This is a genomic window from Flavobacterium sp. P3_A6, from assembly GCF_056403035.1.
Window position 1 is genome coordinate 173,015 of record NZ_JBFUGG010000005.1, and the last position, 57,671, is coordinate 230,685.

Genomic DNA, 57,671 nt, shown 5'->3' on the forward strand with positions numbered 1-57,671 from the left:
ACTTTTTCATATTTCTCCATTTGGTATTGAGCAAACTGATACAATCCGTTTTTTTTCTTTTTCTCCCAAATTTTTCGCAGAATATCAAGTGCAGGATTGTTTTTCTTGGAAGTTTTTCCAGTATAAACCACTACTTCTTTCAAAGCCTCCTGTTCGCTTAATTCAATTGTAAAATTATAATTAACCGTTTTGCTAAGCGTAATTTCTTTATCTGCAAAACCAATCGAAGTAATCACCAGTGCTGTATAGGTATTTGGAGATTCCATATAAAATCTTCCGTCCTCATTGGTCACAGTACCTATACTCGAATTTTTGAAAACAACATTTGCATAAGGAACAGGCTGCTTGAGTTTATCCACAACAATACCGCTCACTTTTGTCTGACCAAAAATGAAATTAGTTGTAATAAAAATTAATATGATAACTGCTAATATTTTCTTCATGATGTATAAAAAAAAGCTTCATCAAAATCACAATTGATGAAGCTTTTCAAATAGTTATATTCAAATTATTTGTACAATACTTTCTTAACTGCTTTCACAACATCAGTAGCATTTGGCAACCATTCTTTCAATAATACTGGAGAATATGGCGCAGGAGTATCAGCTGTAGTGATACGTTGAATTGGCGCATCAAGAAAATCGAAAGCCTGCTCTTGAACAAGGTAAGCAATCTCTGAAGATACACTTGCAAAAGGCCAAGCCTCTTCAAGAATTACCAATCTGTTTGTTTTTCTAACAGAAGTTAAAATCGCTTCATTATCCATTGGACGAACAGTTCTCAAGTCGATAATTTCACAAGAGATACCTTCTTTTGCCAATTCATCGGCTGCAATATAAGCTTCTTTGATGATTTTTCCAAAAGAAACGATAGTTACATCAGTCCCTTCTCTTTTAATATCGGCAACTCCAATTGGAATGGTATATTCACCATCTGGCACTTCTCCTTTGTCACCATACATTTGCTCTGATTCCATGAAAATAACTGGATCATTATCACGAATAGCTGATTTTAATAAACCTTTGGCATCATAAACATTTGACGGAACCACAACTTTAAGTCCTGGAGTATTGGCAAACCAGTTCTCGATAGCTTGAGAGTGAGTTGCTCCCAATTGTCCAGCCGAAGCAGTTGGTCCACGGAAAACGATAGGCACATTAAACTGACCACCTGTCATCTGACGCATTTTGGCAGCGTTATTTATAATTTGATCAATTCCAACCAAACAAAAGTTGAAAGTCATATACTCAACAATCGGGCGGCAGCCATTCATTGCCGATCCTACTGCAATTCCAGTAAAACCAAGTTCAGCAATTGGTGTATCGATTACTCTTTTTTCGCCAAATTCAGCTAGCATTCCTTTAGATGCTTTGTAGGCACCATTATATTCTGCCACCTCTTCACCCATTAAGTATATGGACTCATCGCGACGCATTTCTTCACTCATTGCTTCACAAATGGCCTCTCTAAATTGTATCGTTCTCATATTTATATAGTCTGTGTGTAATTTTTAGAAATGCAAAAATAATTATTTTAAATTACTTAAAAGCATAAAACACTTTAAAATAACAAGGTTTTATACTATTGTTTTTTTTAGGTGCTATTTACTTCATTAGTTCGTTTCACTCGTGTCCTCTGTTAACCAATTATTATTTATTTTGATCTAGAAAACATCCGCAAAAAAACCAAGAACTTAATCCTTGTCTTTTTATTTGCTTAAATTATAATAGCTGCTTGACAAATTGTGACAACTGATGTAAATTGTTGAAATTCACAAAATATTATTCATTTTTTATAAAAACTATCATTATAAACATTCTTATCGCATTAGAATTAACGAAATCGTAATAGTTATAAAAAATGTTATGCGTGCATAATAAATTATTCAATTTATTATTTTAAATTTGTCAGAGAAAAAAAAGAATTTAAATATATAATTATGAAAATATTAGTTTGCATCAGCCATGTTCCTGATACTACATCAAAAATCAACTTCACAAACGGAGACGCTGAATTTGACACCAATGGAGTTCAATATGTAATTAATCCAAATGACGAATTTGGACTAACACGTGCTATATGGTTTCAAGAACAGCAAGGAGCTACAGTTACTATTGTTAATGTTGGCGGACCAGATACAGAACCCACTTTAAGAAAAGCATTAGCAATTGGTGCAAACGAAGCAATTCGCGTTAATGCAAATCCAACTGATGGTTTTTTTGTAGCTAAACAATTAGCCGAAGTAATTAAAAATGGCGGGTATGACATTGTAATTGCCGGAAAAGAGTCATTAGATTATAATGGCGGAATGGTTCCTGGTATGATTGCTGGTATTTTAGGGTACAATTTTTTAAATTCTTGTACAGCTATAACAGTTGACGGTACCAATGTAACTGCTGTTCGCGAAATAGACGGCGGAAAAGAAACCGTAAGCACTACACTACCGCTTATCATCGGAGCTCAAAAAGGGCTTGTAGAGGAAAAAGATTTGCGTATTCCAAATATGAGAGGAATCATGACTGCCAGAACAAAAGCTTTAACAATTCTTGAACCAGTTGATGCCCCTGTAAATACTAAAGCAGTGAAATTTGAAAAACCAGCTCCAAAATCGGCAGTGAAGTTAGTTTCTGCAGATAATCTGGACGAATTAATTAATTTATTGCACAACGAAGCGAAAGTAATTTAAGAATTAGATTGCTGGTTGTAGATTAACGATTTTTGATTGCTGATGGCAAAAAAAATCTTTAATCTCTAGTCTAAGTTCTAAAATCTAAAATCACAAGTCTAAAATCTAAAATCACAAATCATCATGTCAATATTAATATATGCAGAATCTGCAGAAGGAAAGTTTAAAAAAGTAGCATTAGAACTAGCATCTTATGCAAAAAAAGTAGCCGAAACATTAGGAACAACCGTTACAGCTGTAACTGTAAATGCTGGTGATGTTTCCGAATTATCAAAATACGGAGTTGATAAGGTCTTGAAAGTAAACAATGATAAATTAACAAGCTTTACAGCCAAAGCGTATGCTGATGTTATTAAGCAAGCGGCTCAAAAAGAAGCAACCAAAATAGTTCTATTATCTTCTACAACAGACAGCATCTACATGGCTTCTCTTGTGGCAGTTGTTTTAGAGGCAGGTTATGCTTCAAATGTTATTGGTTTACCGGTAAGCACTTCACCATTTCAAGTAAAAAGAACTGCTTTTTCAAACAAAGCTTTTAATATCACTGAAATCAATACGGATGTAAAAGTATTAACTATAGGAAAAAACTCTTATGGCATCTTTGAAAATGCCTCTTCTTTGACTGAAGAAGATTTTAATCCAACAGTTGGAGATGCTGATTTTGGAGTAAAAGTAACATCTGTAGAAAAAGTTTCAGGAAAAGTTTCAATTGCTGATGCCGATATCGTTGTTTCTGCCGGACGCGGTCTTAAAGGTCCCGAAAACTGGGGAATGATTGAAGAATTAGCAGGAGTTCTTGGGGCTGCTACAGCTTGTTCAAAACCAGTATCTGATTTAGGGTGGAGACCTCACGGAGAACACGTAGGACAAACAGGAAAACCAGTAGCTACCAATTTGTATATTGCCATCGGAATCTCAGGAGCAATACAGCATATTGCAGGGATTAACTCTTCTAAAGTAAAAGTCGTTATTAACAGCGACCCAGAAGCGCCATTCTTTAAAGTCGCTGATTATGGAGTTGTTGGAGATGCGTTCGAAATTGTGCCTCAATTAATAGCTAAATTTAAAGCTTTCAAAGAACACCAATCTTAAGTAATTAGTGAAGAGTGATTAGTAATTAGCCTGAAAGCGCAGATTTTAACAAAAGCTAATCACTCTTCACTAATCACTCTTCACTAATTACTTAAGGACTTAATAACTTCAGATTTAATTTCTCTTATAATTAAGCTGCCTAAAAATAAGATAATCGTATCTTTGCTTTAGGCAGTTTTTTTGTTCCATAAATTTTGATTAAAATTGCACTTTATTTAAAACAGAAAATTAAGACACAATTAATAGAGTACTTTGTAATTCTCACTACACCAACATGAGCTTAGTTAAATTATCAATAAAAGGAATTTCATACAGTCAAACTCAAAATGGCGCTTATGCGTTAATTTTAAATGAGGTTGACGGGGAAAGAAAATTGCCTATCGTCATTGGAGCTTTTGAGGCCCAATCCATAGCGATAGCTTTAGAAAAAGAGATCAAGCCTCCTCGTCCTTTAACTCATGATTTGTTCAAGAATTTTGCAGAGCGTTTTGACATTGCAGTAAAACAGGTAATTATTCACAAACTGGTTGATGGTGTTTTCTATTCCAGCATTATTTGCGAAAGAGATAAAATCGAAGAAATAATTGATGCCAGAACTTCAGATGCAATTGCTTTAGCAATCCGATTTAATGCTCCTATTTTTACCTATAAAAACATACTGGATAAGGCTGGAATTTATTTGAAAGCCAACCCTCTTGAGAGCGAAGCATCTAATGAAATAGAGGATATTCTTTCCAATCCAGAGACTTTTGGCTCTGCCGAGAGTAACGAATCCGGCAATATGTATTCCAACCATAGCTTACAGGAGTTAAACGAATTATTAGCGCAAGCGGTCGAACAAGAAGATTATGAAAAAGCGGCTAAGATTCGAGATGAAATTTCTAAGAGAGAAGCATAATGTTTAACCGTAGATTTGCTAAATCGTTTAATCGAATGAACAAATCCACGATTAACCAAATAAACACAAATGAAACAATACCTAGACTTAGTACAGCATGTTATGAATAACGGCTGTCAAAAAGGAGACCGAACCGGAACTGGAACAAAAAGCGTATTTGGCTATCAAATGCGGTTTGATTTAAGCGAAGGTTTCCCAATGTTAACCACCAAAAAACTACACCTAAAATCTATTATATACGAATTGCTTTGGTTCTTGAAGGGTGATACTAATATTAAATACCTTCAGGAAAACGGAGTAAAAATATGGGATGCTTGGGCAGATAGCCACGGTGATTTAGGTCCAGTTTACGGACATCAATGGCGTAATTGGAATAGCGAAGAAATAGATCAGATTTCAGATCTTATTACTGAATTAAAAACAAATCCAAACAGCCGCAGGATGCTTGTTTCGGCATGGAACCCATCTGTATTACCAGACACTACTAAGTCATTTGAGGAAAATGTTGCCAATAATAAAGCCGCTTTACCTCCTTGTCATGCATTCTTTCAATTTTACGTAGCTTCTCCAGATGAATCAAAAGGTGAAACCAAAGGAAAACTTTCCTGCCAATTATATCAGCGAAGTGCTGATATTTTCTTGGGAGTCCCTTTCAATATTGCTTCATACGCCCTATTGACAATGATGATCGCACAAGTTTGTGACCTTGAAGCAGGCGATTTCATACATACATTTGGAGATGCCCATATATACAACAACCATTTTGAACAACTTGAATTACAGCTTAGCCGTGAACCCAAACCATTGCCAAAAATGATTTTAAATCCCAATATAAAAAACATCTTCGATTTTGATTTCGATGATTTCACATTAGAAGGATATGAGCCTCATGCCCTTATTAAAGGAAATGTAGCTGTATAAAAAAACAAAAATCCGCTTCAATGAGCGGATTTTTTTATGCTATAATACCAATACACTATTCTCAGCACCTGCAAAGTCATTCCATTTGAATGAATCGGCTTCAGGCTCATTTACATACGAACCATCAACTACATATTTAAACTCGTATGTTGCATCTTTACCTAATTCGAAAGTTCCTTTGAAAGTTCCGTTTTTTAATTTGCTCAAAAAACCTTCTTCAATTTTCCAACCATTAAAATCACCAATTACAGACACTTCATTAGCCTCTTTTGCTTCTAAAGAAAAAGTAACTTTACAAACTGGCTTCGTTTTTATAAATTGCTTTTTTACTGACATAACTATTTTATTTTTAGGTTATTACAAAGTAAGCGAAATAATTCGAAACATACACGAAAAGTCTCATTTTTAGCATATTAACAAAAAACAAGTATCTTTTTTATCATTAAAAAAAAATAGAATCTCATAAATATTAATTTCCATTTAAGAAAACGATTTCCCGTTAAATATTCAACAATCAAAATAGTTACATTTAAAAATAAATTCTACCTTTATAAGCAAAATTCTACTTTATGGAAAAAGAATTACATGAACAATATGAATATGCCAGAAACCGCATAAAGCAAAAGAAAAGATTGTATTACCATTTTGTTTTCTTTACATTGTGCAGTATTTTTTTATTCACTGCTGTATATTTTTTTGAAACAGCAATAGAATTAAATTGGTGTATTTGGATTATTACACTATGGCTATTTGTTTTTGTATTGCATTTCATAAAGGTTTTCATTACCGATAGATTCATGAATAAATATTGGGAAAGAGACCAAATTGACCGGCTAGTAGCGTTACAGAAAAAAAAAATAGCCCAGTTACAATCCAAAATTGAGGACAATAATTCTAAATAAATCCTAACATTATGATTATCATGATTGCCGCAGTTGCCGAAAACAATGCTCTGGGAAAGAACAACGAATTAGTTTGGCATTTACCTAATGACTTCAAAAGATTCAAAGCCTTAACTACTGGCCACCATATAATAATGGGGAGAAAAACATTTGAGAGCTTCCCCAAACCGCTTCCCAATAGAACGCATGTTATAATAACCAGACAAAAAGATTATAATCCAAAAGATTGTATAGTGGTGGATAGCATTGAAAAAGCTCTTGCTGTTTGCCCAGAAAATGAAACTTCATTTATAATTGGCGGAGGGGAAATTTATAATCTAGCCATTCCGTTCGCTGATCAGTTAGAAATCACGAAAGTGCATCATAGTTTTGAAGCTGATGCCTTTTTCCCAGAAATCAATTCTGATGATTGGAAAGAAATCCAAGCCGAATTTAATCCAATAGACGATAAACACCAATTTGCGTATACGTATCAAACTTTTATCAAAATATAATTTTAGACTTAAAATATAAAACGCTTAAGTTTTGAGTTTAAATTATTAAAATTCAATAATTTACCTAACAACAAAATTGATTAAAGGCTACCATTCATTCACTTTATTAGCATCCATTTTAATAAAAATAAATAATAAAATAGTGAATCCCCAAAGTCCTGATCCCCCATATGAAAAGAAAGGCAACGGTACTCCAATAGTTGGAAAAATGCCAATAACCATTGCTATATTTACAAAGAAATGGGTAAATAAAATACCCGCAACACAGTAACCATATACTCTGCTGAACTTGGTTTTTTGTCTTTCTGCTAGATAAATCACTCTAAGAAACAAGCCTGTAAAAAGCGCTATTACTACCAAAGAACCAACAAATCCCCATTCTTCGCCAACAGTTGTAAAAATATAATCGGTATGCTGTTCCGGAACAAAACCTCCTTTAGTTTGGGTACCTTCAAGAAATCCTTTACCTAACCAGCCTCCAGAACCAACAGCAATTTCAGATTGGTTAGTATTATATCCAATACCCTTCATGTCTACTTCTTTACCTAACAATATATTAAATCTGTCACGGTGATGCTGTTTGAAAACATTTGTAAAAACATAGTTTACAGATAAAACAAATCCTGATATAATTGTAAATAGAATACTGCTCAACACTATATTTCGATCAGCAATTCTTGACTTATAATGAACTAGAACAATGACCAAAAGCGATATCAAAATAACATACTGGGGTTCTAACACCAATGTCAGCATGAACAGCAAAACAGTTATAAAACCAGTCCAGACATACCAAGCAGGCAACCCTTCTCTAAATAAAACAATGATGAAAATACTGTAAATCAAAGCACTTCCTGGGTCAGGCTGCGGTAAAATAAGCATAACCGGTAAAAAAACAATGGCTAATGCCTGTACTTGCCTGTTAACTTCTTTTAAATTTATCTGGGTATCACTGAGGTATTTAGCAATAGCTAATGAGGTTGCCGCTTTTGCAAATTCAGAGGGCTGCAATGTAAAACTTCCAAATCCATACCAACAGCGCTGTCCCGCAATTGTTTTACCAAACACAAACAGACCAGCAAGTGATATTAAAGAAATGACAAATATGATACTGGCATATTTTTCATAAAATTTACCATCAATATACAATAAAATAAAAATCATTGGAACAGTTAAACCAATGAAAATAGCTTGCTTTTCATAAGTTCCCTCTGTCGAAGACAATGAAGAAGAATAAATATTTAACCAACCCATAAACACAAGTGCTATATAGATAATGATACATATCCAATCAATATTGCTTGATAAACTTTGATTTTTCATTTGATATGAATGTATTATTTTTTGGTTTTAGTTGTGTCAATTTTTTGTAAAGCTGCTTTTGCTTTACTTTGGGTAATAGAATCCTTAATTCTTAATTCCTCTTTTACTTCTTCCGAAAGCCCTCCCAATATTGCATATCGACTCTGTAAACTCGTGTTCAATACACGCGTTTCCAAATCAGTTCTTGTGATTTTTTTTCTAAGATATTTTTCAATCATCAAACTGGCAATAGGACCTGCAATAGTTGCTCCAAAACCACCATTTTCGACCAAAACTGCTATGGCTATTTTTGGATTGTCTTTTGGTGCAAAAGCGACAAAAATAGAATGGTCTTTTAGCTGAACTCTTTTGCCTCCAATTTTAGCAAAATTTTCGGCTGTTCCCGTCTTTCCGCAAATATCAATTCCTTCAACTCGCAATGCATAAGCTGTCCCTCTGTTATAAACATCAAAGAGTCCACTTATCATAGGAGGAAAATATTTTGGATCAATGGTCGTCACATGCTTAGTCGTAAACTTGGTGTCTATTTTTTCTCCCTTTATTTTTTTAATAATATGAGGCGTGTAATAATACCCATGATTGGCTACTGTCGCCATCATATTCGCCAACTGAATAGGAGTCACCAATACCTCCCCTTGACCGATAGCATTAGAAATAATCGTTTTCCCACTATAACCCCACCCTGGATACATTCTTTTATATGTTTTTGAAGTAGGAATCTTTCCACTTTTACCCGTTGGTAAATCGTAACCCATAAATTGACCTAATCCAAAACTCTTAACATGATTACTCCATACATCCACAGCGTAAGGAGTGCTTTTATATTTGCCAATAGTCCTCAAATACACATTCGAAAAATAAGCGTTACACGATTTGTAAATACCAACATGAAAATCCAATACACCGCCACCGCAATGACAACGCTGAAATCGGCCGGGAGCATAATAAAAACCATGATTACAAACAAAAGTAGTTTTTTCATCTATGACCCCCTCTTGTAATCCAACAAGACCAGTCATAATTTTAAATGGAGATCCCGGCGGATACTGAGCCAATAACCCCCTGTCATAAAGCGGGTTTGCAATAGAATCATGATATAATTTTGTGTAATTTTTGGAACGCTGTCTTCCCACCAAAATTCCAGGATCATAGGACGGAGCAGTTACAAGTGCTAAAATCTCACCTGTACTAGGTTCAATAGCAACTATCCCTCCTCGTTTATTTACCATTAACTGTTCACCATATTTTTGAATTTCGGAATCTATGGTAAGATTTATATCTTCACCCTGAACAGCAATAGTGTCATATTTTCCTTCTTTATAAGAACCAATTTCTCTGTTAAATTTGTCTTTTTGAAAATATTTTACTCCTTTTACCCCTCGAAGAATTTTTTCATAACTTTCTTCAACTCCTTGTTTACCAATTAAATCCCCACTCTTGTAATAATGGTTTTTTTCAATTAGCTTATCATTTACCTGTGTTATGAATCCAAAAATATTGGCTCCATAATTCACTTCATAATCACGCAAGGAGCGTTTTTGAAAATAAAAACCTTCAAATTTTCTGATTTTTTCTTGAAATGCGGCAAATTCATTCTTATTCAATTGAGCCATAAATACAGAGGGTAATCTCGGGCTGTATACTTTGGCTTTTTCTATTCTTTTGATGAAATCGTCTTTGGTTATATTCAATAATTTACAAAACTCAAGAGTATCCGTTTTATTTAGTTCTCTTGGTATAACCATGATGTCATAAGAAGGCTGATTGGCAACTAATAAAACACCGTTTCTATCATAAATATAACCTCTCTCCGGATAATCATATTTTATTTTTATGGCATTATTTTCCGATTTTAGTTTAAACGAATCGTCAATAATCTGCAAGTAAAAAACACGTATGATTAATAAAGATGCACCAATAATAATTAAAGCTGGCAACAAGACTTTTCTCATCGTTTATTTGGCTTTATAAGGTAAATAAGGATAATACAGATTAATATAGTAAATAGGGTACTTAAAACTGTTCGGATCAAAACATCTAAAATAAAAGAGATTTGAAAAGATTCCAATAAAAACAATGCACTATTATGTGTTATAACAGCCAATAAGATAAAAGTGAACCGTTCAGGCGTTAATACATCATTTAGCTTAATGGTCTGATACTCATAACTAAGACCAAATGAAAATTTAAAAAAAACGGGTCTCAAATAAGCCAGAAGAACACAAGCAGTAGCGTGAACTCCTCCTGAATTACAAAATAGATCCATAATCAAACCTAAAAAAAAACTGGCAATAAGAAGATTGGCTTTATTTCCATTTACTGGATAAAGAATGATAAAAAGAATATAAGGAAACGCACTAACATAACCTTCAAAATTCATTTTATTAAAAACTAGAATTTGTAAAGCTAATAGGAGCACAAAACGAAAAATATTCACTAACAACGTGCTATTCATCTTTTCTTTGGTTTTCTAAATTTTTAATTTCTTCGCTGTTTTCAGTTTTTATGATATAAACATGGCCTAAATTGGTCATATCATTAAATAGTTTTACGCTTATTCTGTAATAATGTGTTTTGTCATCAGGAATGAATATTTTATCAATTGTACCAATTCCTATATTTTCAGGGAATATTACTGATTGTCCTCCAGTAACGATAGTATCGCCTTTTTTTATGGTTGCCAATCTTGGAACATCAATCAATTGTACAAAACCAGCGTTTTTTCCATCCCAATTCAATGTCCCAAAGTGATCTGAGTTTTTTATCTTAGCATTTATTTGCGATTTGATATTCAAAATACTAATTACGGTCGAATAATTATCAGATACATCATCAGTAATACCTACAATTCCTAAGCTGTTTATAACTCCCATATCAGGTTTAACTCCAGACTTGGCTCCAGCATTTAATGTTAAAAAGTTCTCAACCACATTATAAGAATTATGAATGACCTTACACACAACAATATCTTTGGGCAAAACACCTTTTAAGCTGTCTAAATTTGGAATCTTGGCAGAATCTTGAGTTTTAAACAGCAAACTTTTCAAGTTAGCATTCTCTATCGCAAGTTCATTATTTTGTTCTCTCAAATGAAGATATTCTTCTATAGAATTTATTTTTTCGTAAACACCGCCACTCAAAAAATTAGCGGAACTGATAACTTTACTTCTATGAAAAGAATGGGACTGAATGGTAAGAGATAATGAAATACCCAAAAGCAGCAAAAACAGTATTCTATTACTGTTTTTTATAATAAATGAGAATATTTGCTGCATTTCTTAACTGTATATATTGAATGTTAGATATAAACTGATTTCAGTAAAAGATATTACTTAATCAAAATGTTTTTAAACTTTGTAATATTTTTAAGTGCCATTCCAGTTCCTCTTACAACAGCTCTCAACGGATCTTCAGCAATATAAACCGGTAAATCTGTTTTTTGGGAGATTCTTTTGTCAAGTCCTCTCAACATCGATCCACCACCTGCAAGATAGATACCCGTATTATAGATATCGGCTGCTAATTCGGGAGGAGTTTGAGATAATGTTTCCATTACGGCATCTTCAATTCGCTGAATCGATTTATCCAATGCTTTTGCGATTTCTCTGTAGGACACCTCAACCTGTTTTGGTTTTCCCGTTAATAAATCTCTCCCTTGAACTGACATATCTTCCGGAGGAGTTTCTAAATCTTCAATAGCCGCACCAATTTGAATTTTTATTTTTTCAGCAGTACTTTCCCCAACAAATAAGTTGTGCTGTGTACGCATATAGTAAACAATATCATTGGTGAATACGTCTCCGGCAATTTTAACCGATTTGTCACAAACGATTCCGCCTAATGCAATTACCGCAATCTCTGTTGTTCCCCCACCTATATCGACAATCATATTCCCTTTTGGCTGCATAATATCGATTCCGATACCAATTGCCGCCGCCATAGGCTCATGTATCAAATAAACTTCTTTACCGTTTACTCTTTCGCAAGATTCTTTTACCGCTCTCATCTCCACTTCGGTAATCCCTGAAGGAATACATACAACCATTCTTAAGGCAGGTGTAAACATTCTTTTTTTCAATGCCGGTATGCTTTTGATAAACATACTGATCATTTTTTCAGAGGCATCAAAATCAGCAATTACACCATCTTTTAAAGGTCTGATTGTTTTAATGTTTTCATGCGTCTTCCCTTGCATCATGTTGGCTTCCTTACCAACTGCAATAATTTTGCCTGATATTCTATCACGCGCAACTATAGACGGACTGTCAATTACGACTTTGTCATTGTGAATGATTAAAGTGTTTGCTGTACCAAGGTCTATCGCAATATCCTCGGTCATGAAATCAAAAAATCCCATATGCCTTTTAAGGGTTAAAAAGTTATAAATAAATTACGCACAAAGTTAAACAAATTAATGTTTAAAATGACGTGTTCCTGTAAATACCATCGCAAGATTGTTTTCATTGCAATAATTAATGCTCAATTCATCTTTGATTGATCCTCCCGGCTGAATTACCGCAGTTATTCCTGCTTTTTTAGCTAATTCTACACAGTCTGGAAATGGAAAAAAAGCATCACTTGCCATTGAAGCGCCTTCTAAGCTAAATCCGAAAGTTTTTGCTTTTTCGATCGCCTGCAATAAAGCATCCACTCTTGAAGTCTGTCCCGTTCCCGAAGATATCAAAGTTCCATTTTTAGCAAAAACAATTGTATTTGATTTAGTATTCTTACACACTTTGGAAGCAAAAATCAAATCTTCAATTTCTTGCTCTGTAGGTGCTGTTGTTGTAACGGTTTTTAAGTCCGCTTTAGTATCAGTAATATTGTTTCTTTCTTGAATTAACAAACCGTTAAGACACGTTCTTACTTGTTTTTGAGGCAATTCAACTTCATTTTGAATCAATATAATTCTATTTTTCTTTTCTTGCAAAATAGCAATAGCTTCAGCATCATAAGACGGAGCGATAACTACTTCACAAAATAACTTGTTGATTTCATTGGCTGTTTCAATATCAATAGTAGCGTTGGCTATCAATACACCTCCAAAAGCAGAAGTTGGATCACAAGCCAAAGCAACATTGTATGCTTCGGAAATGGTTTTTCTGGTTGCCAATCCGCAGGCATTATTATGTTTTAAAATAGCAAATGTCGGATCATCAGTTTTAAATTCATGAATTAAATTTACTGCGGCATCAACATCAAGCAAATTATTATATGACAATTCTTTCCCGTGAACTTTAGTAAACATCGCTTCAAAATCTCCAAAAAAGAATCCTTTTTGATGTGGATTTTCACCATATCTCAATACTTGGCCGTTTTCTATACTAGCTTTATATATTGTTTCATCTGTATTAAAATAGTTAAAGATTGCACCATCATAATGTGAAGAAACATGAAAAGCTTTAGTTGCCAATAACTTTCTGTCAGCCAATGTCGTTGATCCGTTTTGAGCAGTAATCATGTCCAAAAACAAACTGTATTGATCAACAGAAGCTACAATTACAGTGTCTTTGAAATTTTTTGCGGCAGCACGAATCAATGAAATTCCGCCGATATCTATTTTTTCGATTATATCTTCTTCACTTGCTCCAGAAGCTACTGTTTTTTCAAAAGGATATAAATCAACAATTACCAAATCAATTTGAGGAATCTCATATTCCTTCATTTGCTGTACATCGCTTTCGTTGTCTTGACGATTTAGGATGCCTCCAAAAACTTTCGGATGTAACGTTTTTACTCTTCCGCCAAGAATTGATGGATAAGACGTTACATCTTCAACAGGTATTACAGGAATCCCTAAATTTTTAATGAATTCTTCCGTGCCTCCTGTAGAATAAAAAATTACATTTTGCTCATGTAATTTTCTAACAATTGGCTCAAGACCATCTTTTGAAAAGACCGAAATTAATGCTGATTGGATTGTTTTTGTTGTGCTCATTGAGTAGTTATAATTTTAGAGTGCAAAAATAGTTTTTTTTGATAATATAATTCAATAAAAAAGATGTAACAATCTCTTAAAATATCATACCTATTGTTAAATATATTTTTTTAGGTTTTTTATAACCGCTGGGATGAAATTTCTTCTTATTAAAATAAAAAAGCGGTTTCTGACAACCAAATTTTAAATACTTTTCAGAAGAAATAAAAAGATAGAATTTTACAGTAATACAAATTTTAAAAATATGCTAGTTTACCTACGATTATTAAAAGAGAGTTTTGGTTTTGCCATGAATGCTTTGCGAAGCAATAAATTAAGAACATTTCTTTCTTTATTGGGGGTAACTATTGGGATATTCTCGATAATAGCTGTACTTGCTGCTGTTGACTCTTTGGAGAAAAAAATTTCCAAAGATTTGAGCAGTATGGATAAAAACACCATTTATTTATTGAAATTCCCATTTGGCCCTTCAGACATACCCCAATGGAAAAGAGAACAGTTTCCTAATGTAAAATATTCGGAATATATTTATTTGAAAGACGCAATGACGCATACAGATGAATTGGGTTACCGCATATTTACCAAAAGCGAATCTATTAAATATGGATCTAACGTTGTAAGTGCTGTGCAAATAATGCCGGTTTCTCATGAATTTATTGACATTGAAGGATTAACATTTGAAGAAGGCAGATTTTATAATGAGTCTGAAGCAAATTCTGGTGCTCCTGTGATTGTACTTGGAGCCGAGATAGCAAAATCGCTTTTTGAAGACACCGAAGCTATTGGAAAAAACGTGAGACTGTATGGACAGCGGTTTACCGTTATAGGAGTTCTAAAAAAAGAAGGATCCACCTTTGGAGGCGGTAATGACTCCTCAGCTTACATTCCTGTTAACTTTGTTCGAAAAATGTATGGAGATAACAATCCTAATTTAACGAATGTTATCATATTCAAACCTGAAAAAGGGGTGGATATGGAAGAGTATAAAGGTGAAATTTCACAAAAGCTTAGAAATTTCAGAGGATTAAAAGCAGGAGAGATTGATGATTTTTTCATTAATGTTTTTGCAGGTTTTTTAGAAATCATAGATCAATTTTTAGGGACTTTGCGATTTGGAGGAATCTGTATAAGTATTTTTTCTTTTTTGGTTGGCGGTTTTGGTGTTGCAAATATTATGTTTGTATCTGTAAAAGAAAGAACGAATTTAATTGGGATTCAGAAATCATTAGGTGCTAAAAACAGATTTATTTTATTTCAATTTTTATTTGAAGCAATTATCCTTTGCGTAATTGGGGGGATAATCGGTTTATTTATAGTTTGGATTACTTCTATACTTCTTACTAATTTATTAGATTTTGAATTTGTATTAAGTCTGCTGAATATTTTAATTGGTTCAGGATTATCAATTATTGTAGGAATTATATCTGGCATTATTCCTGCAATTGCAGCCTCCAAGCTAGACCCTGTTGAAGCTATCAGAACTGGACTGTAAGCCGTTATCTGCGTCGTTAAAATATTGTTATTTAAGTGTAAATTTTGGTGAGCGGTAAATATTTAATTAGTTTTGGATAAACATCCAATAATTTAATATTCTGATAGATGAGCTTTATTTTAAAAAATGTAGATACAGTTGACTCTATTACTAGAGAGGATTTTAAGAAAAACTATTTAGACAAAAGAAAACCTTTAATTATAAAAGGATTAACAAACGATTGGTCAGCTCGTGAAAAATGGTCAACCGATTATTTCAAAGAAATAGCTGGAGATATTGAAGTAAAGCTCGTGGATAATTCCAAAGCAGATCCAGCCAAAGTAATCAATGCCTCAATTGCCAGTATGAAATTTGGTGAGTACCTGGATTTAATAAAAAGAGAACCTACAGAGCTGCGCATTTTTTTCTTCAATCTTTTCAAGCACAGACCAGAATTAGTTAATGATATAAAAATACCCAAAGACTTAATGGGCGGTTTTATAGAAAGTATGCCAGCCATGTTTTTTGGCGGATCCAAAGCGGTTACTTTTTTACATTATGACATTGATTTGCCACACCTTTTTCACACTCATTTTGGAGGCCGAAAACACATTATATTATTTGATAATAAATGGAAAAAACGGCTTTACTGTATCCCTAATACCACTTATGCATTAGAAGATTATGATGTTGCCAATCCAGATTTCGAAAAATTCCCAGCATTAAAAGGAGTTGAAGGGTATGAAGTTTTTCTAGAACATGGAGATACGTTGTTTATGCCTACAGGAATGTGGCATTGGATGCGCTACATTGACGGTTCTTTTTCCTTGACTCTGCGCGCTTGGGATCAATCATTTACTAGGAAAGCAGCCAGTATTTGGAGTTTGTTTATGCATGGTGCAGTAGATAGCGCTGTAAAAGTAGTTTTCAAAGAGCGTTATGCAAAATGGAGAGAAAAATTGGCTTTCAAAATTGCCGAAAAAGAACTAAAAAAAGACAGACCAAAAAGACAGTATATTTAAAATTATCATTTCAGACTAAATAAAAACACAAAATCCCAAGAAAATTTCCTTGGGATTTTGTGTTTTTAGAAGTTTTAAAACTATCTAATAGGATTATTTTGAATCAAATCTAAGTATAAGTTAATCTTATCTTTCAATTCTTTTCTTGGTGTTATAAAATCCAAGAAACCATGCTCAAGTAAGAACTCAGCAGTTTGAAATCCTTCCGGCAAATCTTTACCGGTAGTATCTCTTACTACGCGTGGTCCCGCAAATCCAATTAATGCACCAGGTTCTGAAATATTGATATCTCCTAACATCGCATAAGATGCTGTAGTTCCTCCTGTTGTCGGATCGGTACAAAGAGAAATATAAGGCAGTTTTGCTTCAGAAAGCTGTGCCAATTTTACAGATGTTTTTGCTAATTGCATCAAAGAATAAGCAGCTTCCATCATTCGGGCACCTCCTGATTTGGATATCATTACAAAAGGAAGTCTGTTTTTGATTGCAAAATCAATCCCTCTTGCTATTTTTTCTCCAACAACAGCTCCCATCGATCCGCCGATGAAGGCAAAATCCATACAGCAAATCACAACTTCTTTTCCTTTGGATTTCCCTACTCCAGTACGCACAGCGTCTTTAAGCTTCGTTTTTTCCATTACTTCTTTCAATCGGTCTGCATATTTTTTTGTATCAACAAAATGCAGAGGATCTTTTGAAGTCATGTTTTTGTCCAACTCAACAAACTCATTATTGTCAAATAAAATATCAAAATAGGCTTCACTCCCAATTCTAACATGGAAACCATCTTCTGGACTTACAAATAAATTACGAGCCAATTCATCGGCATCAATAATTTTTCCTGTAGGTGATTTATACCAAAGCCCTTTTGGGATATCCATTTTGTCTTCGGTAGCCGTAGTGATTCCTTTTTCTTTTCTTTTAAACCAAGCCATTTATATAGTATTCAGTGTTCAGTAATGTAATATAGTGTTCAGTTTTCTGCGATTTAGTAATCATCTTTAGTGTTCAATAATCAGTATTTTAAAGAACTGAACACTAAAGACTAAAACTGTCACTTTTTATAGTGTATTTACGTTATTTAAGTCAGCAAATGCCTGCTCAAGTCTAGCATTGAAAGTTGACTCACCTTCACGCAGCCATTTTCTTGGGTCGTAATATTTTTTGTTTGGAGCATCAGAACCAGTTGGGTTCCCGATTTGAGTTTTAAGGTACTCAATGTTGTTTACCATAAAATCACGGATACCTTCAGTAAATGCAAACTGCAAATCAGTATCAATATTCATTTTTACAACACCATAGCTAATTCCCTCTCTGATTTCTTCTAATGTAGAACCAGATCCTCCGTGGAAAACAAAATCAACAGGATTTGGACCTGTACTGAATTTATTTTGAACGTAATCTTGAGAATTTTTTAAGATTTTTGGAGTTAATTTTACGTTTCCTGGTTTGTAAACACCGTGAACGTTTCCAAAAGCGGCAGCAATTGTAAATTTTGGGCTAACTTTTGATAATTCTTCATAAGCAAAAGCTACTTCTTCTGGCTGAGTGTATAATTTTGAGCTATCTACATCAGAGTTATCTACACCGTCTTCTTCACCACCTGTGATTCCAAGTTCGATTTCCAGAGTCATTCCCATTTTGCTCATTCTAGCTAAATAACCTTTACAGATTTCGATATTCTCTTCTATAGGCTCTTCAGATAAATCGATCATGTGAGAAGAGAATAATGGCTTTCCAGTTGCTGCAAAATGTGCTTCTGAAGCATCTAATAATCCGTCAATCCAAGGCAATAATTTTTTGGCACAGTGGTCAGTGTGCAAGATAACAGTTGCTCCGTATGCTTCAGCTAATGTATGAATATGTTTTGCTCCTGCAATACCTCCAGCAATAGCGGCTTTTTCTCCAGCATTAGAAAGTCCTTTTCCAGCATTAAATTGTGCTCCTCCGTTTGAAAATTGGATAATAACTGGTGCGTTTAATTTAGCAGCAGTTTCTAGTACTCCATTAATTGTATCAGATCCGATAACATTTACAGCAGGAAGCGCAAAACCTTTTTCTTTTGCATAGTTAAATATTTCTTGTACTTGATCGCCTGTAGCTACTCCGGGTTTAATATTGTGTGCCATTGTAATTTTCTTTTAATTGTTTTTTTTAGTTTTTAGATTATAATTTGCAAAAATAAGAATTAATTAGCACTTAAAAAGGGTAATTGATACCAAAATTAAACACAGAATTTGCAAAATTATATTGCGTAAACCATCTTTCCCCTATTTCCTTGGCTGGATTATAGGTTTTGAATCCTAAATCGAGCCTTACAACAAAGAAACTTACGTCATATCGAACACCAAATCCTGTTCCTATAGCGATTTCGCTTAAATCTTTTATGCTGTTAAATTTTGCTGATTCATAAGTAACGGCATCAAGTACGTTCCAAATATTCCCTGCATCCGCAAAAAATGCTCCTCCCCATTTGCCAGCAATTGGGAAACGATATTCGCCACTAATGGCTATTTTCATATTAGCTTCATTAAAATCATTGGAAAAAGAACTGCTTCCTGGCCCAAGATTGTAAGACTGCCATGCTCTGTTATCATTAGACCCTCCTGCAAAGTAGCTTTTTGAAAACGGAATAGTATTTGAGTTCCCGTATGGTATAGCGATTCCAAAAAAGCTTCGCATGGCAAATATGCCAGACTTGCCAATACTCCAATGCTTAATGAAATCAAATTCTGTTTTTATATATTCAGAATATTCTAAATTAAAAATCTCATAATTTCCATCTTTATTTTTAGGAATATTTCCTATCGCGGATATCGCGGATAATATAGTACCTGCTGATTCTAATTTTGTTCTGAAAGTATAAAAATCATTGTCCTGCAGATCTTTTCTGCTTGTTTTCGTAAAATTAAAATTAGTAGCCAGAATAAAATCATTATCGGTGAGCCTTATTCTTTGCTGTTCAATACTATTTACATTTTGAAACTCAACATCATTTGGAGTTAATGCTGTTTTGCCCGTTAAAACTTCATTTGTGAAACCTGTTGTTCCGCTCTCTATAATCAAATTTCCATTTTCAACATTAGATGATTCTAAATTATAAGTTTTAGCAATATTATTTAAAGCATCATAAGAACTAGTATAAACATGGAAATAATTGCTAGGATTCAGATTTCGGACAAACTGAAAATTTAAAAGATCCAATCGGCTGGTTGTGTTTCTCTTTGGTGTCCAGTTGTATGAAAAAGATCCCGTAAAGTTTTCCTTGTCTAATCCAATATTGGTTTGTTTAGAAAGCCCCAGACTAAACACTGTAGAAGGAATCATGCTTTTCGGAATTATTTTTTCTGTTTTGAAAGGAAATAATACTCGAGGGAAATTTAATTTTGCATCCACACCATATTCGGACACATTAAAAAAACCGGCATTCGAATTAGCAATATCGTTTGATGCTCCAATATTTCCTCTAGCCGAAAGTTCTAATGTTTCGGCTCCATTAAATACATTCCGCACTGTTTCTGTAATACTTCCAGTAACCCCGAAATCTTCTATATTAGAATGGGTCGCATCTAAAGTGTAGCCAAAGCTGTATTTTTTTCGAGGGGTTAAATAAATTTTGGCCACCAAAGATTGAGCCGTTATGTCTTTTTTATCAACTTCATATTGTATGGTCGGATAATTAAATGTTTTCAGATTATTCAAGTACCTAGTAGACAAAACAGTTTTGATATCGCTAAAGACATCTCCTTTGGTAATAAATATGGCATCGGTTATTGCGTGCGGCGTATATTTTATTTTTTGAAAACCATATAAAGTCATATTATTGTAAGCCACACTATCTCTAACAGGCTGGTTGTGATTTGAAGCCGAGTAGTCGGTGTAAATTTTAATATCGCTGATTTTATATATTTTAAAAGGCTCCGTTTTTGTGGAGTCGTTTTCCTGATAAGAATAATTTTCAACATTTAAAATTATTGTCGCCTTGTTTTTCTTATTGATAGTATCTATGTCAAAATTGACATAATTGGGCTGAAAACGAAATGCTCCATGGTTTCTAAAATAAGTACTGATATGATTTTTTTCGTTTTCAAAATCTTCTGTTTTATATTGATTTCCGGGAATCAATACTGATTTTATGCCTTGATATAGCGAATCTAAAGCTGGAGTCTTTATTTTGATCTTTACAGAATCGATAAAATAAGGATTTCCTGTAGCTAAAAAGTACTTAATTTGAGCTTTTTTAGGAGCTAAAGAATCTATTTTGTATGATGTTTTAATATCAAAATAGCCATTATTAAAATAATAACTTTTAAGCCGTGCTAGTGATTTTATTGCTTTTAAAGTATCGGCTATTACTGGTGCTTCTCCAGTTTCTTTCAAAAAGTTATGAATCCCAAGATACCAAAATGATTTACGAAGTCCTTCTATCTGTTTTGCGGAAAGCCATTTAACTTCTCTATCGTATTTTTTTTTATTATTTAAATATTTCAGATTGAAAGTAGAATCAGGATTAGGATTAGCCAAATTGTAGATATTCAACAGCATTCGATATCCCAATATGCTGCTGTTGGGCTGCTGATACAACTGATCGTAAATCGTTTGGTTTTTGAGTAATTTATCATTCTCAAAAATTTCGTTTTTAACAAGGAGCTGTTTTCTGGCAGGAACTCTTTTTTCTGAATTACAGGCATAGAAAAGAATACTAATTAGAATAAATACTGTTATTTTTGCAACATTCTTTTTCTCCCTAAAAAGTACAGTTTGCCTTAAAATTTTGGCAAAACTATTTTTTATTTTTAAGAAAAAAAAACATTTATTCATTTGGGAATTCGTGTTATGGAATATTAAATTCAAAAATACATCTTTTATGCTTAGTAAAAACCAAATAAAACTTATATCTAGTCTGCAGCAAAAAAAATACCGTTTTGCTAATCAATTGTTTTTTGCTGAGGGTGTAAAAGTAATTCAAGAATTAGTAAAATCAAATTTTGAACTGGAACATCTTTACACAACCAAAGAAGATTTTAAGGAGATTGCTTCCCATAAAATAACGCTTATTACAGAAAATGAATTGAATAAAATAAGTGCCCTGACTACACCAAATACTTGTTTGGCTGTATTCAAAATTCCTTTGGAAAGCAAAATCATTGAATCTGGATTGGTACTTGCTCTAGATTCTGTCAGAGATCCAGGCAATATGGGAACTATTCTTAGACTGTGTGATTGGTTTGGAATTCGGCAACTGATCTGCTCAAAAGAAACTGTCGATATTTACAATCCAAAAGTTGTCCAGGCTACTATGGGCTCCATTAGCAGAGTAAATGTTAATTATACTGATTTAGATACTTTTCTGAAAAAAACTGAATTACCCGTTTTTGGTACTTTCATGGACAGTGACAGCATTTATAAAACAGCTTTACCGCAGGAAGGCATTATTGTTATGGGAAATGAAGCAAATGGAATTTCTGAAAGCATCGAAAAATTAATTACAAAAAGAATCACCATTCCTCGTTTTGGAGAGCTTCAAATTACCGAAAGTCTGAATGTAGCCACCGCAACAGCTATTATTTTAAGCGAATTCAGAAGACAGGGTTTATAATCTTAGTTCATTAGCAATTGTAAATAACTGCAAAAATGCCTAATATTTATCTTTAGTACTGATCGCTCAATTGCTCTCACAATCGCTTTTACTATTACTCTAAAAATTAATAATTGGTTCTAATGAAAGGTGAAATTAATTAAAATTGCTCTTGATTTCATAGATTCTATGTTACCAGTCCAAGGGCTGTTTGGATCTTTGTCCCGAATTAGTTCATCAGAAATTCCAAATTGTCCTCTAAGAGAAGGCGAGAATATAAAATACTCTGAAAAGATATCAATTCCAATTCCCAATTCATAATTGGTAGTCCATGTTTTCATTCTAAACCGTTCTTCGAGATTATCATCTAAAGATTTTGCATTGCTGGATAAATTTAAATTTGCAGACACGCCTCCTAATAAATAAGGACGTATATTTCCAGTCCTAAGGGATGAAAATTTTAGCAATATTGGAAAATTAACATAAGTACTGTTTACCTCTCTTATGGCGTCACTCGAAGAGTTAAAAGCGGAATTTGGAGGATAATGTAAAGTTCTGTCCGAATAATAAAGACCTGGCTCAAACCTTAAGTCTAAATATTCCTGAAGCCTAAAGTTAGTCACCAATCCCACATTAAATCCGCCTGATTTATCTACTTGTATATCGGGATCCACTGTTTTATAGTCAATTTTGAAATCATAAGAATTGAACCCTAAGAAAAAACCAAAATAAAGTCTTTTCTTTTGCCAGTTCTCTAAGTTAATTATCGGATCCTTACTGAAAATCCCTTTACTTTGAGAAGATCCTTCTACAGCAATACTTAGTAAAATTAATACAATTATTTTTTTCATATTATGCTGCATATTTCAGTATTATTTTTTGGAAGCAGAGTAAATAGTTGCAACGCCAAATGTTTGAGGCATAGCGTTCACCATTATAAACCCAGTTTTTCTTAAAATATTGTTTAAAGCTTCACCATAAGGAAAAGCTGCTGCAGATTCTGACAAATACCCATAGGCTACATTATCTTTGGAGAAAACTTTTCCAATCAACGGTAAAATATTTTTACTGTAAAAATTATAACCTTGTTTATAAGGTGTTTTATCAGGCACAGAGGTTTCCAGAATAACAAATATTCCGCCTGGCTTTAATACTCTGAGAATCTCTGAAAGTCCAGTTTCAAGATGTTCAAAATTTCTAACGCCAAACGCTACTGTTATAGCATCAAAATAATTGTCTTCAAAAGGCATATTTTCTGAGTCTGCTAATACCATTTCAATAGTATGCGACAGATTTTTTTCTTGAATTTTTTTAGTGCCAATTTCGAGCATTCCTGCCGAGATATCAAGCCCAATAATTTTTTTTGCTTTGGTTTGTGCCATCAAAATAGCAAGATCACCAGTTCCTGTAGCAATGTCTAATATCGTTTCAGGATTAGTTTCGGCAACCAATTTCAAAACTTTTTTTCTCCATTTAACATCGATTCCAAACGAAATAACTCGATTTAGGTTATCATAGTTACCGGAAATAGTATCAAACATTTTGGCAACCTGTTCTTTTTTACTGAGAGAAGAATCTTTATAAGGTGTGATTTCTTTTGGCATTTTTTTAATTTCTACAAATATAAACAAACTGTATAAACTATAAATGTGTTTTTTTTGCTATGCAAAATTTTATTCTATAATCATTGCACTACATAATTCAAGAATCATCTTTATTTTTTTTAAATGAAAAATAATTGAAATATCACTAAAAGTGGGTATTGTGAATACTGTTTTTATTACTGATGTTTGTACTTTAAAATTTAAATATTTTTGAAATGATTAGACGGGAATTAATGGCCCAAACCAAATGGATGCTTCTTGCGCTATTTATCTCATTTGTTCTTGTACTGTTTTTTGAAGGTACTGTCACCAGTGGCAGTATTATTTTAAAAGCGCAAAATACGTTCTTAGGATTAAATTTGTTTTTGGAAATTTTAATTTTCTTCGCCTTTAGTACCTTTGTGGTATTTGGTACTAAAGGCTTTTTTGAGTTGTACTCTCAAAAATTATCAAATTATATTGTCCTCACATCGGGGATAATATTGATATTTGTGATTTGTATATTATGTTATCAAATCGTAGTGCAAGAATAGGTCATTCCGCTAATCATTTTAAAAAAAGCATTCCTAGCAATAGGATGCTTTTTTTTTTGAAAATATCCAAGAGGTTACAGATGATAAAGAGCTATAAAAAAACACCTGCAAAAGTCATTTGCAGGTGTTTTTTAAATATTTTTAGCCCAATAATCTTGCATTTTATCGCAAGGCAAAATCATAACTTATCTTTTAACCAACTTTCCTTTTTTATCTATTGGAATACTAGTTTTTACAATTGATTTTGGCTGCAGATCATCCAATACATTCAAAGCTTCTTCAACATAAATATCTTTAGACAAACTTTCATGCCATCTGTCTCTTTTTTCTTTTAGAACTGGGTCATTGATAAACCCTTCTAATTCATATGGCAATGAATTGAATTTTAAATTATTTTTATAATCAGCGATAGATTTAAACTTTTTGGCAGTTTCTTCTATTTGATTTTGAGCTGCCTTAAATTTATCTATATTCAAACTGTAAGTATTCTCATTGCTCCTGCTGTCAATCCATTTTGCATTTTCTTGAATTAATTGGAATTGGACATTTTTCTCAATTCTTTGTTTACTATTAGCAATTGCCTGATCAAATTTTGAAGTATTATTCCAAAGAGCATAAGAAGCCGGATCAATTTTATCCCATGGCAATGCATGAACATCATCACGCTCCCCCATTTTTAAATAAGCATAACGGTCTGGCATAACCACATCGCTGCTTACTCCTTCAAGCTGAGTAGAACCTCCATTAATTCTATAAAATTTTTGAATGGTTGTTTTTAAGGCTCCAAAATCTCCAAATGAACTACTCCTAACATATGGGTTCAAGTCAATTACTCTCTGAACCGTTCCTTTTCCATACGTTTGCTTACTGCCAATGATGATTCCCCGCTTATAATCCTGAATAGCGGCTGCCAAAATCTCCGAAGCAGAAGCCGAAAATTCATTTACCATAATTACTAATGGCCCATCCCATTTTATTTTCTTATCAGTATCATACAGAATTTCTTTTTTAACAGCAGATTTAACCTGAACAATAGGTCCTTCTTCTATAAACAACCCTGCAATATTTACAACTGCCCCCAAAGAACCACCTCCATCATCGCGAACATCTAAAACAATACCTTTTATACCAGTTTCTTTTAAACGGTCAATTTCTTTAGCAATATCTTTAGCCGCATCTCTTCCTTTTCCATCTTTGTTCTCAAAATCAATATAAAATTTAGGCAAATAAATAACCCCGTATTTCAGTCCGTTTTTCTCTACAACACTCGATTTTACATATGTTTCTTCAATCTCAACAATGTCTCTGATAATTGAAATAATCTGTATTGTGCCATCAGTCTTTTTTACAGTAAGACGAACTTCAGAACCTTTTGGCCCTTTTATTTTTTTGATAACATCTGCCAAACGCAGACCTGCTATATCAACTGCCGCACCATTGGATTGGGCTACTTTAATAATTAAATCCCCTTTTTCCAATTGTTTTCCTCTCCACGCCGGTCCTCCAGAAATAAGCTCTGAGACTTCGATGTAATCATTTTTCTTTTGCAGCTGAGCGCCAATACCTTCGAATTTACCGCTTATGCTTACATCAAATTTTTCTTTTTCTTCAGGAGCAAAATAAGAAGTGTGAGGATCGAATTGAGACATCATAGAATTGACAAATAATGTAAACCAATCTTCTCTTTTTAATTCATTCATAAACCCAAAAGAATCATTCAGTGCCTTTATTGAATTTTCTCTTGTTTCCTTTTCCAACATAGCGTCCGATTTTACAACATAAGCTGGATCTTTCCGTTTTTTGTCCTCTTCAGTTTTTTTCTTGTCTATAAAAGATGAAAGCACAGACAGCTTAATTTGTTTCCTCCATTTATCTTTCAGCTCAATATTATTTTTAGCGTAGGGAACTTTGTCATAATCCACATTAAAATTCTCATTAATTTTATAATCAAAAGGACTGCTTAATATTTCTTTGAATATTTTATTCCCTTCCTCCATACGAAGCATCAAACGGTCGTAAGTAAGATTAAAAAAGGTCAAGTCTTTATTCGTTAATTGATCATCCAGTTCCAATTCGAATTTAGAAAACTCATTGATATCCGACTGCAGAAAAAATCGCTTGGAAGGATCCAAAGCTTCTATATACTCTTTATAAACCCCTTTAGAAAAATCATCATTAATGGCTACAGGATTATAGTGTTCTTTCTTTATTACAAACATCAATAATTCCAATAGCAATTTGTCTTTCTCTGGATCATTCGATTTTTTTGAATTAACTGTAAACGCAAATAAAGTAACCGAAAGACAAATTAGTGCAACGAGTATTTTATATTTTTTTTTCATATACAGGTATATTGTTTTTATTCTCCCTAAGCGATCCACACGGAAGATATTCACTATATTTAGATTAATTTACAATCAATTCCCTATAAGAAACGCTCCAAAAATTGGAGCGTTTCTTTATACTCATCAGATGCAAAATTTACGATTTAACTAACTTCCCTTTTTTATCTCCAGGAATAGTACTTTTTACAATTGATTTGGTTTGCAAATCATCAAGTACGTTTAAGGCCTCTTCAACATAAATATCTTTAGACAAACTTTCATGCCATCTGTCTCTTTTTTCTTTTAGGACCGGATCTTTGCTAAACCCTTCTAATTCATATGGCAATGAATTGAATTTTAAATTATTTTTATAATCAACAATAGGTTTAAACTTTTTGGCCGCTTCTTCTATTTGATTTTGAGCAACTTTAAACTTATCGATATTCAAGCTGTAATTATTCTCATTGCTTCTGCTGTCAATCCATTTTGCATTCTCTTCAATCAATTGAAATTGTACATTTTTTTCAATTCTTTGTTTGCTATTAGCAATTGCCTGATCAAACTTTGAATTTTTATTCCAAACGTTATAAGGAGCTGGATCAATTTTATCCCACTTCATTGCATTTTCTTCATCACGTTCTCCCATTTTTAAATAAGCATAACGGTCTGGCATAACCACATCACTGCTTACCCCTTCAAGCTGAGTAGAACCTCCATTTATTCTATAAAATTTTTGAGTGGTTGTTTTTAATGCCCCTAAATCACCAGCTGAACTATTGCGTACAAATTGATTCAAATCAATTACATTTTGAACAGTTCCTTTACCATAGGTTTGCTTACTTCCAATAATGATTCCTCTTTTGTAATCCTGAATAGCTGCTGCCAAAATCTCCGAAGCAGAAGCTGAAAATTCATTGACCATTATTACCAATGGACCATCCCATTCAATTTTTTTATCAGTATCATATAAAATTTCTTTTTTCTTTCCCGCTGACTTTATTTGAACGATTGGACCCTGCTCAATAAATAGTCCAGCAATATCAACAACAGTAGACAAAGATCCTCCACCATCATCACGCACATCCAAAACAATGCCGTTCACACCCGCTTTTTTCAATCTGTCTACCTCAAGTGCAATATCTTTCCCAGCATCTCTGCCATCTTTATTTTCAAAATCGATATAAAATTTAGGCAAATAAATCACACCATATTTGTTACCATTCTTTTCAACCACACTTGATTTAGCATAAGTTTCTTCAATCTCTACAATATCTCTTATTATAGAAATAACTTGAATAGTCCCATCTACTTTTTTAACAGTTAAACGAACTTCAGAACCTTTTGGCCCTTTAATTTTTTTAACTACATCATCCAAACGCATTCCAACTACATCAACTGGCACACCGTTACCTTGTGCAACTTTCATCACTAAATCTCCAGCTTCTAACTGTTTTCCTCTCCAAGCTGGCCCGCCTGATATTAATTCTGAAATTTCGGTATAGTCATTCTTTTTTTGCAGTCTGGCACCAATTCCTTCCAATTTTCCGCTCATACTCACGTCAAATCTTTCCTTTTCTTCTGGAGCAAAATAAGTGGTATGCGGATCAAAACGAGCCATAATTGAGTTGATATACAATGTAAACCAGTCGTCTCTTTTTAATTCACTCATAAATCCAAAAGAATCATTCAATGAATTCAAAGAACTCTCTCTCGTTTCCGTTTCAAGAGCCGCATCTGTTTTTATTACATATTTTGGATCTTTCAATTTCTTATCCTCTTCTAATTTTTTCTTGTCCGTAAAAGATGAAAGAGTAGACAACTTAATTTGTTTTCTCCATTTTTCCTTTAATTCCGTACTGTTTTTAGCATATGGAGCTTTATCATAATCCACATTAAAATCCTCATCAATGCTATAATCAAAAGGCTTGCTTAAGATATCTTTAAAAATCTTTTTACTTTCATCCATACGAAGCATTAAACGATCATAAGTAAGATTAAAGAAAGTCAAATCTTTATTCGTTAATTGATCATCCAGTTCCAATTCGAATTTGGAAAACTCATTAATATCCGACTGTAGGAAAAAACGCTTAGACGGATCCAAAGCTGCTATATAATCCTTATAGACACCTTTTGAAAAATCGTCATCGATAACTGCCGGATTATAATGTCCTTTCTCAATTACAAACGTCAATAACTCCAACAATATTTTGTCTCTTTCCGGATCAATCGCTTTTCTTGAATTAATATTAAATGCAAATAAGGTGACCGATAAACACACTACTGCTATGAGTATTTTATAATTTCTTTTCATAAAGCTTACAATAGAATTCATCAATTTTTTAAACTAAGTTACATTAAAAACCATGCCACCTCCCAATTTCGCTGCATAATTTTTTGTTAAAGATATAAAATAGATTTTCTGACATTAAAAAAACTAAGCAGAAAAAATATATTTTATTTGTTCGCAATATAAGATTTTGTGTTAGTACATTTGTTTTCAAATACAATTTTTATCAAAAAATTATTCTTTTTAACTTCCCTCAATGAAAAATGAAAGGCCTTTAATACTAATTACGAATGACGACGGAGTTTCCGCTCCAGGAATCCGAACTTTAATAGAAGTTATGGCATCAATAGGAGATGTTATTGTTGTCGCACCCGACAAACCCCAAAGCGCAATGGGTCACGCCATTACCATAAACGACACGCTATATCTCAATAAAATTTCAAAAGATACTGACGCTATAACAGAATACAGCTGTTCTGGAACTCCTGTAGACTGCGTAAAAATAGCCGTGCACGAAATTCTGAAAAAAAAGCCTGATCTTTGCGTATCAGGCATTAACCATGGATCCAATTCATCCATAAATGTTATTTATTCCGGAACCATGAGTGCCGCCGTAGAAGCAGGAATCGAAGGCATACAAGCAATTGGATTCTCCTTATTAGACTACGATTGGAATGCCGACTTTACACAAATCAAGTCCCACATCAAGACCATAACTCTGGAAGTCTTAAATAATAAACTGCCAGAAGGCGTCATCTTGAATGTAAATTTTCCTAAATTAAAAGAAAAAGAAATCAAGGGAATTAAAATTTGCCGTCAGGCGAATGCGATTTGGACGGAAAAATTCGATAAACGTAAAACCCCTCAAGGCAAAGATTATTACTGGCTTACTGGAGAATTCGTTAATCAGGACAAAGGGGAAGACACTGATGAATGGGCGTTACGAAACGGTTTTATCTCCATAGTACCCGTACAATTTGACCTTACTGCGCATCATGCCATACAAAATTTAACCAAAAGAGACTGGATTAAATAAATAAAAGAAATATGAATAAAATAGATTTACTTATCGGATTTATAATTGGAATCATTGCTTGTTTCCTGGGAATGTTTCTTTATATAACCATTGTAATGCATACCGATTTTTCAACAGGCATCCAAATGATGAAAAACGAAGGCCATCTCGGAAAAATTGTCACTCTTGGCGCCATACTCGATTTAATCGTCTTTGGAATTTTATTAAAAATGAATAAAGAACTTATGGCAAGAGGCGTTGTATTGGCAGTTATTATGCTTACCATTGTTACCTTGTTTCTTTAAAGGTGACGCTAAATTACTGAGATTCCAAGTTTTTTTAATTTCTACTAAAAATCTTAGAGTCTCAGAATCTTAATCTAGAATCTTAATATCTAAATATTATCATTGTTCATCCAAAAATTCACAAAAATGAAATACTATATTATTGCAGGAGAAGCTTCTGGAGATTTACACGGTTCCAATTTGATGAAAGCGCTCTATGAAGAAGACCCAAATGTCGACATCCGTTTTTGGGGTGGCGATTTGATGCAAAATGTAGGCGGGACTTTGGTAAAACATTATCGTGAGCTGGCTTTCATGGGTTTTGTCGAAGTAATTTTTAATCTGAAGACTATTTTAAATAATATCACTATCTGCAAAAATGACATTACGCAATTCAATCCTGACGTAATTATTTATATCGATTATCCCGGTTTTAATATGCGGATTGCTAAATGGGCCAAACAAACTGGATATAAAAATCACTATTACATTTCCCCGCAAATCTGGGCTTGGAAAGAAAACCGAATCAAAGCCATCAAACACGACATTGACAAAATGTACGTGATTTTACCTTTTGAAAAAGATTTCTACGAAGTCAAACATAAATTCCCAGTTGAATTTGTCGGCCATCCATTAATTGATGCCATTCACAATCAATCGGGTATTGACACCAACACTTTTAGAGCCGAAAATCATTTATCCGACAAACCGATTATCGCTATTTTACCCGGAAGCCGAAAACAGGAAATCAGCAAAATGCTGTCGGTAATGCTAAGCGTTGTCAGCGATTTCCCTGATTATCAATTTGTGATTGCTGGAGCACCAAGTCAGGAATTATCATTTTACCAGCAATTTATTTCTGGCGAAAACATAAAATTCATCTCAAACAAAACCTATGCTTTATTGCGCAACGCCACCGCTGCCTTGGTAACCTCAGGAACGGCAACACTTGAAACCGCTCTCTTCAAAGTTCCCGAAGTCGTTTGCTACAAAGGCAGCTGGGCTTCCTACCAAATCGCAAAACGCATCATCACCCTCAAATACATTTCACTCGTTAACCTAATTATGGACAGAGAAGTGGTAACCGAATTAATTCAGGACGATTGCTCCACCAAGCGCATCCGAGAAGAGTTAACCAAAATCTTAGATCCTAATTATCGTAAAACACTGCTCGAAAACTACAATTTACTCGAGGAAAAACTAGGCGGAATAGGCGCCAGCAAAAAAACAGCCTATTTAATTGTTGATGCTATAAAGTAATTTTAAAATAATTTGCTTCGCCAGTTTACTAAAAAGCTCGTGTGGGCGTACTACCATGAAGAAAAGACCTTTAAAATATCAATAAACTGTTTTAGATATTCATTTTGGCACAAAAATATTTATCTTTTGGTTAACATTCCCTTGTTTACATATTTTTTACTGAATTTTGTCCCCTATTTTTGTAGACAAACCTTGTCTAATTTTTAATTGAAAAACAAGGTTTTCTTTTGAAATAAATTCAATGTCCATGTCTTCCCCTTTAACAAAAAAAGTATTTTCATTTTCGGGTAATAGTTTTAACTTTTGGTCATTGTTGATTTGCAAAAATAAAGTTCCATTTTCAAGTGTAACATTAGCAATATAATTCTTTGAAACTTCGTATTTACTAATATATGACAATAGAACCTCTTGCTTTAGCTGTATTACTTGTTTAGGTTTAGGCAAAGTATATGGCTTATTTGTTATTATTTTATAAACCGAATTGCCAATTCTCTCTAAAGATGAAGATGTAATGTTATTTAATAAAATAATGCAGATGTCGTTTTCTTCATTCATTAAAAAATAGCTTGTAAACCCTTCAATATTACCTCCGTGATTTATAATTTTATCGTTCCCAATTGTGTCAATAAACCAACCATAACCGTAACTGTCCAAAAATGGAGTTGTTGCTAAACCAAAAGTTTTTTTTGAAATAATTTTGTTTGCTTTTAATCCATTGTATAATTTGAGCAGGTCGGAAATTGAGCTATATAATCCGCCCGATGAAAAAAGCAAATTTGGATTCCACAAATTTGTCTCTATTTGTTTTGAATTAGATAAGTAAGAATATCCAGTTACTTTATTTTTTCCTTCTTTAACTTGGTTGTAGTCACATCCGGTGTTTGTCATTTTGAGGGGGTTCAAAATATACTTTTTTAAGCAATTCTCATAGCTTTGTCCAGTCACTTTTTCAATTATCATACCCAATAAATCATATCCACTATTTGAGTAACTGAACTTTGTGCCAGGCTCGAAATCTAATGGTTTATCTTTGAAAAAACTGATTATTTCAGTACTATTAAACTTTTCATTAGTCTTTAGCTTTTCACAGTAATATGGGTTTCTTAAGATCTCATAAATTCCTGATGTATGCGTTAGCAGATGTTTTATGGTGATTTTATTGCCCATTGGATAATTTTCAAAAAAATTGCCTATTGTGTCATCTATAGATATTTTATTCTCTTCTATAAGTTTTAAGACCAAAAGTGCCGTAAATGGTTTGGTAAGTGAAGCTATTGGAAATATGCTTTTTGAAGAAATTTTCCCATTATTGATTGTATTACTGTAACCATAACTTTTCTCGTAAATTTCCTTGCCTTTTTTAGCAATCATCAAGGTGCCGTTAAACATGTTTAATGACACGTATGCTTTTAGAAGACTATCAATTTTTACATTATCGTCTTGGGCGTTTACTGATAAGTTAGTAATTAATAAAAATACTAGGAGAATTCGTCTAATCATATCTATAATATTAAATTTATGAAATTTATGCCAGCATTAGCTCATCTAAAAACCTCGGCTCTTTCTTACTTTTGTCAATAAGCATATAAATATAGTGGGTTAAAACTACAATTAGATTGCTTTTTTATAAAAGACATTGGATGTACTTTCCAAAAAATATTGTGTAAGAACCCTAAAAAAGGTTTTTTATGATCAATACAATTATCTTCTGTTGCTACATGAAAACTATTTTTCCCTCTTTCAAAATATTTCTGTCTACTATAAATAAATCCGGTTTATAAATAAACATCATGATTAAAATCATTATTAAGCCGAATATTTTGAACAAGGTTTTCGTTATTTTTAAAATTACAGATAACTTGTATATACTTGCTATAAAATAGCTACTATAAATCCAAATTTAGGTAGCTTGGCGTAGATTTGCTTCATTCCATACTATTTCCAAATATAGAAATTTATAGCTATAAACCCGTTCAGTATGAATTTTGTTTATACAATTTTTTTACTCCGTATTAATCGAAGCAAAATTAATATTTGTTAGAAATCTCAAAAACCCTACCTTAAATTACAAATAAAAAGACTTTATTTCTTACAAAAATTTGTATTTTGGCGATATGAAAGTATTACAATTCCCATTAGCCAGAATCGCAATAGCCTTTATTGCAGGCATACTGATTACTTATTTACTAAAACCTATTCCAACGGCTATATTTGCTTTTCAGGCTATAACTGTTATTGTTTTTATCAGTGCGTATTATTCAAACCAAAAAAACATCAAAATTCAACTGCGTTTCGGCATAGCAGTCTATCTCCTCGCCTTTTCCATCGGTGCCACTACACAAACCATCCACACTGATTCCAATAGACCAGACAACTACACTCATTACAAAAATATTTTTGACAAAAACCACACTTTCACGCTGACATTAAGGGAAAAATTAAAAAGTACCGCTTTTAATGAACGCTATATTGCCATACTAAATTCGGTTGACAAAGAAAAAGCATCTGGCCGAATTCTGCTCAACATGCGCAAAGACAGCTTGTCAGATCATTTTATCATTGGAAATCAATTAAAAATAAATGCTTCATTAATTAAAAACACCACTCAAAAAAATCCAAATCAATTTGATTATTCCAAATATCTCGAAAACAAACAAATCTATGCCCAGCTCTATGCTGCCCCAAATGAAACACAACTCAACTCGGAAATAACAAAAGACATTTGGTATCACGCATCGCAATTCAGGACTCGGATTATCCAAAATTTAGAGAAAAGCAAATTCAGTAATAAAGAATTGAACGTCGCCGCAGCGCTCATAATGGGACAGCAACAAGACATTGCTCCAGAAATTATACAAGACTATCAATATGCGGGAGCTGTGCATATTTTATCAGTTTCGGGATTGCATATTGGTTTTATACTATTGTTTGTCACTTTTGTGCTGAAACCTTTTTCAAACACCAAAAAAGGCGCTTTCATCAAGCTATTAATTACACTTGCCAGTTTGTTTCTTTTTGGAATTCTGGCGGGGCTTGCTCCTTCAGTTGTGCGGTCTGTGACGATGTTTTCGTTTGTTGCCATTGGTCAGTATCTAAGGAGGAGCGTCAACATTTATCACACGCTGCTCGTTTCTATCTTACTTATTTTACTGTTCCAGCCTTCTTTTTTATTCGATGTAGGTTTTCAGCTGAGTTATGCGGCGCTGTTTTTTATTGTTTGGCTGCAGCCTCTGTTCGCAAATATCTGGAGACCAAAAAACAAAATCGGGAACTACTTTTGGGACATATTAACCGTTTCATTTGCGGCGCAGATTGGTACGCTGCCACTTAGTATTTATTACTTTCATCAATTTCCGGGGTTGTTCTTTGTTACAAACATCATTGTGATTCCATTCCTAAGTATTATTATGGGAGTTGGATGTTTAGTAATGGTCTTAGCCTCTTTTAACTGGGTTCCTTTTTATCCGGCAAAAATACTGGAATTAAGTATTCATTATTTGGACAAAATAATTAGTTTCATTGCTTCATTTGAACAGTTTATTATAAAAAACATTCCTTTGAACGCTCCTCTTCTAATAAGCAGTTATTTGGTAATTATTACCCTAATTATAGCATTCCAACAGAAAAACGCCAAAAGCGCATTAGTAGTATTATCAGCTGTTATAACATTCCAATTGTCTTGCATATCAACCAAATGGGGGATTCAGAATCAAACCGAATTCATAGTCTTGAACACCTCCAAAAAAACACAGCTCATAGAAAGAAACGGAACTATAGCAACTGTGTATACAAATGACAGTATTCTAAAGAATATCAAAAACAACACCATGTTATCATCTTACCTGACTGCTAATTTTAGCACTTTAAAAGAACAGCTGAAATTAAAAAATCTGTTTTATTTCAAAGGAAAAAAAATCCTTTTGATAGACAGTTCAATGGTATTCCCTAAGAATATTCATCCTGATATTCTACTGCTGACACAGTCGCCGAAACTCAATCTGGACCGACTACTGCATCTTATAAAACCCAAAATTCTTATTGCTGATGCATCAAATTATAAGTCAGTTCAAAAAAAATGGGCAGCAACTTGTTCTAAACAAAAAATCCCCTTCCATGCAACTGCCGAAAAGGGATTCTTTAAAATTAACTAATATTTTTTTAAGCTTTCTTAGTTTTTGATTTAGCTTTAGATTCTGAGGTTAACGCCGTTTTTTTCACAAAAGGATCAGCCGAAGCAATCCATGCAGCAGGTCCGCCAGCCACATAACCAGTACTTCCCAGACCTTCAAAATTTATTTTACCCTCTTTATTAACCTTAGCATTTGCAAAATAAATTGTTGGAAAACCTTGTATTCCGAATACTTGCTGCAGTTCGTTATTCTGTGCTTTAACAGCTTCAGATTGGGCAGTTCTTCTAGGATAATCCAATTCTACAAGAATTACGCTCTCATTTGCCCATTTACTGAATTCAGGTGTTTTTAATACTTCATTTTGCAAACGAATACACCAGCCACACCAATCACTTCCTGTAAAAAACAACAGCAGCGGTTTCTTCTCTTTGTTAGAAACTTTGATAGCTTCTTTTACATCTGTGTACCATTTTAATTCTTGCGCTTGAGAAACACTCAGCCCAATAAAAAAGAATGCGATTAAAATTATTTTTTTCATCTAGCGTATTTATTAATTCTTTTAAGCAAATTCAAAAACTGAACTTTATTTGCTTCAAAATATATTTCTTAATTTACAAATTTATACAAAATAACAGTAAAAGTGATCACTTACTTTACTTCTTGCATTAATTTTTTAATTAAAGGCGAAATCACAATTAAAATGACTCCGGCAATTAATGAATATAGTCCAAGTTGTTTGTATCCCTCTGTATAGGTAGTCAAGATTTCAAGTTTTGAAGCCCCTTCCTTAGCTTCGGACAATCCTGCTCCGATAATCCCTGCTACATATTGTCCATAAGCGCTAGCCAGAAACCACATTCCCATCATCATTCCCTGAAGGTTTTTGGTCGAAAGTTTTGTCATAATTGACAATCCAATTGGTGACAAACATAACTCACCAAAAGTGATTACTAATAACGCTAAAGTGAATACATTTAAAGAGGTAATTCCAGCAAGTGTTGCGAAAAAACTAGTAGCAAAAAGCACGTAATATCCTAATCCCAGGAATATAAATCCTAATCCAAATTTTATAATTGTATTGGGCTCTATTTTCTTTTTGCTAAGCAAAATCCATAAAAGACCTAAAAGAGGCGCTAAAAAAATAATAAAAAATGAACCCCCTGAATTGTTCACGCCATTCGGGTCTAGAGTCATTCCTAGTAAATTTTTATCTAAATTTTCAGCAGCAAAAATACTTAATGAACCACCACTTTGTTCATATATCCCCCAGAAAACAATAGAAAACAATATAAAAATTAAAGCTGCCCAAAGTTTTTTCCGTTCTTGTGAAGTCACTTTTGTCATTTCATAAAACAGATACAGTAATGTTAATGGCCCGATTGTCCACATAAAATAATCGGTATATTCCGTTTTAGATACCATAATTTGGATAATAGGTACCATCAGAATAGTTCCAACATAAACCGAATATTCTAACCATTTTGAAATAACTTTCGATTTGACTTCTGCCAATGGATGTCCTGGCTGCAAACCGATTGTTCCAAGTGATTTTTGAGTAAAAATAAAATTGATTAAGCTCACTATCATCACAATTGCAGCTAAACCGAAAGCAACATTCCATCTTTTATCTTCGGATATTAAATTAGCAAACATTTCACCTTTCCCTATAGCAATACACAAATATCCCCCTAATAATGCGCCTAAATTTATACCTGCATAAAAAAGAGAAAATCCGGCATCGGTTCTTGAATCACCTGATTTATAAAGATAACCAACCATTGTAGAAATATTTGGCTTAAAAAAACCAGTCCCAATAATCGTAAACGAAATTCCTAAAAAGAAAAACTCGCGAGGATTGGCAGCTAAAATAGCACTCCCAACAATCATCATTAATCCTCCCCAAAAAAGTGATTTTCTGAATCCAAGAATTTTATCCGCAAATAATCCTCCAATAAAAGTAAAGGCATACACAAAAGCCTGTGTTGCCCCATATTGAAGATTGGCTTCAGTTTTTTGAAAATCCAGTTCAGATATCATAAAGAAAACCAACATCCCACGCATTCCATAAAAACAAAAACGTTCCCACATTTCAGAGAAAAAAAGGCTCCATAATTGCCTAGGATATTTTCCTTTAAAATTTTGAATTTGTTCTAAACTTAAATTCTGTTCCATTATAATTATTTTAAGTATGTAAATAAAAAACATCATCTTTCAGATTGAATCCAAAAGATGATGTTTCCAGTATTTTTTTATTTCATTAAATTATCTGACACCATGCATCATTTTTTTCAAAAATGGAGTTAATGCAAATAATAATAGTGCCGCAAGTCCAGTTAAACTCACAAAAACCATAAAGAATTCAAATAAATTATGAATTTCAAACCCAACAAAAACAGGGTTATGATCCATAATTTGATTTTTGTCCAATAATTGTAATTGTTCAGCTGTTGGTATTATTTTTTTATCCAATACAGCCTGAAGATCTATCCCTAATTCTTTTGCTTTTACAAATTTGTCTCCTGTGGCTGGCAATATTGCTCCTAAAGTTCCCGCTAGTGCATATCCAGATGCATTTGACAAAAAAAACACACCATATAGTAAAGAAGAAAAACGTTTTGGTGATAATTTTCCAACTAATGATAAACCAATTGGAGACAAACATAATTCAGCACAAGTATTCAATAAATACAAAAGGATTAACCATTTAAGTGCTAACAAACCTGAGCTACCAAGATCTTTAACCTGATTTGCAATCATAAAAAAACTTACTGCAATCAATAATAAACCATAGGCTAATTTCACAGGCGAAATAGGTTCTTTATCATTTGCTCTTAATTTATCCCACAACATACTGAATGGAACAGCTAAAGCAACAACAAATAATCCATTAAAAATTTGAACCATTGATGGAGGCATATCCCAAAACAACACTTGTGTTATATGAAATCCATTACCAATAACTAATTCATATACAGCTTTAAAGAAACCTAAAAAATATCCTAAATAAACAGGATAATTTATCAATCTATCCGTTTGATTATCAGCAATAAAAGTTAATGAAGAACCTGCCTGCTCAAATGCAGCCCAAAAGAAAATAATGAAAAAAGAAATTATATAAATAACCCAAATTCGGTCTTTTTCAACTTTTGTCAATGAACTGTCAGATAAAATTAAACCCGCCAAAGTTATACCGCAGGCATAAATAATTGGATAAATAATGGTTTTAACAACATTATCGCCGTCTACTGAAAAATGAAACAAAAAGAACATTCCAATAAAAGCTAATGCCGAAACTATTAATGATTTAGTCGAAAAAACTGCACTTTGAGCTTCTCCTTCTTCATAATCAGATGATTCATTTTTAGATGGGTGCCCTCCTAATGGCTTACCATCCGGAGTAACCACATATTTATTTTTCAAGAAATAAAATAACAGCGTTCCTATAAGCATTGCAATTGCCGCTGCAAGAAACCCCCATTTGAAAGCATGAATATCTCTTATACCTCCTTCGCTTTTAACATCTCCTACTAATGGACATATAAATTGACCTAAAAAAGCTCCTATATTGATTCCCATATAGAAAATGGTAAAAGCAGTATCCAATTTTGTTTTTTCCTGTTTTGGATACAAACTTCCCACCATACTGGAAATATTTGGCTTAAAAAAACCATTCCCAAAAATGATTACTCCTAATCCCGAATACATTATAGCTGTAGCTAACCCTATATTATCACCAAAAACACTTGCACTGGTAAATAATAATAATTGCCCTATACCCATTAATAATCCGCCCAGCATAATACAGTTCCTATTTCCAAAAAAACGATCTGCAATAAAACCTCCTAACATTGGAGTTAAATAACAAAGTCCAAGAAAACCTCCATAAATTAAAGAAGCGTCTTCTTCTTTCATTAATAAAGAATTTACTAAAAACAGGGTTAATAGGGTCCGCATTCCGTAGAAGTTGAAACGCTCCCACATTTCGGTTCCAAACAGCACCCAAAGCCCTTTTGGATGTGCTGTATTCATTTTAGTTTCTGTCATTTTTTTGTTTTGGTTTTTGTTTAGGTTATGATTTGGGTTATAAATTTTCCTTGATAAAGTTAGTCATTTTATTGTATAGCTGAATCCTTGTTTTCCCTCCATATATACCATGATTTTTGTCCGGATATATTTGAGAATCAAATTGCTTATTAGACTGAATTAATGCTTCCATCATTTGCATCGAATTTTGAACATGCACATTATCATCACCAGAACCATGAATCAAAAGAAATTTTCCTTTTAATTTATCTACATGATTAATTGGCGAATTAACATCATATCCGCTTGCATTCTCTTGTGGAGTCTGCATGTATCTTTCGGTGTAAATGCTGTCATAAAAACGCCAGTTGGTTACTGGTGCTACTGCAATAGCCATCTTGAAAACATCGGCTCCCTGAAAAATACAGTTTGATGCCATAAAACCTCCATAAGACCAGCCAAAAATACCAATTCTTGAAGCATCTACATAAGAATAAGCTCCTATCACTTTGGCTGCATCAATTTGATCTTCAACTTCATATTTTCCTAACTGCAGTTGGGTTACTTTCTTGAAATCGGCTCCTTTAAACCCAGTTCCTCTACCATCAACACAAGCCACAATATAACCTTGCTGAGTTAGCATCATGAACCAATAGTCATTAGAACTGCTCCATCCATTTACTACTTGCTGTGATCCTGGTCCAGAATATTGAAACATGAAAACAGGATATTTTTTAGAAGGGTCAAAATCTTTAGGCTTCAAAATCCAAGCGTTTAATTCGTTTCCTTTTTCTGTTTTTAAAACAAAAAACTCTTTAGAAGGCAAATTATAACCTTTTAATTTAGAGGCAAGCTCCTGATTATTTTCGACAACCTTAATTTCTTTCCCCGTTTTTGACTCGTTTAAAGTATAAACAGTAGGCTGAGTGGCACTTGAGAAAGTATTAATGAAGAATTGGAAATTAGGGCTGAAAGTAGCCGTATTGGTTCCTGTATTTTTAGACAGACGCACTTTGTCTTTTCCGTCTAATGCAATGCGGTAAACATCTCTGTTAATAGAACCATTTTCTGCAGACTGATAAAAAATGGTTTTTGTCTTTTCGTCAAAACCGTAGTATGAAGTAACTTCCCAGTTTCCTTTTGTAACTTGATTTTTAAGTTTTCCTGTTTTATCATAAAGATAAATGTGGTTAAAACCGTCTTTTTCACTTGTCCAGATAAAACTGTTGTCCTGTAAAAACGTTAAATTATCAGTTACATCAACGTATGCTTTGTCTTTTTCGTTCAAAACAACTTTTGCGTTAGCTGTTGTCCCATCAATAAATAACAAATCCAGATTATCCTGATGACGGTTTAAAACCTGTGCCGACAATACATTCCTGTCATTTGTCCATTTCAGTCTCGCAATATAAAAATCCTTATAATTTCCTAAATCAACTTTTTTAGCTGTGTTGCCCTCTACATCATAAATATGTAAAGAAACTGTTGCGTTTTTTTCTCCTGCTTTCGGATATTTGAAAGTCTCAATAGTTGGATACAAACTTTTTTGAAAAATTGACATCGAAAATTCTGGAACTTCACTTTCGTCAAAACGGATAAAAGCTACTTTTTTGCTGTCTTTGCTCCAATCAAAAGCCCTTACAAAAGCAAATTCTTCTTCATAAACCCAATCTGTAATACCATTAATGATGGAATTCTTTTTACCGTCTGATGTAATGGCTACCGATTTTTTTGAGGCTACATCATATACATATAAATTATTTCCTTTAGCATAAGCAATTTTTGTCCCATCAGGAGAAAAAGCAGGCTCCTGTACTTTAAAATCAAAAAGTTTTGTTAGAGTTTTGGTTGTGAGATCATATAAAAAATAATCTGCGGTAAAAGAGTGACGGAAAATTTTATCAGAATTACATGCAATTAATATCTTTTTTTCAGAAGCATCAAACATATAACTATCTATTCCGTCTGAAAGTGCCGTAAAGTTTTTAGTGTCAATTAAGTTTGACTCTTTTTTTAAGGTAGCAAAATCATAAAGATCAATTTGCATACTCCTAGTTGTTCTGTCAAAATTCAATACAGTATATTGATTTGTGTTTTTCAATGATTGTAATTCATCCATCCCTTTGGCTCGGAAAGCGCCTGTAAAAATCTCATCGACAGTGATTTTTTGCTGCCCGAATACTGTAATACATAAAAAGAAAAGTAACGCATTAATTTTATTCGAATACATAATATGGATTAAGTTATAAAAACAACAATTTTAGTGAAATTTCCGCAAATAAAACACTTTTACGCTGTTAAATGTTATAAAATAATATTTTTAACAATCCTTATGAATGTTTTTCAACGATTGAATTAATACCAAACATTCTTCCTATTAAATAGGCTATATTTAAAAATTTATAAAAAATATCACTAAAAGTAATTTTTTCTTTTCAATATAAAATAAACAGGATGCCGCTGACATTCACAAAACCATCCAGTCTTTTTTTATGAAACCCAAGCTTTCAGTTTTAGCATTAAGCAGAATAAAATCAATTCCAAAATAAAATAAATGAATACGTATCTTTGCTGCGATAAAGCTATAATTTATACTCTATGAATAACGCAGTTGCTGGATTTTCTAAATTATCCAAAGAAGAAAAAATAAACTGGATTGCCAATCATTATTTTTCAACTCCAAGTGAAGCAGTTACATTACTGAAAAACTATTGGAATGCCGATGAAAAAATTCAGAAACTGCATGATGAATTCATAGAAAATACCATCTCCAATTTTTATATTCCGCTGGGAGTGGCACCAAATTTCCTGATCAATGGCAAATACCACACCATCCCAATGGCTATAGAGGAAAGCTCTGTAGTTGCTGCCGCTTCCAAAGCTGCCAAATTTTGGTCAACACGCGGAGGCTTCAAAGCAACCGTTATTAATACCGAAAAAATTGGACAGGTACATTTTATCTATAAAGGAGATACATCAAAATTAGCGCTGTTCTTTACCCAATTGAAATCAAAGTTATTTGATTCGACCGAAAATATCACCAAGAATATGCAAAAACGCGGTGGCGGTATTTTGGACATCATCCTGAAAGACAAGACCAGTTTACTCCCAAATTATTATCAGCTTCATGCCACTTTTGAAACAAAAGACAGCATGGGAGCCAATTTTATAAACTCCTGCTTGGAAATATTTGCCAAAACATTAAAGGAGGAAGCATTGGCTTTCGAGTCATTTTCAGAAGAAGAAAAAAACATAGAAACAGTAATGAGTATTCTTTCCAACTATGTTCCAGACTGCATTGTCCGTGCCGAAGTATCTTGTCCTATAGAAGATTTAGTTGAAAAACACATCGAAAATCCACATGATTTTGCTGCTAAATTTATACAAGCCGTTCAAATTGCCGAAGTGGAACCTTTCCGAGCAGTAACCCATAATAAAGGAATCATGAACGGAATTGATGCTGTTGTTCTTGCCACAGGAAATGATTTTAGAGCCATCGAAGCAGGAATTCACGCTTATGCATCAAAAAATGGGCAATATTCCAGCTTATCCCATGCCAAAACAGAAAACGGAATCTTTAGTTTTTGGCTGGAAATACCATTGGCTCTGGGAACTGTTGGCGGTTTAACATCACTGCATCCTTTGGTGAAATTATCTCTAGAAATGCTGGAGAAACCATCCGCCAAAGAATTAATGCAAATCGTAGCAGTAGCAGGATTGGCTCAAAACTTTGCCGCATTGCGATCGCTGACAACCACCGGAATTCAAGATGGGCATATGAAAATGCATTTAAATAATATCCTCAACCAGTTTGAAGCCAATGAAGAAGAACGTATTTTGACCAAAAAACACTTCAAACACCACGTGGTTTCACATAGTGCCGTAGTCGATTTTCTGGAGAATTTAAGGAAATAATTATTTTAAAAAAATGAAAGATACCTTCTATAGCAACGGCAAACTTTTAATAACAGGAGAATATCTGGTTCTTGACGGAGCAAAAGCATTGGCATTACCAACAAAATTTGGCCAAAATCTGACTGTTGAAAAAAACAATAGCCAAGAAATAAAATGGACAAGCTATGATGCTGATGGAAGTATTTGGTTTGATGAGACAATTCCGTTTGCTGCAATTCTCTCAACAACTCCTTTTGAAACAGAATCAATAAAAAACACCTTAATTACCATTTTAAGAACAGCTTACCAACTTAATCCTAAGGCGTTATTAATTTCCGAAGGCTATATCGTAACTACTCAATTAAGTTTTCCAAGAAAATGGGGACTAGGAACCTCTTCTACTCTGATAAATAATATTGCTCAATGGTTTCAAATTGATGCTTTCACACTGCTTAAAAACAGCTTTGGAGGCAGTGGTTATGATATTGCCTGCGCTCAAAATAACACTCCAATTGTATATCATCTTGAACAGGAAAAAGCTATTATTGAAACTGTACAATTCAATCCTTCTTTTTCAAAAAATCTATACTTTGTTTATCTCAATCAAAAGCAAAGCAGTAAAAGCGCGATAGCTTCTTATAAAGAGAAAAAAAACAATTTAGAAACCCAAAAAGAGATTATCAGCCAAATAACCCAAACGGTTTTAAACGCAGAAAACGCGACCGCTTTTGCGCAAACTTTAGAAAACCACGAAAAAATATTAAGTACAATTCTTGAAACCAAAACGGTTAAAGAAACTTTATTTCCAGATTTTAACGGGACTATAAAAAGTCTTGGAGCTTGGGGAGGAGATTTTGTATTAGTAATCTCTGAGGAAAATCCTAAATCTTACTTTTTAGACAAAGGCTACGAAACAATTATTGAGTATCGTGATATGATTTTATAATGCAGAATTCATAAAATCGTCAAATAAAAAAATGATCCTAATTTGCTTTTTTGCTTTTATTGTATTTCGCAGCTTCAACAAGCTGTATCGTATGATCAGCCTTCTCATTTGATTCAATGAGTTTATTGTGCAAACGCTCAGCCATTTTTTCTATACTAGTTGTAATCGAATCGCACACTAATTCCATCCTGCGGTGTTTTTCTTCTTTTACAGCTCTTAAAACATCATCAACAAAGATTTTGTCATATTTCTCTGCAACAGAGTCACGCGTATTAGTCAATCTGATAACTGCGTCATTACTAAAAATGGTAACTCTAAAATGCTGCTCTTCATTGCTTAAATAATATTTACCTCCTAATTCGTCACAATTAATATCCGTAACGCTAAGTTTCAATAACTCAGTAATTATTCCAAAAATATGATTTTCAATTTTGGAATATACTTTCGGCTTTTTTCTAAAAAAACTAAACATACAAATTATTATTAATTAAAATTTTCAAGTAATCTATCTTAAACTAAAATTTTATTGAGAAAATCCTTTTCATAAAATTAAAGAACAAATTAATGGCAATTTTTTTAATAACACAAATTGTTTAGATTATATACCAAAATAAACTTTAAACAGCAAATTTTCACAATAATAAAACACTGAACCATCTTATAACGAGTAAAAAGAGATTTTAAAAATGCTTACAAAAAATTACCCCATACAATTTAACTGTGATTTTATAGCAAACAATTAAAGAATATAGTTAAAATAAAAAGTCCGATACTTGCAGTTTATAAGTATCGGACTTTTTATTGTTTAGTAATTACCGTTTAGTAATTAAAATCTTTTCTGTTATCTTTTATTTCAGCACCTTCTTTTAATGCTGGCAAAACTCTGTTTGCATCTGAAGCACCTTGTGCCTTTAATTTAGCAACGTTATCAGCATAGCTTTTTAGAGCTGGCGCTTTAACAGTGCTTGTATTTTTTACCACATAAACACCAGTAACTCCTTCGATTGGAGCAGATACTTTATTAGCGCCCAAAGCCAATGCATTTCCAACTACTTTAGCCTCTTGACCAACTCCTCCAGGTAAAACTGGATTTTCCAAAGTAACATCAACAGCTTTTTGAACAGTAGAACCTGTTGCTTTTGCAATTGCTTCTAATGAACTTCCTGTCATTTTCGCTTTTAGCAATTCCGCTTTTTTCTTATTTTTAAGAATAGATTCAACATAAGGTCTTGCTTGAACAACTGGAACCAATCCTGAATTATCAATAGCCTTAAGTTTAGCAATTACATGACCTAAATTCGCCACTTCAAATCTTTTAACAGCACCTTCTTTAGTATCATTTTCAAAAGCCCATCTTACAATAGTTCTTTGGGCTCCCAGAGGACCAAAACTTTCATCCATTGCTTTTACTGTAACAGCTGGCGATACAGTAAGTCCCATTTCTTTGGCTGTTTTATTAAAATCTTTGTCAGTAGCATCCATTTCAAATTTAGTGGCCTGCTCGAATATTTTATCAGAAGTAGCCTCTGAAGCTTCAATTTTTTGAGCAACAGTTGCTAAACGAACACCATCCTGCTTGTCTGTAACTTTAATTATATGGTAACCATATGGGGTTTCAACTAATCCAATTTTACCAATACCATTATTGAAAACAAAGTCATTAAAAGGTTTTACCATTTGCCCTTGGCCAAAATATCCTAAATCACCTCCTTGCTGAGCTGAAGAATCATCAGAAGCAGTAAATGCTAACATCATGAAACTATCAGGATTTGCAGTAACCTGAGCTAAAATAGCTTCTGCTTTAGCTTTAGCTTCTTCTTTTGTTCTTTTTTCTTTTTTATTAGGAACCTGAGTTCCTTCATAACTGATAAGGATGTGACTAGCTTTCGCATTTACACCTGCTTTTTTGCCTAATGATTTAGAAATGCAGTAGTATTTACCAAAAACGTATGGCCCATAAACAGCTCCTGGAGCTAAATTGTATAATTTATCTGCATCAACTGCTGGCAAATCTTTTTTGGCAACGTAAGAAGAATCATAAGGTACATCCGAATTTGAATTTACAAATTCAGCTGCATTTTTAGCATTTTTAAATCCAGCTAAAGTATCATTTTTAGCTGTAGCCTGATTGTAAACCACACTTCCTGTCAACAAAGAAACAAGTTTGGATTTAACTTCATTAATATCTGCTGGAGATGCTTTATCTTCAACCAAAACATACTCTACTTCACGAGTTTCTTCTGATTTGAATTTTTTTGGATTTGCTTTCATGTAATCCAATATATCAGCATCAGTTACTTTTACTTCACTGTCTTTAATAGTAGAAAACAAACCAGCAACATAATCAAAATTTACTTTGTTAGCTCCCAATTCATAATTGAATTTTCCTTCACTTTCAGTTGTATAAATACCTCCTTTAATTAAAGTATTGTAAATTTGAAATTTAGCATTCAATTCTGCGTCTTTCTCTCTGTCTTTTAAATATTGAGCCTGCTCTGGATTTGATTTAAAAAACTCTTTAAATTTTACAACATCAAACATACCGGCAGCATTCAAAAACATTGGGTTTTTACCAATATTTTGATCAGCTTTAAGAATTTCCAAGATATGTTTCTCTCCTACTCTTAATCCTAATTTATCAAATTCTGCAGAAAGCAAAGCAATTGTCACTTCTTGATCCCAAACTCTTCTCGACGCTTCTGTAGCTGTAATTCCCTGTCCGCTTTTTTCGACATTGCTTACTTTAAGCCTAAAGTCTTCAAATGCAATATCCTTTCCATTGATGCTTCCAACATCCTTCGAGCTTTTACCAAAATTCCCTTTTGTAAAAAGATCTTGTATGATAAATGAGAATAATGCTAGAGCAATAACTCCAATCATTATAGCGGAATGTTGTCTGATTTTTGATAAAACTGCCATTGTATATTATTGTTTATTTTAAAATTTTGTTTGCGAAAATACAATTATCTAATTAATAATTATAGAACTACTGTTTTTTTTTTGCTTTTTTTTAAATTAAAAAAGCAATCCTAGTCCTTGACGGTCATTTTAACCAATTCAATCTTCTTATTTGTTGCTTCCTCAATGACAAAATGATAATTATCAATAGTAATTTCATCTCCTTTTTGAGGAATTTCTTTAGTAAAATCAACTATAAATCCTCCAAGCGTTCCATAGGAATCACTCTCGGGAATTGCCAGCTTATATGTTTGATTCAAATACTCCACATCAAAACGGGCGGAAAATAAAAATGAATTATCATCTAACTCTTTTTCAATTAATTCTTCATCCAAATCGTGTTCATCTTCTATTTCGCCAAAAAGCTCTTCGACAATATCCTCAATTGTAAGAATTCCCGATGTACCGCCATATTCATCCAATACAACGGCCACACTTTTTCTTTTTTTAGTCAATAAATTCATGGCGTCTTTTATATAAATCGCCTCTGGAATAAATTCCACCGGGATTACTATTTCTTTAATACTGGAAGGTTTTTTAAACAAATCAAAAGAATGCACATAACCAATGATATCATCTAATGATTTTTGATAAATTACTATTTTTGAATAACCCGTTTCTATAAACAATGCCTTCAGATCCTCTATCGATTCAATTACATCAATGGCGGCGATCTCGGTACGCGGCGTCATTACATCTCTTGCTTTTACTCCCGAAAAATCTAAAGCATTTCTAAAAATCTGTATTTCCGAATCTACTTCTTCATCATCCTCAACCGTACTCATTTGTTCGGTAATATAGTTTCCTAATTCTATTTTACTAAAATAAAACTGTACTTGATCTCCTTCTGTTTTAAAAAATTTTCTCAAAATAAAATCTGAAATCCAAATCAGAAAAGTAGAAACAAAATAAAATAATTGATAAAAAAAGTAAGATGGTATGGCAAAAAACTTAATTAGTGAATTGGCATAAATTTGAAAAAAAACTTTAGGAAGAAATTCAGCTGTTATTAAAACTATTACTGTTGAAATTACTGTTTGAATTAAAAGACTTACAGCATCCGAAAAATGCAGGTTAAAAAGCAGTAACCACCTCATCAATAACTCACCCATGAAAAACCCATAAACCACTAATGCTATATTATTGCCAATAAGCATCGCCGCAATAAATTTTGAAGGCTTTTCTGTAAGTTTAGTAAGTGTTCTGGAAAGAAAACTGTCTTGTTTTTTCTCTAACTCCAGATAAATTTTATTCGAAGAGATAAAAGCTATCTCCATTCCTGAAAAAAAAGCACATAGTATTAAGCACAATATTATGATACTTATTTCCATTTCATTTATGATTGTTTATTTCTGTCTTCAAACTTTTTCGCAAACTTTCTTCTAAAGAAAAACATAAAAACAGCAAGACCTCCAATGACAAAACTCAACAAAGGATTCTCGTTAGCACTCCATTTTGTATATCCTTCGTATAAAAAATAAAGTCCAAAAGCTAAATATAAATAGGATGTGTATTTTAGAAAATTCATATGTTTGTTTTTTATTATTCTTTGGATTCAATTTCTCCCTGTATTCTCTGCGAATTAATCGTTTTAAAGTCTTTACTAAAATCAATTCCCTGACCAGTAGAACTATTTGCAGCATCGGTCAGCTTAAATTTTTTCTCTGTATAAAACCATTGATTTTTTTGGTCAAAAAACAATTGTTCCGTTTCCAGTATCTGTCCTGCTTCAGAAGTAATTTTCACTTTGCCCTGCAAATCTATGATATTAGTCTGCTTGTAGGAAACTGCATAATTAGATCTGATAAATGTTTTTTTTCCTTTATTGTCATAAATGGTCACATCTACACCTTTAGGAAATTCTGTAAAGGCAAAATCGACATTAGAATAATCAAACATTTTTGGACTTACAAGTATCGATTTTATTTTCCCAGAATCAGTATATTTTAAATTCACCTGATCTGCATCACCACTTGGGACAAATTCAGAATAATCATTATTATGCACCTCTTTAAAATTACTTTCACAACCAAAAAGAACACTTACAATAATGAAAAGCAACAAAAGAGCCGAAATATATTTATCAAAAAAATTCATAGCATTCATTTAAACAAAGAAGAAGAATTAGACTAACATGAATTGATTAATCAATTCCTCTACGTCTAAACCACTTATCATTAAGAGAAAAACTCATTGCAAGAGTAAAATAATTTTCCTGAATCAATCCATGAGAAGTTGTACCTCTTTGCCCATATTCCAAACCTATATTTACATTAGAAAGACTTCCAATAATAGGCAGACCCATTCCAATACTAACTGCTTTCTCATCAATTTCTTCCGAATTGATTATTGCTCCTGTTTTGGTGTATCTTAAACCTCCTCTATAGACAATCTTTTGATAATACTTTGAAAAAACATTGTAGTTAGGAACATAAAAACCGCCTAAACTATAACTTGAATATTTACCGTAAGAAACATTGTCTACTGTATTAAAATCATCTGTTAATTTTCCAACATTTTGAAAAACCAATTGCGTGCCTAACAGCCATTTTTTAGTTTGCCCAACTCCAAAACCAAAAGACATTTTTTCAGGAATTTTTAAATCTGTTCTAATTTCTTTTTTATCTGAAGTATCATAAATAGCAACATCATAATTTGAATTATAAGTTACAGTTGAAATAGTTTTAGTATTTGTTGACGACAACGTAGCTTGAGGAGCGTATGTAAAACTGCTGTAAAAATTTGTTTTTTTATAAATTTTATACTTGTACATAGCACCAAAATTAGCAGCAAATCCATTTAAATCCGCTTTATTTTTTTCTTCTGTTCCAATCAATACTCCCGTCAGAAATTCTAAATTCGAATTATTAATTCTTCCGAAATTATACTGCACATCACCACCCACTACTAAATTAGGAATAATTGTATAACCCAATGAAAAGAAGGCTTTATTTAAACCGCCAGTACCTTTCAAAACATTATTTACAGCATCGGGTACATTTGGATTAGTAGATTCAATATTATATCCCACTGAGGTATAAGGCAACAGCCCGAATCCAACCCCCATTTTTCCTAAAGGCAGAGCTATAGCTAAATAATCAATGGTCGTTCTTTGAGCATTATCACTTTTGGAATCCGTTTTCAATTTGGTTGACGTATAATTTCCTCCAATTGTAAAAGCAGTGGCTCTTATAGAAGCAAAACTCGCAGGATTCAAAATATTTATATGAAGACTGTCTTGCTCTATATTAAGTCCGCCCATGGAACGGTTTTCAAGATTTCCTTTAAATCTGGATTCTCCTAATCCGAAAAAAGAATAAGGAGACGCAGATCCACTTTGAGCATTAGCCATTAGCGAAAAAAAGAAACTTGCAATAACAATAAATTTTTTAATCATTTTCTGTTTTATATTGAAAAATTTGATTCAAACTCTCTAATAGAAAATTTGAATTGGCAAATATGGTATTTTTTAATCGTTTAGCCAAAAAAACTGCATCTCCGCCCGTTAAAATTATTATAAAGTTTGGATGTAATACCTTATATTCATCTATAAAACCATCCATTTCATAGACCAATCCGTTTACAACACCAGAATGTATCGATTCTGAAGTAGATTTACCAATAAAATATTCTGGTTTTTCCAGTTCCAATAAGGGAAGTTTTGCAGTAAAGTTATGCAATGCAGCATATCGCAACTGTAAACCCGGAGAAATTGCTCCTCCAAGATAATTATCCGATTCATCGATAAAATCATACGTCACACAAGTCCCAGCATCAATAACCAGCCGGTTTTGATTCGGAAACTGAAGTGTTGCACCCGCAGCAAGAACCATCCTGTCTACCCCTAAAGTTTTAGGAGTCTTATAACGATTGACAAATGGAAATGAATCATTATGTGAAACAAAATGAATATCCACAAGACTTTCAAATTCTGAAAAAGACTGTTTTTCTATATCCGAAACCGAAGAAATAACCAAATGAGTAACTTTTCTATATTTTTTTAAAATATTTTGAATGTTTTTTCCAAGCTCAGTTTTCGAAAAAACAAAGCTTTCTAAAACAGTAGCACCCTCAAATACAGCAGTTTTAATTCTGGTATTTCCAACATCAATGGCTAGAATCATAATTTATATTTATCAATGCGAAGATACGAATTGATTTTTTTTAAAATTTCTTTTGGATAAATTAAAAATGGTTCTATATTTGCACCCGCAAACAAGTTCATCGAACTCCTAACAAAATAAGAGCAAAGTGAAATATTAGCAAGGTACCTTAGCTCAGATGGTAGAGCAATGGACTGAAAATCCATGTGTCCCTGGTTCGATCCCTGGAGGTACCACAAAACCCACTAAGAAATTAGTGGGTTTTTTGTTTTTATTCCTTTTTTGATCCAACAAAAAGGGGATCAGGTGCAAAAGTTGGAATTAAGCAAAAAGATTAGATAATCCCATAATGTGAGGCTGGGAATTTGCCGAAGCTTTTGACAAACTGGGTTACAGTCAAAAAGAGAAAAACTGTAATTGAAATGCTTACCAGCTTCACTTAACCCTGATGACAAAGAAAAAGCTTTTTCGCTTCTGACTGTTTCAGGTTTTCAAAACAAAATTATAACCATGGAAGCCCTTCTTTCTATGAGAATAAATATTTCCCCCTGTTATCCGGATTAAGCCTGTTTTTAGGCTTACCAAAACAGCAATTTCCCCTAAACTATTGACCTAAGCTGAAATAGTGAATACAAAAAAAATATTATGTAAAAAATACTATCTTATAAAAAAGTTTAATTTTATTGCCCATTGTTATATTTTTTATATATTTATCAGATAATCGACAAAATTGATCATTTTGTCTATTATTTAAAATCAATACAAATAATGTATTTACTTGATAAACGATAAAAGTATGACCCCCATTTTACTTAATCAACTACGAAGCATAATAACTTCGCCATTAATTTCAATGTTTTGTAAAAAATATGAAGAAAATGAAATTTTATTAAAAAAATCAATTGATACGAGTATCTGTACCGTACTTATTGGTCTTGATAATATAATAGAAAGTCCTTCATTATATAACGATCTTATTGAATGCGTAACCTTTACCGAATTCTACAAAACCATAGAATATGACAACGGGAAACTGTCTTCAATAAATTACTCATTTGAACGGGAAGGTTTTATTCCCCTAAATTTAATTTTTTCTACTAAAAAAGGACGCATATCTGAAATGATATCAAACGAAATTGGCATTAAAAGTGCAACTGCGGGGGCTGTTTTAAATTTTGCTGTCATGCTCATTTTGTCACACTTTAAAAATGAGCAACAAAAAACAAAAAACATTCAAAATAATTTAAATTCTGAAAAAAAAGCAATACTAAACACTGTCCCAGAAGGCATTAGAATCATTCTTGGATATCCTAATTTTGAATGTGAAGACACCTATTATAGTACTGACACTTTAGTCAAAACAAATTTCTTAAGTAAAATTTTTAAATTATAATTTTAAAAACTATTTAAAAAAAGCGGTAACAATTCTAGAATTGTTACCGCTTTTTTTAAGCTACTATTAGTACTATTAATTAATCCAAGAATCGATTTTCTTTTCCAATAAAGCTAACGGCATCACACCAGATTCTAATACTTTCTCATGAAATTTTTTAATATCAAATTTAGCTCCCATCTTATCTTGTGCTCTTTTACGAAGTTCCAAAAGTTTGAGCTGCCCTATTTTGTATGACAATGCTTGTCCTGGAATAGCCATATAACGCTCAATTTCAACAGTAATTCCTTCTTCACTTTCGGCTTCATTCTGCATAGAATATTTAATAGCTTGCTCTCTTGTCCAACCTTTGCTATGCAATCCTGTATCAACCACTAAACGAACTGCTCTATGCATTTCATTCCCCAACATGCCAAAATATTGATAAGGATCTTGATACAAACCTAATTCTTTACCTAGACTCTCTGTATATAATGCCCAGCCCTCACCATAAGCCCCGAACCAATTGAATTTTCTAAAATCGGGCAAGCTAGTATTCTCTTGTTGCAGTGAAATTTGAAAATGATGACCAGGAATAGCTTCATGTAAAAACAAATCTTCATCTCCATATACATTATATTCTTTCACATCAGGAATAGGAACATAAAAAATCCCAGGGCGAGAACCATCTGCCGTTCCCTGCATATACTCAGCACTTGACGTTTTTTCACGGAATGCTTCTGTTCTTCTAATCTCAAATTTTGTTTTAGGCTGTAATGAAAATAACTTGTCAACATTTGGTTTTATAACACTATAAATTCTTTCAAAATTAGCAATTACTTCCTCTGGTTTTTTGAATGGTTTTAATTCAGATTTGTTTCTTACGTACTCAAAAAACTCAAGAAGAGTTCCTTTAAATCCAACTTGGCTTTTTACTTTTTCCATTTCAGCATTTAAGCGGGCAACCTCTTTTAATCCCAATTCATGTATTTCTTCTGGAGTCATATCAGTTGTAGTCCATTGTTTTACATAAACTGCATATAAAGCTTTTCCAAAAGGTAAACTTCCAATTCCACTGGTAGATCTTGATGCTGGCAAATATTCGTTTTTAAGGAAATCTGCCATTTTTTTATATCTTGGAATTAGTTTCTCATTGATTTCAGCAGTATATTTAGCTGTTAGATCTTTTTTCACTTCTTCTGAAAATGTCGCAGGCATCAACTTTATAGAAGAATAAAACAAATTGTCTTCAATATTTGGAGTTGGCATTTCAGCAAATTGTGGAATTACTTTTTCTGTTAATGCTTTAGGCAAAACAATTCCTTTTTCAATTCCTTTCTTCATATATACCAAAGCAGAATCAATCCAAAAACTATATTTATCCATTCTTTTTAAGAAATCAGTATAATCTTTTTCTGTCTTAAAAGGCTGGCCACTTGTACCTCCTGCAAATTGCCCCATGGTTAAATGCGTACCCCAAAACTGATGAATCGGCATTAGGTTTGTAGGCTGTTCCAATAGTTTTTTTCCAACTTCAACTTCCCATTTTATAATTTCATAGCTATTTTTCTCTTCATCTGAAAGTTGATTTTCATCAAATGCAGATAATCCAGTCTCATATTTGTCAAAAAATTCAAGCTGCTTTTTTCTAAAGCTATCTGTCATTTCAAATTGCAACTGATCATTGTATTCATTTTGACCGTTTTGAGTCGCTCCCAAAGGATCTAATACATTTTTATCATCAAAATAATTTTTGGTGAATGATGAAAAATCTTGTTTTTTCTCATTCGACTTACAGTTCACTAATACTATCGACGCAACTGCTGCTGTTATAAAAAATGCTATTCTCTTCATATTTGTTTTATTTTAAGGTTTTATAAAACTAATTATTAATACAAATATAATTGTTAATCTTTTATTAAAATCTTAACCATGATACACTCGTGAAGCAACAATTTTATTTTCTTTTACCACAAGAACCTCGGCTACAAGCATATTCTCATCACCGTCGGCAATGCGGATGTATTCCATAAAAACACGGTCTGCGTTGGCTGTCAGCGAAGTCACTTTATAATGCAGACTGGGTAATCGGTCAAAAGCATCTTGCCACCAGCTTCCTAAATCCTCTTTCCCTTTTATTAAACCTTGAGTTTCTGGTCTGCTTATTTTTAATTTCGGACTAAAATGTTCTGCTTCATCATCATAAAGAGATAATAATTGTTCCAAGTTATGATTATTAAAAGCTTCAAACCATTTGAAAGCAATAGACTGTAATTTTTCTGGAGTCATTCTCTTTGCGTTTTTAAATTAAAAAATCCCTTAACATTTTATTGATGAAAGGGATTATTTTGAAAGTATGTTAAAAAATTTATACGTTTTTCAAATTGATAATTTCCTGCTCTGTCAGTAATCTCCAATTTCCTCTCGGTAAATTTTTCTTAGTTAAACCTGCAAAAGCTACTCTGTCAATTCTAAGAACATCATAATTGAAATTTTCAAATATAGAGCGTACAACTTTTACGTTTGCCGATCTTAACTGAATTCCGATTTCGCTTTTGGCTTCACCCTCGATATAGCTCACATCATCTACAAAGACGCGGTGTCCATCAAGCACGAGTCCTTTATTTATTTTCTCTAAATCCTCAAATTTTAAGTTTTTATCTAACGAAACCTGATAAATTTTGGATGATTTTTGACTTGGCAAAGTAAACTTACGAATCATATCGGTGTCGTTTGTAAACAGCAAAAGACCCGTTGTATTTTTATCCATTCTGCCTATCGGAGCAATTTTGGAAGTAGTAGAACCTTTAACCAATTCTAATACATTCCGGTATTCCTGACCTTCATCAAGGGCAGTGGTGAAATTTTTAGGTTTGTTTAAAAGTATGTAAACTTTTTTCTCAGGAGTTAGGACAACACCATCAAAATTTACTACATCTCCCGGTTTTACCATATACCCCATTTCGGTAACTGGAATTCCATTTACTTTTACATTTCCTGATTGAATATAAATATCGGCATCGCGTCTTGAGCAGGTTCCTGAGTTTGAGATGTATTTATTTAAGCGAATTTCATCTTTTACTTTTGGTCTCTTTGGCGCTTGATTAGGTTTTTTTTCTACTTTATTTGCCTCTGTTTCGGCAACTTTAGTGTTTATTTTTGCTTTTTTTGGCCCTTGTGCCCTTTTTTGCATCGCAGGTTTTGGCTTATTGGAACTTGGTCTAGAGCTCGTTGGCCTAGCACCACTTCTTTTATTATTGCCTTCCTTATTGTTCATAATATTCTATAATTTGGTGCAAAGATACTATTTATATCATTGAGAAACGATTTTTGACAATTAGAAAAAGATAACTACCTAATTTAATGTGTTTTAAAACATTTCGAGTTCGTTATTAATATGCTTCCGATTGTAATAACAACAAAAATGCCCGATTTTTATCTTTAGCCCCGATTACAGTGGAAATCCTTATAAGCCGGGGTTCGGCTTATAAGATTGCAACAGAAAGCGGGAATCATGCTCACTGAAAGCGCTCCATATTTCTGCTTCAAAATCAACAATTAAATCATTGTCATCAATACTTTTTTTCCGTGCCATAACACACTGGGATTGATAAGCACAATGCAAAAAACGCCAGACACAATAAGAAACTTCAATACATTGTGAAGCATTACATACTGCGCTTTAGTCTGCCATTTCCATAAATACAACAGGAAAAAAATCAAAACTATAAAGCCGAAATAAAAGTAAATATCCATGTATCCGACATCGTAGATATTGATTAAAAAATAAACAGGCAGAACAGTTAATATGGTTAATACTGTAATTATTTTTTTTGACATTTCTTCCCCATAAATGATTGGAATAGTTTTGTAATCATTGGCAAAATCTCCTTTTAAATTCTCTAAATCCTTTATCATTTCCCGAACTAATATTAATAGGAATAAGAAAGCGCCATGCGAAAGTATTACGGCAAGCTTACCGCTATTGCTTTCGATTTCATACAAAGGCATTTTTAAATAATAGTACAGCAGGATTCCAAAGAATGGAAGAACTGCGAGAAATGCCGCCATTAAATTCCCAATTAGCGGATATCTTTTAATTTTATGAGAATAAAACCAAATCAAAAAGATATAAGCCGAATAGAATAAAACAGCTCTGAAAGAAACAAAAAACGCGATGAGAGCTACAAAAAAGTTAAGACTGAAATAGACCTGCAGTTTCGTTTTTTGACTTACTAAACGATCCAATTGAGATTTATTCGGACGGTTAATCAAATCCTTTTTACTGTCATAAAAACTATTGATAATATATCCTGAAGCAATGGTCAAACTAGAACACAGCACAATAATAAAAAGACGGAAATCCAATAATATCGACAAAGCTCTCTGCTCTGGCGCCAGTATGAAAATTGCTGATAAATATTGAGCTAAAGCTATAATGGGTATATTATAGCCCCTTACGACAGAGAATAAACTGATAATTTTCCATATAAATAGTTTATGCTTTCTGCTTAACATGGAATTGGCTTAGAATTTATAGTGGTTGTTTATTAATTTTCTTTATCTGAATCTAAATATTAAAACTGATAAACGACTTCCAATTTAAAATCTTT

The 57,671-nt window shown here is 33.0% G+C and carries 50 protein-coding genes and 1 tRNA gene (2 of these 51 running past the window's edge); 18 read left to right on the forward strand and 33 right to left on the reverse strand.

The window, feature by feature from the left end:
• Positions 1 to 443, reverse strand: the 5' end (the start) of a protein-coding gene (locus AC1DVP_RS07220; RefSeq protein WP_477182827.1) for a DUF5686 and carboxypeptidase-like regulatory domain-containing protein. Its footprint begins 2,056 nt before the window's first position; the window shows 443 of its 2,499 coding nt (coding positions 1-443); it begins with the start codon at positions 441 to 443; its stop codon lies beyond the left edge, outside the window.
• Positions 444 to 508: 65 nt separating this feature from the next.
• Positions 509 to 1,486, reverse strand: coding sequence for a pyruvate dehydrogenase complex E1 component subunit beta (locus AC1DVP_RS07225; RefSeq protein ID WP_315251735.1), 978 nt, complete (start codon positions 1,484 to 1,486; stop codon positions 509 to 511).
• Positions 1,487 to 1,939: 453 nt separating this feature from the next.
• Between AC1DVP_RS07225 and AC1DVP_RS07230 the strand changes: the two genes are divergently transcribed.
• The 4 genes from AC1DVP_RS07230 to AC1DVP_RS07245 all read left to right on the forward strand — a co-directional run bounded on the left by AC1DVP_RS07230 (position 1,940) and on the right by AC1DVP_RS07245 (position 5,597).
• A complete protein-coding gene (locus AC1DVP_RS07230) occupies positions 1,940 to 2,686 on the forward strand; it encodes an electron transfer flavoprotein subunit beta/FixA family protein (RefSeq protein ID WP_477182828.1) in 747 nt (248 codons plus the stop codon).
• 123 nt (positions 2,687 to 2,809) lie between these two features.
• Positions 2,810 to 3,778, forward strand: coding sequence for an electron transfer flavoprotein subunit alpha/FixB family protein (locus AC1DVP_RS07235; protein WP_477182829.1), 969 nt, complete (start codon positions 2,810 to 2,812; stop codon positions 3,776 to 3,778).
• Positions 3,779 to 4,052: 274 nt separating this feature from the next.
• Entirely contained in the window at positions 4,053 to 4,676 is a 624-nt protein-coding gene (locus AC1DVP_RS07240; RefSeq protein WP_477182830.1) for a bifunctional nuclease family protein, read from the forward strand.
• Between the two features lie 69 nt (positions 4,677 to 4,745).
• Positions 4,746 to 5,597 (forward strand): thymidylate synthase, encoded by an 852-nt coding sequence (locus AC1DVP_RS07245; protein WP_477182831.1) that lies wholly within the window; start codon positions 4,746 to 4,748, stop codon positions 5,595 to 5,597.
• Between the two features lie 39 nt (positions 5,598 to 5,636).
• Here the strand turns inward: AC1DVP_RS07245 and AC1DVP_RS07250 are convergent, their stop codons facing one another.
• Positions 5,637 to 5,933, reverse strand: coding sequence for an isoamylase early set domain-containing protein (locus AC1DVP_RS07250; protein WP_477182832.1), 297 nt, complete (start codon positions 5,931 to 5,933; stop codon positions 5,637 to 5,639).
• 233 nt (positions 5,934 to 6,166) lie between these two features.
• Here AC1DVP_RS07250 and AC1DVP_RS07255 point away from each other — a divergent pair, with 233 nt between their 5' ends.
• Positions 6,167 to 6,499 carry a 2TM domain-containing protein gene (locus AC1DVP_RS07255; protein ID WP_477182833.1) on the forward strand — a complete coding sequence of 111 codons (333 nt, stop codon included), beginning with the start codon at positions 6,167 to 6,169 and terminating at the stop codon, positions 6,497 to 6,499.
• A gap of 11 nt (positions 6,500 to 6,510) precedes the next feature.
• Positions 6,511 to 6,993 carry a dihydrofolate reductase gene (locus tag AC1DVP_RS07260; RefSeq protein ID WP_477182834.1) on the forward strand — a complete coding sequence of 161 codons (483 nt, stop codon included), beginning with the start codon at positions 6,511 to 6,513 and terminating at the stop codon, positions 6,991 to 6,993.
• An 87-nt stretch (positions 6,994 to 7,080) separates the two neighbouring features.
• On the opposite strand, the gene rodA is transcribed toward AC1DVP_RS07260, so the two are convergent.
• Genes rodA through purH form a run of 6 tightly spaced genes read right to left on the reverse strand, consistent with a single transcriptional unit; the run spans position 7,081 to position 14,254 of the window.
• Entirely contained in the window at positions 7,081 to 8,316 is a 1,236-nt protein-coding gene (gene rodA / locus AC1DVP_RS07265; RefSeq protein WP_477182835.1) for a rod shape-determining protein RodA, read from the reverse strand.
• A gap of 14 nt (positions 8,317 to 8,330) precedes the next feature.
• Complete coding sequence (gene mrdA / locus AC1DVP_RS07270; RefSeq protein WP_477182836.1) at positions 8,331 to 10,268, reverse strand: penicillin-binding protein 2; 1,938 nt, start codon at positions 10,266 to 10,268, stop codon at positions 8,331 to 8,333.
• Positions 10,265 to 10,771, reverse strand: a complete 507-nt coding sequence (gene mreD, locus AC1DVP_RS07275; RefSeq protein WP_477182837.1) for a rod shape-determining protein MreD — start codon at positions 10,769 to 10,771, stop codon at positions 10,265 to 10,267. The genes mrdA and mreD overlap by 4 nt, the downstream gene beginning before the upstream one ends.
• Complete coding sequence (gene mreC, locus AC1DVP_RS07280) at positions 10,764 to 11,591, reverse strand: rod shape-determining protein MreC (protein WP_477182838.1); 828 nt, start codon at positions 11,589 to 11,591, stop codon at positions 10,764 to 10,766. Before mreC ends, mreD begins: the two co-directional genes overlap by 8 nt.
• A 53-nt stretch (positions 11,592 to 11,644) precedes the next feature.
• Positions 11,645 to 12,673: a rod shape-determining protein gene (locus AC1DVP_RS07285; RefSeq protein ID WP_100433056.1), complete on the reverse strand. Its 1,029-nt coding sequence runs from the start codon at positions 12,671 to 12,673 to the stop codon at positions 11,645 to 11,647.
• 54 nt (positions 12,674 to 12,727) lie between these two features.
• Positions 12,728 to 14,254: a bifunctional phosphoribosylaminoimidazolecarboxamide formyltransferase/IMP cyclohydrolase gene (gene purH / locus AC1DVP_RS07290; protein WP_477182839.1), complete on the reverse strand. Its 1,527-nt coding sequence runs from the start codon at positions 14,252 to 14,254 to the stop codon at positions 12,728 to 12,730.
• A gap of 244 nt (positions 14,255 to 14,498) precedes the next feature.
• Between purH and AC1DVP_RS07295 the strand changes: the two genes are divergently transcribed.
• Together AC1DVP_RS07295 and AC1DVP_RS07300 are read left to right on the forward strand one after the other, a co-directional pair.
• Positions 14,499 to 15,746 (forward strand): ABC transporter permease, encoded by a 1,248-nt coding sequence (locus AC1DVP_RS07295; RefSeq protein WP_477182840.1) that lies wholly within the window; start codon positions 14,499 to 14,501, stop codon positions 15,744 to 15,746.
• Between the two features lie 107 nt (positions 15,747 to 15,853).
• Positions 15,854 to 16,747, forward strand: a complete 894-nt coding sequence (locus AC1DVP_RS07300; protein WP_477182841.1) for a cupin-like domain-containing protein — start codon at positions 15,854 to 15,856, stop codon at positions 16,745 to 16,747.
• 80 nt (positions 16,748 to 16,827) lie between these two features.
• On the opposite strand, the gene accD is transcribed toward AC1DVP_RS07300, so the two are convergent.
• The 3 genes from accD to tamL all read right to left on the reverse strand — a co-directional run bounded on the left by accD (position 16,828) and on the right by tamL (position 21,568).
• Positions 16,828 to 17,682 (reverse strand): acetyl-CoA carboxylase, carboxyltransferase subunit beta, encoded by an 855-nt coding sequence (accD, locus tag AC1DVP_RS07305; protein ID WP_100433052.1) that lies wholly within the window; start codon positions 17,680 to 17,682, stop codon positions 16,828 to 16,830.
• Positions 17,683 to 17,808: 126 nt separating this feature from the next.
• The gene (fbaA, locus tag AC1DVP_RS07310; RefSeq protein WP_477182842.1) at positions 17,809 to 18,876 is read right to left on the reverse strand and encodes a class II fructose-bisphosphate aldolase; all 1,068 of its coding nucleotides are present in this window, start codon (positions 18,874 to 18,876) and stop codon (positions 17,809 to 17,811) included.
• 70 nt (positions 18,877 to 18,946) lie between these two features.
• Positions 18,947 to 21,568: a translocation and assembly module lipoprotein TamL gene (gene tamL, locus AC1DVP_RS07315; protein ID WP_477182843.1), complete on the reverse strand. Its 2,622-nt coding sequence runs from the start codon at positions 21,566 to 21,568 to the stop codon at positions 18,947 to 18,949.
• A gap of 46 nt (positions 21,569 to 21,614) precedes the next feature.
• On the opposite strand from tamL, the gene AC1DVP_RS07320 reads away from it, so the two are divergent.
• Positions 21,615 to 22,346: a TrmH family RNA methyltransferase gene (locus tag AC1DVP_RS07320; protein WP_477182844.1), complete on the forward strand. Its 732-nt coding sequence runs from the start codon at positions 21,615 to 21,617 to the stop codon at positions 22,344 to 22,346.
• A 119-nt stretch (positions 22,347 to 22,465) separates the two neighbouring features.
• Here the strand turns inward: AC1DVP_RS07320 and porT are convergent, their stop codons facing one another.
• Positions 22,466 to 23,176 (reverse strand): type IX secretion/gliding motility protein PorT/SprT, encoded by a 711-nt coding sequence (gene porT / locus AC1DVP_RS07325; protein WP_477182845.1) that lies wholly within the window; start codon positions 23,174 to 23,176, stop codon positions 22,466 to 22,468.
• Between the two features lie 21 nt (positions 23,177 to 23,197).
• Positions 23,198 to 23,929, reverse strand: coding sequence for a bifunctional demethylmenaquinone methyltransferase/2-methoxy-6-polyprenyl-1,4-benzoquinol methylase UbiE (gene ubiE, locus AC1DVP_RS07330; protein WP_477182846.1), 732 nt, complete (start codon positions 23,927 to 23,929; stop codon positions 23,198 to 23,200).
• Between the two features lie 215 nt (positions 23,930 to 24,144).
• Here ubiE and AC1DVP_RS07335 point away from each other — a divergent pair, with 215 nt between their 5' ends.
• Positions 24,145 to 24,462: a hypothetical protein gene (locus AC1DVP_RS07335; protein WP_477182847.1), complete on the forward strand. Its 318-nt coding sequence runs from the start codon at positions 24,145 to 24,147 to the stop codon at positions 24,460 to 24,462.
• A gap of 185 nt (positions 24,463 to 24,647) precedes the next feature.
• On the opposite strand, the gene AC1DVP_RS07340 is transcribed toward AC1DVP_RS07335, so the two are convergent.
• Together AC1DVP_RS07340 and AC1DVP_RS07345 are read right to left on the reverse strand one after the other, a co-directional pair.
• Positions 24,648 to 26,825 carry a carboxy terminal-processing peptidase gene (locus tag AC1DVP_RS07340; protein WP_477182905.1) on the reverse strand — a complete coding sequence of 726 codons (2,178 nt, stop codon included), beginning with the start codon at positions 26,823 to 26,825 and terminating at the stop codon, positions 24,648 to 24,650.
• 118 nt (positions 26,826 to 26,943) lie between these two features.
• The gene (locus AC1DVP_RS07345; protein WP_477182848.1) at positions 26,944 to 29,118 is read right to left on the reverse strand and encodes a carboxy terminal-processing peptidase; all 2,175 of its coding nucleotides are present in this window, start codon (positions 29,116 to 29,118) and stop codon (positions 26,944 to 26,946) included.
• Positions 29,119 to 29,329: 211 nt separating this feature from the next.
• On the opposite strand from AC1DVP_RS07345, the gene surE reads away from it, so the two are divergent.
• From surE to lpxB, 3 genes are all read left to right on the forward strand, one after another.
• A complete protein-coding gene (gene surE / locus AC1DVP_RS07350) occupies positions 29,330 to 30,109 on the forward strand; it encodes a 5'/3'-nucleotidase SurE (RefSeq protein WP_477182849.1) in 780 nt (259 codons plus the stop codon).
• Between the two features lie 11 nt (positions 30,110 to 30,120).
• Positions 30,121 to 30,393, forward strand: a complete 273-nt coding sequence (locus tag AC1DVP_RS07355; protein ID WP_477182850.1) for a hypothetical protein — start codon at positions 30,121 to 30,123, stop codon at positions 30,391 to 30,393.
• A gap of 126 nt (positions 30,394 to 30,519) precedes the next feature.
• Positions 30,520 to 31,632 (forward strand): lipid-A-disaccharide synthase, encoded by a 1,113-nt coding sequence (lpxB, locus tag AC1DVP_RS07360; protein ID WP_477182851.1) that lies wholly within the window; start codon positions 30,520 to 30,522, stop codon positions 31,630 to 31,632.
• A gap of 156 nt (positions 31,633 to 31,788) precedes the next feature.
• Here lpxB and AC1DVP_RS07365 read toward each other — a convergent pair whose 3' ends face one another.
• Positions 31,789 to 33,132 carry a serine hydrolase gene (locus tag AC1DVP_RS07365; RefSeq protein ID WP_477182852.1) on the reverse strand — a complete coding sequence of 448 codons (1,344 nt, stop codon included), beginning with the start codon at positions 33,130 to 33,132 and terminating at the stop codon, positions 31,789 to 31,791.
• A gap of 614 nt (positions 33,133 to 33,746) precedes the next feature.
• Between AC1DVP_RS07365 and AC1DVP_RS07370 the strand changes: the two genes are divergently transcribed.
• Positions 33,747 to 35,783: a ComEC/Rec2 family competence protein gene (locus AC1DVP_RS07370; protein WP_477182853.1), complete on the forward strand. Its 2,037-nt coding sequence runs from the start codon at positions 33,747 to 33,749 to the stop codon at positions 35,781 to 35,783.
• 7 nt (positions 35,784 to 35,790) lie between these two features.
• On the opposite strand, the gene AC1DVP_RS07375 is transcribed toward AC1DVP_RS07370, so the two are convergent.
• The 4 genes from AC1DVP_RS07375 to AC1DVP_RS07390 all read right to left on the reverse strand — a co-directional run bounded on the left by AC1DVP_RS07375 (position 35,791) and on the right by AC1DVP_RS07390 (position 42,015).
• Positions 35,791 to 36,300, reverse strand: coding sequence for a thioredoxin family protein (locus AC1DVP_RS07375; protein WP_477182854.1), 510 nt, complete (start codon positions 36,298 to 36,300; stop codon positions 35,791 to 35,793).
• A 110-nt stretch (positions 36,301 to 36,410) separates the two neighbouring features.
• Positions 36,411 to 37,934, reverse strand: coding sequence for a peptide MFS transporter (locus AC1DVP_RS07380; protein ID WP_477182855.1), 1,524 nt, complete (start codon positions 37,932 to 37,934; stop codon positions 36,411 to 36,413).
• A 90-nt stretch (positions 37,935 to 38,024) separates the two neighbouring features.
• Positions 38,025 to 39,806: a peptide MFS transporter gene (locus AC1DVP_RS07385; protein WP_477182856.1), complete on the reverse strand. Its 1,782-nt coding sequence runs from the start codon at positions 39,804 to 39,806 to the stop codon at positions 38,025 to 38,027.
• A 37-nt stretch (positions 39,807 to 39,843) separates the two neighbouring features.
• A complete protein-coding gene (locus tag AC1DVP_RS07390; RefSeq protein WP_477182857.1) occupies positions 39,844 to 42,015 on the reverse strand; it encodes a S9 family peptidase in 2,172 nt (723 codons plus the stop codon).
• 368 nt (positions 42,016 to 42,383) lie between these two features.
• On the opposite strand from AC1DVP_RS07390, the gene AC1DVP_RS07395 reads away from it, so the two are divergent.
• Together AC1DVP_RS07395 and AC1DVP_RS07400 are read left to right on the forward strand one after the other, a co-directional pair.
• On the forward strand, positions 42,384 to 43,700 hold the full coding sequence (locus AC1DVP_RS07395; RefSeq protein ID WP_477182858.1) for a hydroxymethylglutaryl-CoA reductase, degradative: 1,317 nt from the start codon (positions 42,384 to 42,386) through the stop codon (positions 43,698 to 43,700).
• Positions 43,701 to 43,713: 13 nt separating this feature from the next.
• Positions 43,714 to 44,625 carry a GYDIA family GHMP kinase gene (locus AC1DVP_RS07400; RefSeq protein ID WP_477182859.1) on the forward strand — a complete coding sequence of 304 codons (912 nt, stop codon included), beginning with the start codon at positions 43,714 to 43,716 and terminating at the stop codon, positions 44,623 to 44,625.
• Between the two features lie 37 nt (positions 44,626 to 44,662).
• On the opposite strand, the gene AC1DVP_RS07405 is transcribed toward AC1DVP_RS07400, so the two are convergent.
• From AC1DVP_RS07405 to AC1DVP_RS07435, 7 genes are all read right to left on the reverse strand, one after another.
• Positions 44,663 to 45,097 (reverse strand): hypothetical protein, encoded by a 435-nt coding sequence (locus AC1DVP_RS07405; protein ID WP_477182860.1) that lies wholly within the window; start codon positions 45,095 to 45,097, stop codon positions 44,663 to 44,665.
• 347 nt (positions 45,098 to 45,444) lie between these two features.
• Positions 45,445 to 47,544 carry a peptidylprolyl isomerase gene (locus AC1DVP_RS07410; RefSeq protein WP_477182861.1) on the reverse strand — a complete coding sequence of 700 codons (2,100 nt, stop codon included), beginning with the start codon at positions 47,542 to 47,544 and terminating at the stop codon, positions 45,445 to 45,447.
• Between the two features lie 110 nt (positions 47,545 to 47,654).
• On the reverse strand, positions 47,655 to 48,914 hold the full coding sequence (locus tag AC1DVP_RS07415) for a hemolysin family protein (protein ID WP_477182862.1): 1,260 nt from the start codon (positions 48,912 to 48,914) through the stop codon (positions 47,655 to 47,657).
• 5 nt (positions 48,915 to 48,919) lie between these two features.
• Complete coding sequence (locus tag AC1DVP_RS07420) at positions 48,920 to 49,111, reverse strand: hypothetical protein (protein ID WP_477182863.1); 192 nt, start codon at positions 49,109 to 49,111, stop codon at positions 48,920 to 48,922.
• Between the two features lie 14 nt (positions 49,112 to 49,125).
• On the reverse strand, positions 49,126 to 49,680 hold the full coding sequence (lptC, locus tag AC1DVP_RS07425) for an LPS export ABC transporter periplasmic protein LptC (RefSeq protein WP_477182864.1): 555 nt from the start codon (positions 49,678 to 49,680) through the stop codon (positions 49,126 to 49,128).
• Positions 49,681 to 49,726: 46 nt separating this feature from the next.
• The gene (gene bamG / locus AC1DVP_RS07430; RefSeq protein ID WP_477182865.1) at positions 49,727 to 50,980 is read right to left on the reverse strand and encodes a BamG family beta-barrel-assembly machinery protein; all 1,254 of its coding nucleotides are present in this window, start codon (positions 50,978 to 50,980) and stop codon (positions 49,727 to 49,729) included.
• Positions 50,973 to 51,707 (reverse strand): type III pantothenate kinase, encoded by a 735-nt coding sequence (locus AC1DVP_RS07435; RefSeq protein ID WP_477182866.1) that lies wholly within the window; start codon positions 51,705 to 51,707, stop codon positions 50,973 to 50,975. The genes bamG and AC1DVP_RS07435 overlap by 8 nt, the downstream gene beginning before the upstream one ends.
• A gap of 142 nt (positions 51,708 to 51,849) precedes the next feature.
• On the opposite strand from AC1DVP_RS07435, the gene AC1DVP_RS07440 reads away from it, so the two are divergent.
• Positions 51,850 to 51,922: transfer RNA gene (locus AC1DVP_RS07440), tRNA-Phe, on the forward strand.
• Positions 51,923 to 52,464: 542 nt separating this feature from the next.
• The gene (locus tag AC1DVP_RS07445; RefSeq protein WP_477182867.1) at positions 52,465 to 53,079 is read left to right on the forward strand and encodes a DUF937 domain-containing protein; all 615 of its coding nucleotides are present in this window, start codon (positions 52,465 to 52,467) and stop codon (positions 53,077 to 53,079) included.
• A gap of 75 nt (positions 53,080 to 53,154) precedes the next feature.
• On the opposite strand, the gene AC1DVP_RS07450 is transcribed toward AC1DVP_RS07445, so the two are convergent.
• The 5 genes from AC1DVP_RS07450 to AC1DVP_RS07470 all read right to left on the reverse strand — a co-directional run.
• Positions 53,155 to 54,912, reverse strand: a complete 1,758-nt coding sequence (locus AC1DVP_RS07450) for a DUF885 domain-containing protein (RefSeq protein ID WP_477182868.1) — start codon at positions 54,910 to 54,912, stop codon at positions 53,155 to 53,157.
• A gap of 72 nt (positions 54,913 to 54,984) precedes the next feature.
• The gene (locus AC1DVP_RS07455; RefSeq protein WP_477182869.1) at positions 54,985 to 55,347 is read right to left on the reverse strand and encodes a nuclear transport factor 2 family protein; all 363 of its coding nucleotides are present in this window, start codon (positions 55,345 to 55,347) and stop codon (positions 54,985 to 54,987) included.
• A 79-nt stretch (positions 55,348 to 55,426) separates the two neighbouring features.
• The gene (locus AC1DVP_RS07460; RefSeq protein WP_477182870.1) at positions 55,427 to 56,335 is read right to left on the reverse strand and encodes a pseudouridine synthase; all 909 of its coding nucleotides are present in this window, start codon (positions 56,333 to 56,335) and stop codon (positions 55,427 to 55,429) included.
• A 281-nt stretch (positions 56,336 to 56,616) separates the two neighbouring features.
• On the reverse strand, positions 56,617 to 57,576 hold the full coding sequence (locus tag AC1DVP_RS07465) for a geranylgeranylglycerol-phosphate geranylgeranyltransferase (protein WP_477182871.1): 960 nt from the start codon (positions 57,574 to 57,576) through the stop codon (positions 56,617 to 56,619).
• 59 nt (positions 57,577 to 57,635) lie between these two features.
• Positions 57,636 to 57,671, reverse strand: partial view of a mevalonate kinase family protein gene (locus AC1DVP_RS07470; protein ID WP_477182872.1) — the 3' end only. Its footprint extends 903 nt past the window's final position; 36 of the gene's 939 nt are visible here — the last part of the coding sequence; its start codon lies off the right edge, out of view — the gene reads right to left on this strand; the stop codon is at positions 57,636 to 57,638.

Excerpts from the sequence above, each read along its gene's own strand:
- AC1DVP_RS07300 (WP_477182841.1), top strand. The coding sequence starts at position 15,854 with ATGAGCTTTATTTTAAAAAATGTAGATACAGTTGACTCTATTACTAGA.
- mreD (WP_477182837.1), bottom strand. The coding sequence starts at position 10,771 with ATGAATAGCACGTTGTTAGTGAATATTTTTCGTTTTGTGCTCCTATTA.
- accD (WP_100433052.1), bottom strand. The coding sequence starts at position 17,682 with ATGGCTTGGTTTAAAAGAAAAGAAAAAGGAATCACTACGGCTACCGAA.
- mrdA (WP_477182836.1), bottom strand. The coding sequence starts at position 10,268 with ATGAGAAAAGTCTTGTTGCCAGCTTTAATTATTATTGGTGCATCTTTA.
- lptC (WP_477182864.1), bottom strand. The coding sequence starts at position 49,680 with ATGAATTTTTTTGATAAATATATTTCGGCTCTTTTGTTGCTTTTCATT.
- AC1DVP_RS07385 (WP_477182856.1), bottom strand. The coding sequence starts at position 39,806 with ATGACAGAAACTAAAATGAATACAGCACATCCAAAAGGGCTTTGGGTG.
- surE (WP_477182849.1), top strand. The coding sequence starts at position 29,330 with ATGAAAAATGAAAGGCCTTTAATACTAATTACGAATGACGACGGAGTT.
- AC1DVP_RS07295 (WP_477182840.1), top strand. The coding sequence starts at position 14,499 with ATGCTAGTTTACCTACGATTATTAAAAGAGAGTTTTGGTTTTGCCATG.
- AC1DVP_RS07375 (WP_477182854.1), bottom strand. The coding sequence starts at position 36,300 with ATGAAAAAAATAATTTTAATCGCATTCTTTTTTATTGGGCTGAGTGTT.
- AC1DVP_RS07390 (WP_477182857.1), bottom strand. The coding sequence starts at position 42,015 with ATGTATTCGAATAAAATTAATGCGTTACTTTTCTTTTTATGTATTACA.
- AC1DVP_RS07320 (WP_477182844.1), top strand. The coding sequence starts at position 21,615 with ATGCTTAGTAAAAACCAAATAAAACTTATATCTAGTCTGCAGCAAAAA.
- tamL (WP_477182843.1), bottom strand. The coding sequence starts at position 21,568 with ATGAATAAATGTTTTTTTTTCTTAAAAATAAAAAATAGTTTTGCCAAA.
- AC1DVP_RS07240 (WP_477182830.1), top strand. The coding sequence starts at position 4,053 with ATGAGCTTAGTTAAATTATCAATAAAAGGAATTTCATACAGTCAAACT.
- AC1DVP_RS07415 (WP_477182862.1), bottom strand. The coding sequence starts at position 48,914 with ATGGAAATAAGTATCATAATATTGTGCTTAATACTATGTGCTTTTTTT.
- AC1DVP_RS07365 (WP_477182852.1), bottom strand. The coding sequence starts at position 33,132 with ATGATTAGACGAATTCTCCTAGTATTTTTATTAATTACTAACTTATCA.
- porT (WP_477182845.1), bottom strand. The coding sequence starts at position 23,176 with ATGAAAAAAATAATTGTATTAATTTTACTAAGTATTGCTGTAGAAGGA.
- AC1DVP_RS07400 (WP_477182859.1), top strand. The coding sequence starts at position 43,714 with ATGAAAGATACCTTCTATAGCAACGGCAAACTTTTAATAACAGGAGAA.
- lpxB (WP_477182851.1), top strand. The coding sequence starts at position 30,520 with ATGAAATACTATATTATTGCAGGAGAAGCTTCTGGAGATTTACACGGT.
- AC1DVP_RS07450 (WP_477182868.1), bottom strand. The coding sequence starts at position 54,912 with ATGAAGAGAATAGCATTTTTTATAACAGCAGCAGTTGCGTCGATAGTA.
- AC1DVP_RS07465 (WP_477182871.1), bottom strand. The coding sequence starts at position 57,576 with ATGTTAAGCAGAAAGCATAAACTATTTATATGGAAAATTATCAGTTTA.
- AC1DVP_RS07245 (WP_477182831.1), top strand. The coding sequence starts at position 4,746 with ATGAAACAATACCTAGACTTAGTACAGCATGTTATGAATAACGGCTGT.
- fbaA (WP_477182842.1), bottom strand. The coding sequence starts at position 18,876 with ATGGCACACAATATTAAACCCGGAGTAGCTACAGGCGATCAAGTACAA.
- AC1DVP_RS07225 (WP_315251735.1), bottom strand. The coding sequence starts at position 1,486 with ATGAGAACGATACAATTTAGAGAGGCCATTTGTGAAGCAATGAGTGAA.
- AC1DVP_RS07395 (WP_477182858.1), top strand. The coding sequence starts at position 42,384 with ATGAATAACGCAGTTGCTGGATTTTCTAAATTATCCAAAGAAGAAAAA.
- AC1DVP_RS07435 (WP_477182866.1), bottom strand. The coding sequence starts at position 51,707 with ATGATTCTAGCCATTGATGTTGGAAATACCAGAATTAAAACTGCTGTA.
- rodA (WP_477182835.1), bottom strand. The coding sequence starts at position 8,316 with ATGAAAAATCAAAGTTTATCAAGCAATATTGATTGGATATGTATCATT.
- AC1DVP_RS07235 (WP_477182829.1), top strand. The coding sequence starts at position 2,810 with ATGTCAATATTAATATATGCAGAATCTGCAGAAGGAAAGTTTAAAAAA.
- AC1DVP_RS07410 (WP_477182861.1), bottom strand. The coding sequence starts at position 47,544 with ATGGCAGTTTTATCAAAAATCAGACAACATTCCGCTATAATGATTGGA.
- AC1DVP_RS07345 (WP_477182848.1), bottom strand. The coding sequence starts at position 29,118 with ATGAATTCTATTGTAAGCTTTATGAAAAGAAATTATAAAATACTCATA.
- AC1DVP_RS07355 (WP_477182850.1), top strand. The coding sequence starts at position 30,121 with ATGAATAAAATAGATTTACTTATCGGATTTATAATTGGAATCATTGCT.
- AC1DVP_RS07285 (WP_100433056.1), bottom strand. The coding sequence starts at position 12,673 with ATGGGATTTTTTGATTTCATGACCGAGGATATTGCGATAGACCTTGGT.
- mreC (WP_477182838.1), bottom strand. The coding sequence starts at position 11,591 with ATGCAGCAAATATTCTCATTTATTATAAAAAACAGTAATAGAATACTG.
- AC1DVP_RS07455 (WP_477182869.1), bottom strand. The coding sequence starts at position 55,347 with ATGACTCCAGAAAAATTACAGTCTATTGCTTTCAAATGGTTTGAAGCT.
- AC1DVP_RS07250 (WP_477182832.1), bottom strand. The coding sequence starts at position 5,933 with ATGTCAGTAAAAAAGCAATTTATAAAAACGAAGCCAGTTTGTAAAGTT.
- AC1DVP_RS07255 (WP_477182833.1), top strand. The coding sequence starts at position 6,167 with ATGGAAAAAGAATTACATGAACAATATGAATATGCCAGAAACCGCATA.
- AC1DVP_RS07380 (WP_477182855.1), bottom strand. The coding sequence starts at position 37,934 with ATGGAACAGAATTTAAGTTTAGAACAAATTCAAAATTTTAAAGGAAAA.
- AC1DVP_RS07230 (WP_477182828.1), top strand. The coding sequence starts at position 1,940 with ATGAAAATATTAGTTTGCATCAGCCATGTTCCTGATACTACATCAAAA.
- ubiE (WP_477182846.1), bottom strand. The coding sequence starts at position 23,929 with ATGCCAAAAGAAATCACACCTTATAAAGATTCTTCTCTCAGTAAAAAA.
- AC1DVP_RS07335 (WP_477182847.1), top strand. The coding sequence starts at position 24,145 with ATGATTAGACGGGAATTAATGGCCCAAACCAAATGGATGCTTCTTGCG.
- purH (WP_477182839.1), bottom strand. The coding sequence starts at position 14,254 with ATGAGCACAACAAAAACAATCCAATCAGCATTAATTTCGGTCTTTTCA.
- AC1DVP_RS07420 (WP_477182863.1), bottom strand. The coding sequence starts at position 49,111 with ATGAATTTTCTAAAATACACATCCTATTTATATTTAGCTTTTGGACTT.
- AC1DVP_RS07405 (WP_477182860.1), bottom strand. The coding sequence starts at position 45,097 with ATGTTTAGTTTTTTTAGAAAAAAGCCGAAAGTATATTCCAAAATTGAA.
- AC1DVP_RS07370 (WP_477182853.1), top strand. The coding sequence starts at position 33,747 with ATGAAAGTATTACAATTCCCATTAGCCAGAATCGCAATAGCCTTTATT.
- AC1DVP_RS07460 (WP_477182870.1), bottom strand. The coding sequence starts at position 56,335 with ATGAACAATAAGGAAGGCAATAATAAAAGAAGTGGTGCTAGGCCAACG.
- bamG (WP_477182865.1), bottom strand. The coding sequence starts at position 50,980 with ATGATTAAAAAATTTATTGTTATTGCAAGTTTCTTTTTTTCGCTAATG.
- AC1DVP_RS07260 (WP_477182834.1), top strand. The coding sequence starts at position 6,511 with ATGATTATCATGATTGCCGCAGTTGCCGAAAACAATGCTCTGGGAAAG.